The sequence below is a fragment of the Chimaeribacter arupi genome, assembly GCF_002858805.1.
GTDB classification, from domain to species: domain Bacteria; phylum Pseudomonadota; class Gammaproteobacteria; order Enterobacterales; family Enterobacteriaceae; genus Chimaeribacter; species Chimaeribacter arupi.
Genome location: NZ_PJZI01000017.1, coordinates 1 through 57525, shown reverse-complemented (window position 1 = coordinate 57525; position 57525 = coordinate 1). Strand labels below are relative to the sequence as shown.

Here is a 57525-nt window from a genome sequence, read left to right as displayed (position 1 = left end):
CAGTTCAGCGTAAATCCGGGCAAACGTACGCGTGTCCACACTCCGCCGGGCGGCCCCGATCGCCCACATGGTAAATACCATCGCGGCATACAGCACCGCATGCAGCGCCTGGCCTTCGGTAATGGCGTTAATGGCAAAGCCTGCCAGCAACGGGTAAAGCAAATACATGATGTTCTCTGCGGCGACCAGCAGCAGCGTCAGAATGAGTTTTTTACCGTGCTGGCGTCCGAGCAGTTTCAACGTCTGCATGGCGCTGCGAGGCGCCGTCAGCGACGGGGTATTAACGGTTTGCATGTGATAGGTTTCTGATAAAATGAATCTTGAGCGGTTGCTCAAGAATGGAAAAACAGCCTATTTGAGCAGTTGCTCAATGTCAATGCGGAAGCAAGAATGAAAGAAGCTAAAGAAAACGTAAAAGCCCGGATCCTGGAGGGCGCGGCCGCACTGTTTATTGAACGGGGTATTGAGAAAGTCACAACGCGTGACCTGGCGGAGCACCTGGGTATCTCCCGCAGCCATGTCTACCACTATTTCAGTGACTGGCAGACGCTGTGCATCGCCTCGATGGCGCATTACATGCAGGGCGAGCTGGACGCCTTTATGGCGGAGCTCGCAGGCAGAACGCCGCATGAAAAACTCAGGTTACTGATTGCCAACTATCTGCCCGATGAACCTGACGCCGTGTGGCAGCTTTACAGCTCTCTCTGGCAGCTGGCGGTGCATAATGCGGCGTATGCTGAGCTGGCAGAATCGGTAACTGAAAAATGGGTCGCGCTGGTAGCCGGGATGATTGAAGAAGGCGTCGCAAAAGGTGATTTCCGCCCGGTTGATGTCCCCCGCACCACCCGGCAGTTAGGCGCCATGCTCAATGGCTATGCTGAACTGCTGATCATCCGCCCCTCACCGGAAAAATGCCGGGTCGCCGCTGACGACATCACTGATTTCATCCAACGCATCCTTTGAAGGTGTCCTGCATCAGGCGCGGCGGCTTCGCCATCGCCTGTGCACTCATGTCGTATTAAGTATGAAAGATGAAGTATGACTTATGGCGGTATGAAGTATTACGAATGGAGGATGGCGCAGAGGTAAGAGTATGCATTCAGGGGAATGAAAGAGACGATATGAAGAATGAGAGATGACGTATCATGTCATCTTTCATCTTCATACTGCGCACTGATTAAGTATGAAGTATTCGTTATGCTCTATGAAATAGCATATATGAAATATTACTTCATACTTATGAAATTAATGCGAATCAAGGTATTGCTCAGTCGCCAGGCGGATTAACGCGCTGACGCTTTTCGGCTCGCGCCCGGCACGCTTGTTGTCCAGCGCCACATCTTCCAGCTTAATCAGCAACGATTTGGGTAACGAGATGGTGGTTCGGGCAACCACATCCTCTTCTTTTTTCTCTTCACCGTAAGGGCGATCGGCGAGCTTTCTGGCCAGCGCGTCTGCATCGGATGCTGACACATTTTGGCGAACCGGTTTTTTCAGGGCCATCAGAACACCTCCTCAATCAGTGCCAGCACTTCGCTTCTGGCTTGATCATTCGGCGCTTCCAGCACGGATTTGCCTTCAGACATCACATCCCGGTAAACCTTGCGGTAACAGGCGACGGATTGCAGCGGGGTGATGCCCTCAAATTCGGCGACGAAATCCAGGAACTCTTTGCGTTCATTGCCGCGCAACAGCGGGTTGGTGGTCGCCATACTCTGGTAGCAATACGCCCGCAGTTCCGGGTTCAAATCCCGCATACTTTCCAGTTGCTGCTGCAATTCAACCAGGGTGTCCAGGTCCAGCTGCGAACATTGATGAGGGGCGATAATCTGGTGGGCAACGGTACCGCCGGTGATCAGCTCACGGCTGTTGCGCCCGGCCACATCCACAATAACGTGGCTGTATTTCTGGTCGAGGCTTTTCAGCGTCTGAGAAATGTTGTCCCGTTTTTCAATCAGCGTGATGGCAGGCGTCAACCCGGCGTTTTCCCGTTCTGCATACCAGCGTGATGCTGAACGCTGAACATCCGCATCCACCAGGCACACATCTTCACCGCGCATCGCCAGCCCTACCGCTAAATTAATGGCGGTGGTGGTTTTGGCTGCGCCACCTTTGTTGCACCCGATAATGGTGATCATCGCTATCCCTCATAGTTGCATAATCGCATCAATATGACTTCATATGTAATAAGTGTCAATAATTACTTAATACGTACTATGTATGAAGTAATACTTATTATTTTAAACCATTCATTTGTTTTATCAGGACTTTATAAAAAATAAGTTGTAAAAAACAACGGAGCAGGGAGCACCATGCCTGGCGTTCCATCTGTAAGCGCATCTGAAAAAGCCCGCAGAATGCGGGCTTTTGCCTGTCTGGCGATCGGGCAATCAGCGCATGGCAAACAGGGTGTTTAACTCATCAATATTTTCACGGGTTAAGGTGTTCATGCCATGTGGCCGCAGAATAAAGTAGAGCCTGGCCGTCTCTTCCAGCTCCCCGGCATTGAACCGGCAGAGATTGGCCGGGCGTCGCTGGTGGGGCAGCCGGTCCACCTGCTCAGCCCGCTGGTGGCGTCCACTTATCTGCTGGTCGGGCTGGCGGGCGTGGAGTTCAGCGACCACCAAAAGTACACCTTCAAGTGGGCGTTTATTCTTGCATGATTTTCCTGGGATGCGGCTTGCCGATGGGGCTTTACCCGCTCTACTCGGTGGCGGGCTGAGACTGGGTGTCCGGCCCCGCTACGGGGCCACGCCCTTACGCCGGCCTTTCCACGGCGATCCGGCGTAATTTTTTGTTTTCCAGTGCCTTATGCAGGTGCTGCTTCATCATATAGGACGCGTCGATCAGCTGGCCCGCCTCAATCAGCTTCAGCAACTGCATATGGTCTTCCACTTCACTGTAATAGCGGTTGCGGTCGTCCATGATGCGGTAATCCATCAGGCGGCGCATCCGGTTAACGTTACGCAGGGATATTTCGAAAAACGGGTTGTTGGAAAAGCTGATGACGGTTTCATGAAAACGGTAACCGCACAGTTGCAGTTGCGTCGGCGACAGCCGCTCAATGCCGCTGGCGGCCAGCATCTCCAGCTCCTGACGCAGCGCGTTGAGTTTTTCCCGCGGGGCGTTGAAGGTCGGCTCCAGCATCGCCATCGGCTCAATCACCATGCGGAAACTGAAGAGGTGTTCAATCGCCGTTTTGGTTTTCGCCACCGGCAAAAACCGCCAGCCATAGCCTTGCTTACGCTCAATCCACCCTTCGCTGACGCCGCGCGCGAGGAGGGTGGTCAGTTGGGTTTTGGTCAGGTTATAACGCTTTTGCAGGGAAAGCTCGGTGACTTCGGCGCTGATCTTATCCTGTAACCAGTCTTCGGCCAGTTGGTAATACTCCGGCATATCGCCGTCACTTTCCGGCTCACTCTGCGCCAGGGGTTGCGGCGCATAATCATCATTGACGAAAAAGCCACGGTTGCGCTGCTGGCGGAGCACGCCTTTTTGCTCAAGGTAAATCAGCGCCTCGCGCACCGGTTTTCAGCACTCACCCCTGACGGGCATAGCGTGCAACACGTAAGTCACCGATGTTAAGTGTGAAATATGAAGTATGAAGTAGTACGTAATAGGTATGCTTTTCAGCAACATGATCCACGCAGCGGGATTGGTCAGCCCGGCACGCGTCACGGTAATCACACGCAGAGGGCAAGCACGTGTATAAAACACACACAATGCGGTTGCAGCTTACTTTAGGCCCTGATCACAAAACGTCATTCTGACCTGCACGGATTTGTGATGTATTCCGCAACCCTCCATCGGGAGAGCGGTAATGCAGCAAGACTCTGATAGTTTATTTAGTACAACCAAGTTTTACAGAGTGCAACAACGCTGTCCTATTATTCTAATCAGAGCCTGCGAGGATAGAATGACCGAACAAAACCTGAAACGCGCTCATGCCACTGCGCTGGAGCGCGAAACCATGCGTCGGGTCATCTGGCGGATACTGCCTTTTCTGGTGGTGAGTTACCTGGTATCCATTATTGACCGCGGTAATATCGGCATGGCCGCGCTACAGATGAGCTCAGATCTGGGGCTGTCAAAAGCCGCGTTTGGATTCGCGAGCAGCCTTTATTTCGTGGCCTACTTTATCTTTGAGGTTCCCAGCAATCTTGCGATGCAAAAGGTCGGGGCGCGCCTGTGGATCCCGCGCATCATGATCAGCTGGGGGATTGTGTCGATGTGTATGGCGCTGGTGGAAAGCTCCACGTCTCTCTACGTGTTGCGCTTTTTGCTGGGTGCCGCTGAAGCAGGCTTCTTTCCGGGCGTCGTGCTTTACCTGACCTGGTGGATCCCCTCACGCTACCGCGCGCGGATTATCGCCTCGTTTATGGTCGCGATACCGCTGGCAAACTTCATCGGCTCACCGCTTTCGGGCCTCATCCTGACGCTTGACGGCTGGCTGGGGCTGCGTGGCTGGCATTTGCTGTTCATTATTGAAGGGCTGCCGGCGGTGCTGCTGGGCGTTGCTGCGTATTTTGTGTTGAGCAACCGCCCGCAAGATGCCCGCTGGCTGAGAAGCGACCAGAAACAGTGGCTTGAAGACACCCTGGCAGCGGAGCGCGAACAGCGGAAAAACATCGGCCATATTTCCACCTGGCAACTGCTCCGGCACCGCCAGATCTGGCTGTTTGCGCTGATTTACTCGGGCGCCTCGGCGGCAGGAACCACCCTGAGCGTCTGGTCGCCGCAACTGCTGAAATCATTCCAGCTCGATAACATGACGATCGGCCTGCTCAATGCGATCCCTTATGGCCTGGCCTCAGTGCTGATGATTGTATGGGGACGCAATTCAGACCGTACCGGTGAACGCCGCTGGCATACCGCGCTGACGCTGTTCATGATTGCAGGCGGAATTGGTGCGGCCTTTATCAGCCTCTCACTGCCTTCAACCATTATTATCCTGAGCCTGATTCTGGTCGGCGCGTACTCCATGAAAGGCCCGTTCTGGGCGCTGGCCTCCGGCTGGATGAGCAGCTCTTCAGCGGCTGCCGGGCTGGCCGCCATTGGGGCCATCGCTAACCTGATAGGCGGGGGCGTCATGGTGAATGTGTATGGGATTATCAATCAGCACACCGGCAGCCATACGCTGGCGCTGGTGCCCCTGGCTGCGCTCTGTCTGGCCGGCGGCGTTGCAGTTGTCGTGATGGGAAGAAAAATGACCCAGCAGGGCGTTGGAAAAGAGGGTGTCACCAGCCATTAAATCGCAAAACCAGACAGCCGGTGCAAGGCATCGGCTGTTTTCGTTATGCAGTGCTTCCCGCCTCGTCCGCCCCATAGAGCGTTTCACAAAAACGTGTTGATGCACCGAGCTTGAGCGACAAACGGGCGGCTGTGCTGAACATGTGTTGCGCGACGCCTTCATCCCGGCGGGATTCCACCAGCCGCGAAGCGGGCCCGGTCAGCGCCAGTGCCGCTATCAGCTTGTCGTTGACCCCAAATACCGGTATGGCGAAAGCCGCGGTATGGGGGTCGCGGGCGCCTGAAGTGTAAAGGGGCAGTACAGGCTCATGGTTAAACAGCGCTTCCTCCCGCCCCCAGTGGCGCAGCACCTGGCCAATGGCGGAATCATCCAGAGCAAAGGTGGTGCCCGGCAGGCGGCTGTGGCGCAGGCCTTCAGACGCCTCAGCACGGAACAGGCACAACCGCTGGCCGCCTTCAATCACATACCAGCTGGCACTTTCACTGGTGGCCTGAGCCAGCTGCTGCAATTCAGGTTGCACGACGCTCGCCAGATGGAAAGATTGCTCGTAGAGTTTGCCAAGATAAAGCAGGCGCGGCCCCAGCCCATAGCTGCCGTTCTCATGCCTGACGACATAATTCATCCGCTCCAGGGAGTTCATCAGACGGTACACCGTGGTCTTGTGATAGCCCGATGCCTGAGCAAGTGCCGTCAGCGTCAGGCTGTTGTCACCGGGGCGGAAGCAGTCAAGCAGCGCCAGTGCCTTTTCCACCGCAATAACACCTTCATTACCCATTACTTTCTCCTTTTTGACGTCTCCCGAGTGTACCTGAATTTTTGTGAGTCACCTCGTGTTTACGTCACAAACAGGGCCGGGGGTATGGCTAACCCCAGTCAAGCCCCGCTATAGTTGTTTTATATTGTACACATGTGTTTTACACAGTAAAACTAGAGAGGGGCTATGACCAACCTGACTCAACCCATGATTAACCGTGAGGTAACACGCGTGTCCGCGGAAGATGTCCGTCTTGCTGCTGAATACCAGGCCGCGATCCTGGCAGATGTGGCCGGGCGCCGGGGCACCTTGCACGGCAGGATTAAACCGCTGTCGCCAAACATGAAAGTAGCGGGGCCGGCCGTGACGGTGGAAGTGCGCCCCGGGGATAATCTGGCCATCCATGCGGCGCTTGCTGTTGCCCAGCCAGGTGATGTGATTGTGGTTGATGGCAAAGGGGATCTCAGTTGTGCGCTGCTGGGGGAAATTATGGCGACCCAGGCAGAAGCCTCGGGGATTGCCGGCATCATCATCGACGGTGCGGTGCGCGATGCCGATACCCTGGCTAAGCAGGACTACCCTGTTTTTGCCGCCGGGCTTAATCCCTGCGGCCCTACCAAGCTCATTCCGGGGCGGGTGAACTACCCGGTGTCCGTGGCGGGCGCACAGGTGCAGGCGGGCGATCTGGTGGTGGGTGACGTGGATGGTGTGGTCGTCATTCCGCGGGGCGACGTCAACGCCGTTATTGCGCTCGCGAAGAAAAAATTGGAAGGGGAGACGCGCCGCATCGCGGCCATCCGCGCCGGGGATACACGCGCACCCTGGCTGGAAAATGCCCTCCGCAGTGCCGGTATGCTGGATGACGGGGAGAGCCTCTGATGAACCGTCGTCCCGTGGTATTGGTCACAGGCAGTGATCTGGCCGACGAGGCGCTGCAACTGCTGGCCGGTTATGAGCTGGTGTTTGCCGGCAAACAGCCTGATGAAGCGCAACTGATCACCCTTTGCCGCCGGCATAACCCGGTCGCCATTCTGGTGCGTTACGGCAAAATCCCGGCGGCTGTCATGGATGCGGCCCCGGCACTGAAAGTGATTTCCAAGCACGGCAGCGGCATCGACGTTATCGACCAGCCGGCCGCTGCCGCGCGGCATATTCGCGTCTGTTCAGCGCCGGGTGCGAATGCTGCGGCCGTTGCCGAGCATACCTGGGCGCTTATCCTCGCCTGTGCAAAATCTGTGGTGACGCTTGATGCGCGCCTGCGTGAAGGGCACTGGGACAAGTCCGTGCATAAGTCTTTGGAGCTGGAAGGAAGAACGCTCGGGCTTATTGGCCTGGGAGCGATTGGGCGCCGGGTCGCACGTGCCGGCCAGGCGTTTGGTATGCGCGTCATCGCCTGCGATCCCTATGCCGGGGAGTTTCCGGCGGGCTGCGATGCGGTCAGCACGCTTGATGAGCTTCTCGCGCAGGCTGATGTGGTCTCGCTGCATTGCCCTTTGACGGAGGATAACCGTGAAATGATCAATGCCGGTACGCTGGCATGTTTTAAACGCGGTGCCATTCTGGTCAATACCGCCCGCGGCGGTTTGATTGATGAACCGGCACTCGTTCATGCCTTGAATGACGGCACACTCCGCTGGGCGGCGCTGGACAGCTTCAGCAGCGAACCCCTGACGGCGCCGCATCGCTGGCAGGCAATCAGCAATGTGATTCTTTCACCCCATATTGGCGGGGTCAGTGACGCGTCTTACGTGAAAATGGGGACGGTGGCTGCGCAGAACATTCTTCAGGCCCTGAATGAGGCAGGAGAGGGGAACGGCGCTTCCCGGTGATCGTGGTGACACCGCCGGAAAACCAGAACCCTCACCGGCGGCTTTTTTTCTCCATCAAGTCCACCATCGCGCCCTGGTGTGCCTCCACATTGCGGATGTAGCGCATCAGGGTTTCCGGCTTTTTCCAGGTGCCCTCCTGCATGATCTGCGCCACGCTGTAGCCTTGCTGGGCCATGTCCTGCGCGGCCCCGACGCGGGCGCTGTGGCCGCTCCAGCCGAGGTAGCGATCTTTATTCGCCTTTACCGTTTTCGCCTGCCCGGCGGCCTGCCAGGCCTGGGCGAAAATCGCTTCCAGCGCCGGGGTGCTGAGCGGCGCGCGTGTCGTCACGATCGCTTTATTGGTGCGGTGGACTTTGCAGAACAGGTAGGCGTCCGGCTTTCCGGCCAGCCCGGCAATGGCGATCCACTCCATCAGGCGCTGCGAGGAGAGGGCGCTGAGCGCTTTGACCAACCCGCCGGTCTGCACGATGGTTTTGGTGTAGCCGACATCCAGGATCACGCGGCCATCCTCCGCCTGCGTAATGTCCCCGACCCGCAAACGCGCCAGTTCACTGACCCGCAACAGCGTGCTGTACGCCACATGCAAAAAAGCGAGGTTGCGCCGCGCCTGTAACCGCAGCGAGCTTGCCCAGCCTGCATCCAGCGCCATCAGGTCCGCCAGCCGGAACGGCACCGCCTGCCCGGTGCGCTCGCCGGACACCACCGCCACACGGTTGATTTTCTTCATGGTGCGTGACACCGCCGGTGAACTATTCGGCGACACCAGCCCGGCGTGACGGTGTAACATTGAAATCAGGGACGCATGGGTGGAAATGGTGGAGGAAGCCCGCCCGGAGGTTTGCAGGAAGGTGAGGTAGTCCCGCAGGTCGTCCGGGGACATCGGCAGGAACGTGCGCTGGTGCGCCTGCGCCCAGCGGCAGCAACTGCGCATCACACTCAGCAACTGCCGCCAGGTATTCGGCGAAAAGGCGTCTTTATCCTGTACGAATGCCCGGAGCTGTGCGGCAATATCCTCATCCACGGACAGGATCGGCATGACGCCCTGCATCTGAATCATCTCAGCCATAATTCGCCTGTTTATTCGCCTTTTCAGGGTGGGGAAGAGTAGTAACCCGCTTTCCCAAAAACATCCACCGGCGCTCTGCCCGGCGAAAAGCGGTTAACGATACCCTGCATAATGGCCGTTTTTGCCGGGGGCTTCCAGGCATAAACATGATGTTAATGGCGGTGTGCTGTTTTCATATGCTGATCACGCAGGAAGCGGCAGGCCTGTTTTCCTGCCGCTCTGGAACAGATGCCGGCAGCGCCCCGCTGCCGGCCCCTGATTATTGCAGGTGGGTTTTCAGTGCTGTAGAGGCCTGTTGCAGCGCCGTGCGGACGGTGGGTTCCTGGCTCAGGGCGTTGAGCAGGCCATAGTCGTGAATCATCCCGTTATAGCGCGTGACGGTCACCGGCACACCGGCGGCATCCAGCTTGCGGCCAAAGGCTTCCCCTTCGTCGCGCAGCACGTCCAGCTCGGCGGTCTGGATCAGCGTCGGCGGCAGGCCTTTGAGCTGTTCACTGTCGGCACGCAGCGGCGAGGCGAAGATGTTATTGCGGTCTTTTTCTGAGGTGGTGTAGTTGTCCCAGAACCACTTCATCATATTCCTGGTCAGGAAATGGCCGTTTTCAAATTGCTGGTACGAGGCGGTGTCAAAGTGGGCATCGGTCACCGGCCACAGCATAACGCTGTAACGGATAGCCGGTGAATGGTACTGCTTCGCCTGAAGGGCCACCGCCGCCACCATATTACCGCCGACGCTGTTGCCTGCCAGCGCCAGGCGCGAGCCGTCGACGCCAATCTCCCCGCCATGCTGCGCCACCCATTTGGTGGCCTCGTATGCCTGGGTGATGGCCACCGGGTAGTGCGCTTCCGGCGAGGGCGTGTAGTTAACAAACACCGCCGCGGCACCCGACCCGTTGACCAGATCACGCACCAGACGTTCGTGGGTCGGGAAATCCCCCAGCACCCAGCCGCCGCCGTGGAAGAACATAAACACCGGCAAGTTACCGGTGCTGTTTTCCGGCTTCACAACCGTGAGTGTCAAAGGCTGCCCCAACACGGTGATCACTTTTTCAGAGACAACGGCAGGCGGCAAGGCCGCGCCTTTTTGCGCGCCGATCAGCACCTCACGGGCGGCGGCAGGCGAAAGCTGCTCAATCGGTTTGCCGCCGCTGCCGTTCAGCACGTTCAGAAAGGCGTTCACACCCGCTGTCGGTGCCGAGGTATTGTCATTATCGGCCGCAAAGGCCGCCGACATCTGGGCCGCCAATAATACCGCGACCGCGCTCATTTTAATTTTCATTAATATTCCCTGTAAGTCAGTCAATACATCACAAATAGGTTAAGTGTTGCGTTATATGCCGTCAGCTCCAACCGCAAATAACGCACGACTCAACATTTTGGCGTCAGAGGAAAGAAGCGGACTCTTCCCGGTTATTTGCCGGGTGGAGCAATGCGCCAATAAAATGTATCAGCCCCTGATCGTGGCCGGTAAATTGCCGGCGCATCTGGCCCGGTGTCAGCCTGGTCATTTTCCGCAATGTGCGGGTAAAGGCAGTCTGGCAACTGAAGCCATTTTCAACGGCAATCTCCAGGATCTTTTTCCGGGTGCGGGTCAGGGCAAAGGCGGCGCTGATGACCTGGCGTATGCGGACGTATTCATACACATTCAGCCCGGTGAACTGCACAAATTTGCGCTGGAAATGCCAGACGGAATAGCCGCTCTTTTGGGAAATTTTCTCCACCGACAAACGCTCATCCAGATTATGTTCAATCCACGCCACCATCTGCTGCACCACGGCAAAGATCGCGTCGTCCCGCGCGGTAATATGTCCGGACAGGCCGCCCATAATCCTGACATCATGCCCTCCCGGCAATAATGACGGGATAATAATGGCGAGTGACACTCTCTCATTATGCAATACGATATTCGCCGTGGGTGCCGGGCTGATATTTTCCCGTCTGTTATGCGGGGAATAAGCCGGTGACGGGCTGAAGGTAGGCTGAAACATAATTATCCCGCAATGTTTCAGGTATCCGCTGAGAATAGCGCGATGCCTGAAATAAAAACCGTAGGAAGATTATCAGCGTAAAAAGAGAGAAACAGTAGCTATACAAACGGATAGGTATACGAAAAGATAATTGAAACGCGGGTGCCGTTTTTTACCCGGACGTGGCGGTATTTACCGGCGCCCCGCGTCACTGCCGGGCGCGCGGCCGTCACCTGTTATCCGGCGTGCTCAGGGGCAGGGTAAACCAGAACAGGCTGCCCCCACCCAGGCGGTTTTCTGCATTAAGCACGCCGCCGTGCCGTTTAATAATCTCATGGCTGATGGTCAGCCCCATCCCCATGCCTTCTGCCTTGGTGGTGTAGAACGAATCGAAGAGTTTCCCCAACACCTCGTCAGACAGGCCGGTGCCGTTATCCGCGACCTCAATGCGCAGGCAATCCGCCGGGAGGTTGGCGGAGGCGATGCGTAAGGTGCGCGCGCCGCGGTTATCGGCCATTGCCTCGATGGCATTGATCACCAGATTCAGCAGCACCTGCTGGATCTGGACGCTCTCGCCGCACACCTCATCATGCTGCGCGCTCAAATCCAGCTCCAGCGACACCGAACGGCGTTCAAGTTCCTGCCGGGACAAGGCCAGGATATCCCGCGTGATCAGGTGCAGCCTGACCGGCGCGAACTCTGACACCTGGTTACGGGTGAGCGCCTGTAACCCGCGGATGATGTTACCGGCGCGCTGCCCCTCGCGGATGATCTCTTCAATGCTCTGGGTGGCATTGTCGAGATGCAAGGGGTCGCGTTTCAGCCAGCGCAGGCTGGCCCCGGCATTGGCCACGATGGACATCAGCGGCTGGTTTATCTCATGGGCGATCGACGACGTAAGCTGGCCGACGGTGGTGGCGCGCGCCACGCGGGCCAGCTCAGCCTGCGCAATCCGCACGGCATCCTCCGAGTGGCGTTGCGCGGTGATGTCCGTGAGCGTGCCGAAATACTCCGCCACCTCCGGCCAGTTTTCGACCGGTTCGCCAATGCCTTTGATGTAACGGCATTCGCCGTCATCGCGGATGATGCGGAACTCCGCCTGCATCACCGCCCCGTTCAGCACACTGGTGTCGATCAGCTCTTTGAGGCTGCCGATATCATCCGGGTGGACGCGGCTCTGGAACTCCGCCATGGAGGTGCGTGTCTGGCCGGGCGGCAGCCCCATGATGCGTTTGTATTCATCCGAGATCAGCTGGATGTCCGGCTCCAGCATCCAGTGCCATGTGCCGGTATTGCTGATTTTTTCCCCAAGGATCAGTGACGTCTGGCTGGCGCGCAACTGCTTCTCTATTTTGCGGCGCTGGATGTTTTCATCCAGCAGCTCCGCATAGAGGCGGGCCGTTTCCAGCGAGACGGCGGCCTGCGCGCCAAGCATGGAGACAATCCGTGAATGCTCAGCGGTGAACACATCCGGCATCAGCCGGTTTTCGAGATAGAGCACCCCCACCATTTGGGCCTGGCGGTACATCGGCACACACATCACCGCAGCGCCTGACGCCACCAGGTAATTGTCCTGGCTGAACGGGCTGAAGACTTCAGGTTTGCCGGTGCGGATCTCCCGGCCGGTACGGATCACCGCAGAGAGGATCGACAGCGGCAGATCGGTCGCCACCGGCAGCTCTTTGACGATTTTAACTTTGATCCCTTCCACGGTGGTGGTGGCCCTGGCCTGAATCTCCGGCACGTTATCTTTGGTCAGGCGGATCAGCATACACTGCTGGGCACCGGCCCGTTCCACCAGCATCACCATCAGGATGTTGATCAGGCGGTGGAGGTCGATCTCTTCCGTCAGCGCCCGCATCGCGGTAACCATGCTCTGCAAATCGCTGATGAGGGAGCTTTGCTCAAACGCCACTGTGTTTAATGCCGTCTGTGGGGTCTGGTTGGCCAGCGCCGGGTAGCGCATCTCAAGCTGGCGCACTTTTGCCCCGGCCCCCCAGCGATCCCAGGCGGACATCGCGCCTTTCAGGTAGGCATCACCGGCAAACGCCATGCCCCGGTCATAGGCTGCACGCGCCGCCAGCTCACAGGCCAGCCCTTCAAGATGGGAAAATTGCCCCTGGCGTGACAGCGCGATGGCCTGTTCATAATGCTCCATCGCCTGTGTCGCGTCGCCGCCCAGCCTCAGCAGCTCGGCACGCAGCAACGCCTCTTTGTCGGCAAAGGTTTTGGCATTCTCATTCGCCCAGGTGACCACTTTCTCCAGGTGGCGCATAAAACCCCGGCGCTTTTGCCCGTCAAACTCAGCGGGCGTCAGGGGAACTGACAGCGCCAGCGCACTGTACAGGTGGAAATCCAGGATATGGACATGGCCGGGGATGAACGCCGTCAACGGCGCGGCCTCGGCAAAAAAGCGCCCGGCCGCGTCATATTCCCCGGCAAAAAAGTGCGCCATGCCTTTATACAGGCGGCTCCAGAACTGCATCAGAAACAGCGGTTCCACGGCCAGTTCCGGCCTGGCCGCGTTGATCGGCGGCGGCTGGAACTGGTCACCGCTGAACGCCCCGCCGCTGGGTTTACGCAGGAACGTCACGTAATCACGCTGCATCCGCAGTATCACTTCCACGTCACGGTACTGGGCTTTGCGCACATACACCATGCCGCGGGTGATCGCGGTGTGGACGCTGTCCAGGTGATCGCCGCGGGCCAGGGTGTTCATGGTGAGGTGGCGCAGCGCCAGACAGGCGGTCGTCCGGTCGCCATTCTCCACGGCGACATCAAAGGTCGCTTTGGCGCACTCAATCGCGTAGGTCAGGGGCATCGTCCAGATACTGACCTGGTCTATCGGCAGCAGCGTACGGGCTTTATAACTGACAAAATCATGCTTATACACCAGCTCCCGCGCCAGCAGCGTGCTGGCAAAGCCGCGGCTGTACTCGTCATATTGGTCGCCGCAGACCACGCCGTACCAGGAGAGCGCCAGCGTCGAGGCACCGCTGATGCCGTGGGCCATCGTCAGGTGCAGCAACCGGCACAGGATCATAAATTGCAGGCGCGGGCTGATGAACGCAGCCACCGTGCTGGCGCTGGCCATCAGGTCCATGATGGCTTCGGTTTTTCGGCAATCCAGGCGCGGCAGGGTGCGGAACCGGGTGTAGGGGTTTTTGCCGACATCCTGTTTCAGCAGCAGCCTGGCCGCGTCACACTCCGCTTTATCCGGGTAGCGTTTCAACCGGATGCCGAACACCGAGAGCCAGGCGAGCGCCGTTTCCAGCGCCAGTTGGCTGTCAGAACGGCGCATATGGATTTCAGCCACCAGACAGGCCGCTTCGGCTTTGTCCGTCATGTCACCCGGCAAGGCCAGGATTTTTGAGCCTGCCTCCAGCGCCGCCGGCAGGTTGCCGTTTAAGAACTCACACTCCGCCTCTTCAAGCAGCAGTTCGCTGTCATTGTGATGACTTTCTGTTTCTCTGAAGCCGCGGGCAGCCTGTAAATAGCGCAGGGCAGAGACGTAATCCCCGGTCATTTTGGCCTGCTTACCCGCCTGAAGCAGCAGGCGGCAGACGGGTTCCGTCTCGGTGACCAGGCCGCGGGCTTGTTTGATCGACATCACATGGTGCGCGGCCCAGAAAAGCAGGGCACCGCCCCTGTCCTGGCCGGCGGCCTGGGCGTAATGGCAGGCCGCGGCGTAATGGAACGCATCTTTTTCGTCGGGTGCCAGTAAATTAAGCGCGGCCTCATGCATGCTTTTATGCATAAAGGCATAACCGGTGCCGGTCAGGCTGACCAGCCGGGCAGTGACGGCCGGTAACAGGGTGGCCTTTATCTCCGCCACCGGGGTGGCGAGAATGTTGCCCATCACCTCCAGCTCGCCGGTGCTGCCGGCACAGGCAAGTTTTCCCAGCAGCAGGCGGACAGCAGGAGACAGGGTTTCCAGGTGGGTTAAGACACCGGCGGCGACGTTGGCGGTGTAGTGGCAGTTTTTCAGTGCCGGGGCGTCATACGTCCATTTAAACGGTGCCAGGGGCGTAATGTGGTTGTCCCGCACCGCCTGCCGGTAAAATTCCCGCGTGGCGAGCGGGTTGCCGGCGGTTTTTTCATGGATGATCTCCGCCAGCTCCAGGGTGGCGGCGCTGCGGGTATGGAGCAGCCCGGCCAGCCAGCGGGCGATCTGTTTGACCGACAACGGCTGGGGGGTGATATCCACAATCCGGTGGGCCGCCGCGCGCAGGCCGGTAAGGCGGGCGGCCACGTCCGGGCAGGGCAATGACACGGCGTCCCGGTGCGTGATGACCAGCAACAACGGGATATCTTCGCCGGCGCTCAGCAGGCTGCCCAGCAGTTGCAGGGTCGCCTGGTCAGCCCAGTGGATATCATCAATCAGCAACACCAGCGGCCTGCCCGGTGCCGTAAAGGCCTTCGCCAGGCTACAGGCCGCCAGGGTGAAACGGTCCCCGGCATCGGGCGAGTAAGTCTGCGTGTGCATGGCCGCGGGCTGGTTAAGCAGGATGCCCAGCTCGGGCAAAAGGTTGACCGCCAGGCCGGTCGCGCTGCCCAGCCGCCGCATGAGGTGGCTTTTCCAGCCTGCCATGTCGTCGGCGGGCAGCCCGAGCAGATGGAGCACCAGCGTTCTGAAGGCGGTGGTAAACACCGCATAGGGCAATACCGGCGAATGCTGATCCGCTTTCACCACGCTCAGCAGGGCGTTTTTGTTGCGCAGCGTTTTCAGCACCGACGCGAGCAGGGAGGATTTACCGGCACCGGGCGTGCCGCCGATAGCGACCAGGCTGTGTTTGCCGCTGCGGCTGACGTCGTCAAACGCGGCCAGCACCGCGGCAGCCTGGGGGTGTTCGGTAAACAGCGCCTCGGCAGATAACGCGGAATGCTGCACATCCTGTAACCCCAGGGTAAAGCCTTCAATAATACCGTCAGGCATCAGGTTGGACTGGCAGCGCCGCAGATCGGCGATCACGCCTTCTGCCGTCTGGTAACGGTATTCCGGTGACTTGGCCAGCAAGCGTAAAATAATCGACGAGAGCACGGCCGGCACCTCGTTGCGCAGGCTGTGCGGCGGCAGCGCTTCCGAGGCGATGTGGTGGTGCACCCATTCATCGTGCCCGCCCCCGGCATTGCCGTAGGGCAGTTTGCCGGTGAGCAGCTCATACAGCACGATGCCCAGGCTGTAGAGATCGCTGACGCGGCTGACCGGGTGCGCCGTCCGGGAGGTATGCTCGGGCGACATGTAGGCCGGTGTCCCGCCTGTGACCGGCATCCTCGCCTGCTGAACCACCTGGGTGTCGACCGCGGCCAGCCCGAACCCGCCCAGATGCACCTTTCCTTCCTCAAGGAAGAAAAAGTTGGCCGGTTTGATGTCCCCGTGTACCAGCCCCTGCTGGTGCATCTGCCCCAGCGCCTGGCAGAGCATCACGGCGCTGTGCAGAAATGCCTGGAGCGGGCCGGGCGGCACACACAGGGTATCGGCCAGCGTGCGGTAGGCGAAGGGGCGGAAAACCAGCGCGTAGCGGCCTTTGTAAAGGGTATGCCCCAGCGGTTTCAGCGCCCATTGCTCAGAGAGTTTTGCCCGCAATGAACACTCATTTTTCAGCAGTTGCGTGACGGGGTAAACGGCGTCGTCTGAGGCGGCCGTGGCAAGCGTGAAGGTGTCACCGGTGGCCGGATCGCGGCATGACAGCCACTCGATATGGCCCTCCTGCACCAGGGCGCTGAACACCGCCTCGCCGGGCAGGACAATCGCGTGGCTTTCTGCACGCTCTGACGCGGGCGGATGGGCAGTCATAGGCGGTTGGCGTTTGAGAAAAACTGCTGATGGATATGTTCAAACAACGTATCGATATCGATAGGCTTCGGCAAAAAGGCGATGGCCCCCAGGCTGATGGCATAGTTCAGCGTGTTCTCGTTGCCGTTACCGGAAATAATGATGCCCGGCGGGTTTTTGAGCTGCCGGGTCAGGTTAATGAACAGCTCAAAACCGTCCATGCCTTTGAGTTGTACATCAATGATAAACAGCGCGGCGTTGGCCATCGCTGCTTCATCGCCAAGAAGAGATTCTGCCGACTCAAAGGCTTGCGTCGCATAGCCTTCGGACTCAAGCAAGTTGGTTAAACTCTTGCGGACAGAACGTTCATCATCGACGACGACGATGCGCTGCGACAGCTGCATGCTGTTATCCTTAATTATCACGCTTCCCTAAGAAGTTTTATCATCAGAAGGTGGAGGGGTGTCGGTCACGCCGGGCGCAGTCGCGGCACGGTGAATGGACGGCCATCAGGCATAAGAATGCCAATAAGAATACCTGCGCCTGATGACAAAATACAGGTCTTCAGCAACATGGTGGTAACGTGCGGCAACGGGGCCGGCCGGCGCAGGGCGCACCGGCCGGCCAGGCAGATTAGCGAGCCGGCACCGGTGCCAGGGTCTGGTGGTTGCCCGGCAGGCGGGCTTCCGCTTTGTGCACCATGGTGTAGGCGTAATCCACGCCCATGCCGTAGGCACCGGAATGCTCCCGGACGATGTCCATCACCGCGGTGTAAGTCTCTTTGTGCGCCCAGTCACGCTGCCACTCCAGCATCACCTGCTGCCAGGTCACCGGGATCACGCCTGCCTGGATCATGCGCTGCATGGCGAAATCATGCGCTTCTTTGGTGGTGCCGCCGGAGGCATCCGCCACCATGTAAATTTCGTAATCACCTTCCAGCATCGCGCACAGCGCAAAGCTGTTGTTGCAGACTTCCGTCCACAGGCCGGACACCACCACTTTTTTCTTGCCGTTGGCCGCCAGCGCGTCACGCACTTTCTGGTCATCCCAGGAGTTCATGGAGGTACGTTCCAGGATGTCCTGGCCCGGCAGGGCGTCCAGCAGTTCCGGGAAGGTGTTGCCCGAGAAGCTTTCCGTCTCAACCGTGGTCAGCACGGTCGGGATATTGAAGACTTTGGCCGCTTTTGCCAGCGCCACCACATTGTTTTTCAGCACCTGGCGATCCATGGACTGGACGCCAAAAGCCATCTGCGGCTGCTGGTCGATAAAGATAATCTGGCAGTTTTGCGGCGTCAGGACTTCAAGTTTGCTCATCGTCATAATTTTCCCATTGAGGTAAAGGTGGCTAAAGGCCGTGGCGTACGCACGGCATCACATGACAGGGCACTGTGCCGGAACGCGCCGTGCCGGCGGCCTACTGTCTGAGCGCAGTGTAGGAACCTTTTATTTTTCAGGCTATTATCTTTAAGTATACCTATACGAAAGGATACCTATCCTTTCGTATACTAGACGCTTTCCCGCCCGGCTCACCATAATCCCGCCATTCCCTTATCCTGCGTTTACGGCAGGGCATTTCTCCGCCCACGGCGCGCCATGCCGCCAGGGGCACCCCACTTCAGGAGGTTCTATGGTTACCCTCGGTAAAGCCGACATCATTCTCACGAACGGTAAATTTCATACCGTTGACCGCGGCAACCCACTGGCAGACGCCGTGGCGATCCGCGACGGCAAATTCCTCGCGGTCGGCAGCCTGTCCGATGTGATGCAGCATCACGGTGAACAGACCAAGGTGATCGACCTGAAAGGGCATACGGCCATCCCAGGCCTGAACGACTCCCACCTGCACCTGATCCGCGGCGGCCTGAACTACAACCTCGAGCTGCGCTGGGAAGGCGTGCCGTCCGTGGCCGATGCGCTGCGGATGCTGAAAGAGCAGGCGCTGCGCACCCCGTCGCCGCAATGGGTGCGGGTGGTGGGCGGCTGGACGGAGTTCCAGTTTGCCGAGCGCCGGATGCCGACGCTGGATGAAATCAACGAGGCGGCACCGGATACACCGGTGTTTGTGCTGCACCTGTACGACCGTGCCCTGCTTAACCGCGCGGCGCTGAGAGTGGTCGGCTATACCCGTGACACCCCGAACCCGCCGGGCGGCGAGATCCAGCGCGACAGCAACGGCAACCCGACCGGGATGCTGATTGCCCGCCCGAACGCCATGATCCTCTACGCCACGCTGGCGAAAGGCCCGAAACTGCCGCTGGAGCAACAGGTTAACTCCACGCGCCAGTTTATGCGCGAGCTAAACCGCCTCGGCCTGACCAGCGCGATTGATGCGGGCGGCGGCTTCCAGAACTACCCGGAAGATTATGAGGTAATCGCGGAACTGCATGAGAAGAAGCAGATGACGATCCGCATCGCCTATAACCTGTTTACCCAGCGCCCCGGCCATGAGCTGGAAGATTTCGAAAAATGGACGGATATGCTGTCGCCGGGCCAGGGCAGCGACTATTTCCGCCATAACGGCGCCGGGGAAATGCTGGTGTTCTCCGCGGCTGACTTCGAAGACTTCCTCGAGCCGCGCCCGGACCTGGCACCCGGCATGGAAGATGAACTGGAGCGCGTGGTGCGCCATCTGGTAGAGCACCGCTGGCCGTTCCGCCTGCACGCCACCTACGATGAATCGATCAGCCGGATGCTGGACGTCTTTGAAAAGGTCAACCGTGAGATCCCGTTTGACGGGCTGCACTGGTTCTTTGACCACGCCGAAACCGTGACCCAGCGTAACATTGACCGTATCAAAGCGCTGGGCGGCGGCATTGCGGTGCAGCACCGTATGGCGTTCCAGGGGGAATACTTTGCCGAGCGCTACGGCATTGAGGCGACCCGCCACACGCCGCCGGTGGCGCGGATGCTGGAAACCGGCGTACCGGTAGGGCTGGGCACTGACGCCACCCGCGTCGCCAGCTACAACCCGTGGACGGCGCTTTACTGGCTGGTTTCCGGCCGCACTGTGGGCGGGATGCAGATGTATGACGTCAATGCGCGCCTGGATCGTGACACCGCCTTGATGCTGTGGACGCAGGGCAGCGCCTGGTTCTCCAGCGAGCAGGGCAAAAAAGGCCAGATCCAGGCCGGCCAGCTGGCTGACATGGTGGTGTTGAGTAAAGACTATTTCCGCGTGCCGGAAGAGGAGATCAAAGGCATTGAGTCCGTGCTGACCGTGGTGGACGGCAATATCGTTTACGCGGCCGGGGCGTTCAGCGCAGAGGCCCCCCCGTCTATCCCGGTGCTGCCGGAGTGGTCACCGGTGGTCACGGTTCCCGGCCATTACCGCAGCGCGCCGCCGGCGGCGACCCGCGTCGGCATGATGCAGCAGGCGCACCAGTGCAGCGGGCCGTGCGGCGTGCACAGCCATTCGCATGACATCGCGCGGGGGGCCAACCTGCCGGTGTCGGAAGAGAACGCCTTCTGGGGCGCGCTCGGCTGCAGCTGCTTCGCGTTCTGATGATCATGAAGAGCCTCCACTCTCAGCCGCCCCGCATCAATGCGGGGCTGTTCTTCCTGCGCCTGACCGGCTGCCTGCTGTTGCTGTATGTACACGGCTTGCCGAAGGTGTTCCATTTCAGCGAAGAACTGACACGCATCGAGGATCCTTTTGGCCTCGGTCCCTATATGAGTTTGCTGCCGGCCATTTTTGCCGAAGTCATCTGCCCGGTTTTTATCCTGCTCGGCGTGTTTACCCGGCTGGCCTGCCTGCCGGTTATCGGCGTGCTGCTGGTGGCGATGCTGTTTGTCCACCCTGGCTGGAGCATCGCGGAAGGGCAGTTTGGCTGGCTGCTGCTCATCATTTTCACCACCCTGGCGATAACCGGCCCCGGCCGGTGGCGCATTGGGTCATCCCGGCATAAAGAGGTGCGCTATGGCGCAGGTTAACGACATTCATGCTGCCACGCAGGAAGAGGAGGTGATCGCCAGCCCGGCGGCCACCCCGCCTCTGGCGGCGTCACCCTGGCAGCCGCTGCGCCAGCCGGTCTTCCGCATGTTGTGGCTGGCTACCGTGGTGTCCAATATCGGCTCATGGATGAACGATGTGGGCGTGAACTGGACGATGCTGACGCTCAGTGCCGATCCGCTCAGCGTGGCGCTGGTGCAGGCGGCGAGCAGCTTGCCGATGTTTCTGTTTGCCCTGCCGTCAGGCGTGCTGGCCGACATTATCGACCGCCGGAAGTACCTGCTGTTCTCCCAGCTCTGGGTCTTTATCGCCGCGGTCGGGCTGACGGTGCTCTCCTTTACCGGGCATGTCACACCGCTGGTGCTGCTGGTTGCCGCCTTCCTGATGAGCGCCGGGGCCGCGATGAGCTCCCCGCCGTTCCAGGCCATCGTGCCGGATCTGGTCAGCAAGCATGAGCTTGGCCCGGCGATCGCGCTCAACTCACTGGGGATCAATATCAGCCGCGCCATCGGCCCGGCGCTGGGCGGCCTGATTTTGTCGTTCGCCGGCCCGTGGATGGTATTCCTGCTGAATGCGCTGTCGGTGCTGGGCGTGGCGTGGGTGCTGTACCGCTGGAAAGCGGAGCCGACGGTGCAGCGCCTGCCGCCGGAGCACTTCTTCTCCGCCGTGCGCGCCGGGCTGCGTTACGTCCATGCTGCGCCGGTATTGCGCAATGTGCTGGTGCGCACCGTGGCCTTCTTCCTGTTCGGCAGTGCCGGCTGGGCGCTGCTCCCGCTGGTGGCCCGGCGTGAACTGAACCTCGGGCCGGGCGGCTACGGCATTATGCTGGCCTGCATCGGCGTCGGCGCGATCTGTGGTGCGGTGCTGCTGCCGCGCCTGCGCAAGCGCTTCAACCCGGACCAGCTGATGGTGCTCGCCAGCCTGCTGTTTGGCGTCACCATGCTGGCGCTGGCGTTTATCCGGCAGTTCTGGCTGCTGAATGCGTTTGAGTTTTTCACCGGCTTTGCCTGGATTGCGGTGCTCTCCACGCTGAACCTGGGGGCACAACGCAGCGCGGCGAAATGGGTGAAAGCGCGCGCCCTGGCGGTCTACCTGACGGTATTCTTCGGCTCCATGACCGTCGGCAGCGCCCTCTGGGGCCAGCTTGCGTCGCATTACGGCATCCCGGCCTCGTTATGTGTGGCGGCCGCCGGGCTCGCGCTCTCCTGCCTGACCGTGCTGCGCTGGCGGCTGGATAAGGATCCTGACCTGAATCTGGACACCAGCGACATCAATGAGCCGGTACCGGCGCTGGATATCCATCACGATCGCGGCCCGGTCCGGGTGAGCTACGAATACCTGATCCGCGAGGAAGATGCGAAAGGCTTTACGCAGTGTATGCAGGATATGAGGCGCGTGCGGCGGCGCGGCGGCGCGATGAACTGGTCAGTGTATGAAGATATCCTGCAACCGGGCATTTTCGTCGAAACTTTCGTGGTGGGGTCATGGATGGAGCATCTGCGCCAGCTTGAGCGCTACACCATGAACGATCAGAAAATCCAGAACCGGGTCTATGCATTCCATCAGGCTGACCGCCTGCCGCAGGCGCGTTATCTCATCGCGCCCGGCTGACGGGCTGACACATCGCGGGGCCGGGTTCGTCACCGTGCCCGCCCCGCTCAGGCTGTTATTAACGCCCGCCGTCAAACGCGGGCGTTATGCGTTTCCCGACTACCCTTTCAATGGCCTGTGCGGCGTGCAGCACTGCCTGATCATGGCCCGGCGCGGCGTACAGGGTGATGCCGAACGGCAAGCCCTCGTCATCCTGACCCACTGGGAGCGCCACCACCGGCGCGCCCGCTTTCCCGGTGCATTTGGCGGCGGCAGCCATCGGTGACAGCAGGATATGGGCGCCGCCCGCTTTCAACGCGGCCAGGATGCCGGCATCCTGGCTTAGCGCAATGTCACGGCGGCGGTCTGCCACATATTCCGGGGAACGGATACCGGGTGAGACGTTCGCGGCCTCAAGCAGCGACTGGCCGTAAGGGATCGCGTCAGGATGGGCGTGGTTCCAGGCGATAATATCCGCCAGTGATGCCATGCCGCATGGCTGGAGCGTGGACAGCAGGGTGTTCAGGCTGGCCTTGAATTCAGTGCGGAACACACAGGATCGCACCTCATGCAGCGCGTCAGCGGACGGCAGATCGCAAGGGTCGACAATCACCGCCCCCGCCTGCGCCAACCGGGCCAGCACCTGATCAAAGGCCGCTTTCCGGCTTTCGGTCATCACATTATCTGCGATAAACCGGCGCGGCACCCCGATTCGCAGCCCTTGCAGGATGCCGCCATGACCGGTTGCGTCAGCGAAATCCGCCAGCGTTGCGGTGTCATTCATATCGGCCCCGGCGATGGCCTGATAGACAAGCAGCGCGTCCTCCACGGTACGGGTTAACGGCCCCGGTGAGTCCTGGCTCGGCACCAGCGGGATCAACCCATGACGGCTGACGCGGCCGACCGTGGGTTTGAAGCCGACAATAGCGCTATGCACCGCCGGGGCCTGGATCGAATTTTGTGTTTCTGACCCAATCGCAAACGCACAAAACCCGGCCGCGACGGCGGCCGCCGACCCGACGCTCGACCCCAGCCCGCGGCCATACTCGCCCCCCAAAGGATGCCGGACGACACCGCCGACCCCACTGAAGCCCGAAGGCATCACGTCTGAGACAAAATCTGCAAATTCCGTGAGGTGGGTTTTACCCAGCAGCACCGCCCCGGCTTCGCGCAGGCGCGTGACCAGCGTGGCCTCATAAGGCGGGAGGAAGCCGGCCAAGGCGCGGGCGCCGGCCGATGCAAAACTGCCGTCCAGGGTGAAGACGTTATCTTTTACCAGATAAGGCACCCCGTGCAGCGGCCCGCGTGAACGGCCCGCCGCGAGTTCGGCATCCGCACGGCTTGCCTCTTCGAGGGCGAGGCGCGAGAGGCTGCGGACGCAGTTAATGCCCGTTGCCCCGGCATTATCCTGCTTAATCCGGTTCAGGTACCATTCGGTGGCCTGGCAAGAGGTGATGTCACCGGCCGCGATAGCGGCGCCGATCGCCTGTGCGGAGCCTGTGCCAAGCAGAGAGGAGAGTGCTTTCATATGATTATTCCAAACCGTTAAACGTTGAGGAGTCAGCCGGGAAAGGCGGCCATGCGCCTTCGCTGCGTTCTGAACAGGTACGCGGGTAATATAAAAGAGATAAAAAAGAGAGTTTGTACTGTGAGGGGATTTTGCCGGGCCGCCGGGTCAGCGCCGGGTGATGTCAAAGGAAGGGCAAGAGGCGTTCGCCACAGGATCGGCGATGATAAAGGTTAATGGCGGCAGGGTGTCAGGCATGTCGGAACAGGCTGTTTTCAGCAAACCGGTGCAGCATCGGCCCATCCAGCCGGTAACGCACCCATTCATCCAGCGGCAGCGCGCCGATGCTGAGGTAAAACGCTTTCGCTGTCTGGTTCCAGCTGAGCGCGCCCCACTCAAGACGGCTGTACTGGTGTTTCACGGCATACTGCGCAATATAGTGCAGCATCGCCTGGCCTGCTTCGCGGTCACGGTAAGGGGGCGTGAAATACATGTCTTCCATGTACAGGCCGCGGCGATCCAACCAGGTAGAGTAACTGCTGGACGTGACAGCGTAACCGGCAATAACCTCATCCACCTCGCAAATAAACGCGTCATTTGTGCTTCCCTGACCAAAAAGCGCGTTCCGGATCGATTCAACGCTCGTCCCTGACGCCTGCGGGATGCACTCATACATCGATAACTCGCTGATCATGGTGTAGATAGCGTCTGCGTCATCGGGGTGCGCCTGCCGGATCATCACATTCATGGGGACTCGCTTTTTTAAGCCTGTTGAAGCTGACCAGCATAATCGTTATTGTCCGATGAATTAAGTGCAATACTCTCAACGAAAGGTGAATGCTATGCATCATGTGCTGCGGCGGCTTGATTTAAACCTCTTACCCATTTTCGATGCGGTTTTCCGCCACCGTTCCGTCCGGCTGGCAGCCGCTGAGCTTTCGATGAGCACCTCCGCATTGAGCCATGCGTTATCACGCTTACGGCTTTTTTTGAATGACCCGCTTTTTTACCGGGAGGGCCACCGCATGTGCCCAAGCGTATATGCGTGTGAACTGGCCCCCTTTGTGGCTGAGGCGTTAACGACGCTGAACCAGCAGCTCTCGCCGGTTCAGCCCTTTGATCCGCTGACGAGCCACGATTGTTTCCGTATCGCCATCACGGATTACACCGCCTTTTGTGTTTTCCCAGGGCTGATGCAGGAACTGCAACACGCCGCGCCGCATTTGCGTTTTGAACTCCGCTATCTGCCGCACAACCCGGCGCTGACTGAGTTACTCGCCGGTGAAATCGACCTGGCGCTGAGTTTCAGTGAGCCGGGCGGGCTGAGCGATCCTGATCTGGTGGAGACGGATTTATTCAGCGATGAATTTATCGTCATCAGCCACTGCCGCCGGCGCAGCCTGAGCCTGGAAGAGTACCTTGCAGCCGGGCATCTGGTGGTGACACCGTGGAATGAAAAGCAGGGAATGCTGGATCGGCACCTGGCGCGCCTGGGGCTTAAACGCCATATCACCCTGAAAACGCCTTCTATGCTGGGCGCGCCCTTTATCATCGCGGAGAGTGATTTGCTGATGGCGGTTCCCTCTTTTGTCGCGGCTAAACTGGAACAGACCACAGGCGTCACGCGGTTCAGGCTGCCTTTCGAGGTGCCCAGGTTTACCGTCAAAATCTATTCGCACAGGCGCAGCGGAACACGCAAAGCAACAGAATGGCTGAAAGGCGTCATGTGCCGGACCATCAAACAGCGGGAACACTATTTCGAACCCTGAGCGAAAGCGTGACAACGTCACGATAATTAACGCCTGCGTTACGCCTGCCTGTTTTTTCGCCGCTTAATCCGGTGTCGCTACGTGAAATCTACGGAACCATCAGGGGCCAGGCCTTGCAGATTTCACGTAGCGCAATTGCCGGTTTTCAGCGCAAAAAATCACCGTTTTAACTGCTATCGCGAAACGAATCAGGCATAAACAGAGGTGGCATGATGATAACTTTATATAAGTCCTATTATATAAAGTTAGATATGGCGCGGATCGTTGAGGAACGAGGGCCGGCTATTATCGGGAAAATGGGCGCTTACATCAGGTAAATATCGTGGCAAACAGGCGGATCAAGAGCGGCACCAGAAAGCGCTATATCAAAAAAGGAAACTGCTGATGTAACTGGCTACAGGCCGTCGCAAATTCGTCATATCCAGAATCGGTATAAAGAGATGACTTCTGATTAAAAAATTGTTCACCTACAGATTTTCTTTTCCCTAAACGCAATCTTATAACAATGATTGATCACGATCACACTCTAATTAAAACAAGGTTTTACTTTTCTGAATAAGCGAGGAAAGTATTGAGTGTCTAAAAATAATATTAGTGTCTAGTGTCTAATTTATTTCGACGCTATTTTCTACTCTATGCAGGACATTGAAAAATGGCGCTGTCAGCAAAAGAAAAACTGTTCCATAAAATACTGACCCATTATGCAGAAAGCCCTACTGGATTCACAGCCCCGGATTGTGCGGACTTCATGCAGGTGAATCGTAGTGTGATCAGCCATTATCTGAACAGGCTCTGCGACGATGGTCGCCTGAGTAAGGAAAATACCCGGCCGGTACGCTTCTTTGTACAGCGTAACGGCGCCCCCACGTCACCTCCGTCCCGGTTAGTGTCGAAAATGGCCGATGCCTTTATGCATTTGATCGGCGCGCAAGGCAGCCTGGCCGACGCCGTCGCGCTGTGCCGCTCGGCGGTAGACTACCCGGGAGACGGCTTACCGATTTTACTCTCGGGGGAAAGCGGCGTAGGTAAAAGCCACCTCGCCTCACTTATCTACCAGTACGCTCTGGAACGCGGTGTTATCGCCGCCGATAAACCCTTCGTTGAGCTTAACTGCGCCGATTATGCTAATAACCCCGAGCTGCTTTCCGCCACGCTTTTCGGCTATACCCGCGGAGCGTTCACCGGTGCCGATCGCGATAAGCGCGGCGCGTTTGACGACGCCGACGGCGGGTTTCTGTTCCTGGATGAAGTGCATCGCCTGTCTGCGGAGAATCAAGAGAAGCTGTTCCTGTTTATGGATAAAGGCTATTTCTACCGTCTGGGCGATAACCGCACCCGCCACCCGGCATCGCTGCGTTTTATCTTTGCCACCACGGAAAATATAGAGACGGTGCTGCTCAATACCTTCCGCCGTCGTATTCCGGTTCGGGTGATGCTGCCTAATTTCATTTCCCGCCCTCTGACCGAGCGGATTGCTCAGGTGAACCTGTTTCTGCGTCAGGAGGCGATAAGCCTGCGCAGGGATATTCACCTGGATAATCAACTCATGCACCAACTTGTTTCCTCACCGGTGCGCGGCAATATTGGCGAGCTGAAAAATCAGATCAAAGTGATGTGTGCCAGCGCGTGGAGCGATAACCGTGAAGCAGACGTCATCACGCTACACGGCACGCATCCAGCTGGGGAAACGCTGGTTGTTTCAGCCGGTAAACAGGCAAGCGGGCCGGATATCCACGCGCTGCTGCCTAAAGCAATGCATGACGACGTCGTTTTTCGCGAGTTTTGCCATAGCGGCAACATCATGCTGCTGAATCGGAAAATTGAACACCTGCTCACCACCGTGAACGGCGTCGTCTCTCAGGAGACGCTGTATAGCGGCTACCTATGGCAGAACACCATGCACGCCGTCAATGAGCTGGAGAATCTGACCGGCGTGCCCTGCGGGCAGGAAATCCGCAAGGCTATCTGGCTATGCGTGACCTACGCGCTCCACACGCCGATACATGCTGAACAAGTTGATGAGCTACAGACTATTGCCGATTATGTCTCCGGGAAGGCACGCCTGCTGGCGGAAGAGTGTATGAGTCTGCTGGCGAAACATGTGGTCAACACGCCTTTGCCGCTGTTGTTACCGTTACTGAGCTGCACCTTCCATTCGCTGGCCAGAGAAGATTCACCCATCCAGGGCATTATCGTCTCACACGGGCGCTCGACTGCCTCCAGCATCGCCGGTATTGCCAATCAGTTGACCGGCGGTTACTACTTCAAAGCCTTTGATATGCCCAACGCTACCTCCACGCGCGAGATTATTGATCTGCTGATTGCGCATCTGTCGCGACTCAAGCAAGGGGCTGGGCTGATCATCCTGGTCGACATGGGGTCGCTCAAGGAGATCTACGAAGAAATTAAGCTGCATCTGCACGGCGAGCTTTTGGTGATTAACAATGTCAGTACCGCTATGGCGCTGGATATCGCGGCAAAAATCCAGGATAAGCTGCCGATGGAGGCGATTATTGAGGGCGCAAAAGGGGCTTATGACGTAGAAACGCGCTATTACGCCGGCATGTTGCCGGGCAATAAAATCATCATCTCCTGCATTTCCGGCGAAGGGATTTCCCGCAAGCTGAAAGACATTGTACAGCGCTATCTGGTGCAGGAAGAAATCGACATCCTCACGATGGAATATGACGATCTGAAGTGGAAAATCGCCCGTGCCGACCTGGCGTTGAACGGCACGCGGCTTATCATCACCACCACGGATATGGAGACGGGCTATATCCCGCTGATTAGCGTTGAACAGCTGATCAAAGAAAAAACCCAGGTGCTGAAGCGCGACTACTTTAACGGCCTGCTGATGGAGGGCGGGCTGGAGCCGATGGTCGACGAAGTGGTGAAATTGTTTACCGTTGAGGGCGTCGCCAGCCGCCTGAACTTCCTCAACCCGGTGGTAATTATCGACGAGGTGGAGGCCGTCATTAAGCAGTACGAGGCGTTCTACAAAATTCATTTTGAAAGCTACCTGCGTATTAACCTGTTTATGCATATCGCGCTGATGATTGAACGCGTCATGGTTAACAACGGCGTCCGTCATCGCGAAGAGGCGGAACTCACGCTGGATCAGCAGGCTTTTGTCGCTGTACATGACACCTTCTTCCAGGCACTCAACCGTAAGTACAACATCACACTACCGCTCACTGAAGTGCTGATGATTTATGAAATCATGGAACCGTGGATTGCCGCCGACCCATCCAATTAAACGCTCTGCCAGCACGGGCTGGCAGACACTTCGACACTCCCTTCACCCCCGTTCCCAACACTATCAATACATCCAGACACTACATTATTTCCGTTTTAAATCAATTAAATAAAAAATGGCACGGCGGTTGCAATAATCTCAACAGATATCGGAAAAAGGAAGGAATGTGAAATGCGAGAGATGTATATCGCAACCCATGGTCGTTACGCGGAAGGGGTTATCTCGGCGCTGAATCTGCTGGTTGGCGACGATCACGGCGTAGAGCCAATCTGCGCCTACTGCGGCGAGATTGGCTCTACGGCCGAGCTGGCAGTGCGCTTCGATGCCATCGCACAGCAGGCGGCCAGCCGGGGGAAAGAGCTGGTGTTGTTCACTGATATGCCCGGCGGCAGCGTCAACAACACCGCCGTGCAGATGCTGGTGAAGTACCCGCATGCCCATGTCATTAGCGGGGCCAATCTCATCATGTTGATGGAGTTTTGCCTCTCGGAACATACGGATACTCCATCACGTATCCAGGACGCCGTCGCCGCAGCCGGCAGCGCGATGCAATACATGAATGATCAGCCGGAAATTATCGCCGCACGCCAGGCCGCACAGCCAGCGGTTGATGACGATATCGACGATTTTTTTGCCATGGAGAAAAACGCATGACCGTTGCGCTGGAAACGCTTGGCCGCCGCTATCTTGCGCCGCTGCCGGGGCTGGACTCACGCTGGCTGAGCGAAGCACTCGGCGAAGTGCTCACCAAAGTTGACGCCATGCTGCCGCGTTTTACCACCACCTTCCCGGCGGCCAGCGCAACGGATGGCCGCTACCCGGCAGTAGAGAAAGTCGACTGGACCGAGGGATTCTGGACCGGCATGCTCTGGCTGGCCTGGGAAGTGACCGGTGATGACAAGTACCGCACAGTGGCGGAAAGCCTGCTCGATAGCTTTGAGGAGCGTCTTGATAAGCAGATTAAAGTCGATACCCACGATCTGGGTTTTCTCTATCTACTCTCCTGCGTAAATGCCTGGAAGCTTACCGGTAACCTTCGCGCCCGTGGTCTGGCGCTCCGCGCCGCTGAACTGCTGTACCGCCGCTTTAACGAGACGGCAGGCGTGATTCAGGCCTGGGGCGATCTCAACGACCCGGCGCGCCAGGGGCGCATGATCATCGACTGCAATCTTAACGTCCCGCTGCTGTTCTGGGCCGCCAACGAAACCGGCAACGCCGCGTGGCGTGAAGCTGCTACGCGTCATCTGGCGCAGGCTGCACGCTATCTGGTTCGCGAGGACGCTTCCAGCTTCCACACATTCTATATGGACGTACACAGCGGCCAGCCGCTGCGGGGCGATACCCATCAGGGGTTTAGCGATAGCTCCTGCTGGGCGCGTGGCCAGGCCTGGGGAATTTACGGTTTTGCACTGGGGTTCCGCCATACCGGCGATACCGCACAGCCGGAGCTGGCACGGAAGCTGACGCACTATTTTCTCAACAGACTGCCGGAAGATTTTGTCTGCTACTGGGATCTGATATTCACCCCGCAGGACAACGCCCTGCGCGACACCTCCGCCGCCGCGGTCGCCGTCTGCGGTCTCGCGGAGCTAATGACGTTGCTGCCGCTGACCGACCCGCTGCGTCCTGCTTACGGCAACGCCATCGAACTGATAATGCGTAATTTACGTGAGCGCTATTTTGCCCACACACAGGACGGCCTGCTGCGTGAGGGCGTGTATAACTTTGGCCGCAACATGGGCATTAACGAACCTAACCTCTGGGGCGATTATTTCTATTTCGAAGCCTTGGTTCGCCTTTCCCGCGTCTGGACACCCTACTTTTGCTAACTGGAGCTGCACATGATTTCTTTAGTACGAATTGACGATCGCCTGATTCACGGCCAGGTCGCCGTAGTCTGGACCAAGCACCTCGACGTGAACCGTATACTGGTCGCCAACGACCAGATCGTGGATAACGAAGTGCAGAAAATGTCGCTGCGCATGGCGGCCCCCGATACCGCGAAGTGCGCGATTATGACAATCAAAGACGCGGCCGAAATCCTCAACGACCCGCGCTCCGGGGCCATGAAAATTATGGTGATCGTCAACAATGCCGCCGACGCGCGCCGTCTGGTTGAACAAGCTGAGGGCATAAAAACCCTGAACGTCGCTAACTTTGGGCGCATTACCGACAATCTGGCGGCGAAAAAACGCATTAGCGACACCGTATACGTTACGCCGGAAGATGTTGCTGATTTTCATGCCATCGCCGCGCGCGGCGTGAAGGTGGAATACCAGGTACTGCCATCTCATCCGGTAAAAAACCTGATTGAGATGCTGGATAACGCTGCTAGCTAAACGAGGTCGCTATGTTAACGTCTGCACTGCTTGTCGCGCTGGTGATGTTTTTGGTCAAAACCGCCGACCATACGCTGGGTCAACCGCTGATCGAACGCCCGCTCATTTGTGGCGCGTTGGTTGGGCTGGTGCTCGGCGATTTGCAACAGGGCATTATTATCGGCGCCGCGCTGGAGCTGATATTCCTTGGCACTATTACTATCGGCGGTTCGGTGCCGGCCGATCTGGCTGTGGGGTCGGTACTGGCCACCGCCTTTACCCTCCTCACGCATGCTGAACCGCCGGTCGCCGTGGCACTGGCGCTGCCTATCAGCCTGCTGGCGGTTTTTGTTTATCAGGTTTTGAAGCTGGTCTATACCGCGCTGGTCGAGAAGTATGACGCGTTGCTGGAGCAGGGCCACGATCGCGCGGCGTTGGGGCTGACGTTAGGGATGACCTTCTTCTACGGCGTGCCATTTGCGCTCATTGCCTTCTTCGGGGTGCTGTTCGGTACCGATGTGATCCGCAGCCTGGTAGAGAGCATTCCTGGCACGGTCATGCGCGGGATGACCGCCGTTGGTGGCATTCTGCCTGCGCTGGGCTTTGCCATCCTGTTGAAAGCCTTGTGGAACCGAAATATCGCCGCGTTCTTCTTTATCGGCTTTGCGATGGCCGCCTACCTGCAACTGCCTATCATGGGCATCGCCATTATCGCGGCGTCTATTGCGATCTACCTGTGCTTCAACGAATTCAATCAGCTTAAAGCGAACAAACAAACCGCCACCGCCACGTCTGCGTCGGTTGATGATAAGGATGGGTTCTTCAATGACTGATATCCAAAACAAAGATGTCGTTGCGTATAGCGATGAAAAAAGCGAGAAAAAACTGTTTCGTCAGCTGTTTATCCGCCAGTTCCCGCTGCTGGGTTCGATGAACTTTACCCGGATGGAAGGCTTGAGCTACGGCTGGGCGCTGGCACCTATGCTGAAGAAAATCTACGCCGGCGATCCGCACCGTTACCTGGAGTCGCTGAAGCGCAATAGCCAATTCTTCAACACCAACCAGCATCTGGCACCCTTCATCATGGGTTTGACGCTGTCGATGGAGGAAGAAAACGCCGCAAACCCTAACTTTGACACCTCCAGCATCAACGGGATCAAAGTGGCGCTGATGGGGCCCTTTGCCGGAGTCGGCGACTCGTTCTTCTATGGTGTGCTGCGCATTATTGCCACTGGTATCGCCATCGGTCTTGCTTCGCAGGGGAATCTGCTGGGGCCGCTGCTGTTCCTGCTGATTTACAACGTTCCTAGTTACCTGCTGCGCTATTACGGCGGGGTTATGGGTTACCGCCTGGGTTCGAAGTACATTGCGGAGGCGACACAGTCGGGGCTGCTCTCCTGCATCACCAAAGCCTCGGCGATAATGGGCCTGATGATGGTGGGCGCGATGAGCGCCAGCATGGTGAAATTTACCACCACCTTTAAAACCACCATCGCCGGCCAACCGTTCATACTGCAGGACATTCTCGACAAAATCTGCGTCGGGCTCATTCCGCTGCTGCTGGTGCTTGGCTGCCTGAAGTTGCTGAATAAAAAAGTCAGCCCTAACAGAGTATTAATTCTGCTTATTGTGCTCGGATTCGCTGCCGCGGCCGTTGGCATAGTCTAATCGTTGCAGGGCGTCCTGGTATCAGGGCGCCCTTGCCTGGAGTGTATATGGCCTGGCATGCTGCCCTGCTCTCTGCTCAGCCGGAGAAGTTCCATCACGTTTATCAACCGTTTCATCTCGCTGAAATCTCTGCACGCTGCAATCTCTGCCCAACGTTACTCACCCCGGACAATATTGACCACCATCTTGGCGAACTGGCCGAGGTTGAGTTTCTTTTTTCAACCTGGGGGATGTTTACGCTCAATGAGGCGCAACTGGATCGTTTACCGCACTTAAAAGTGATTTTTTATGCCGCTGGTGCGACCGATTACTTCTCGGCCCCCTATCTCGCGCGCGGTATAAAAGTGGTCAGCGCCTGGCGCGCCAATGCCATTCCGGTGGCTGAATTTTGCCTGGCGCAAATCTTATTGGGCTGTAAGGGCTATTTTCGCAATCAACGGGAATATTGCGGCCCCGAGCATTTTTCAGCATTGGCAAACCATCATTTTGCACCCGGTAATTACCAGGAACAGGTAGCGCTGATTGGCGCCGGCGCTATTTCTCAGGAATTACAAAAACTGCTGCACCCTTTCTGCCTGGACGTTGTCGTCGTACCGTCACGCCCCGAAAAGCGCACCCTTTCACTGGAAGATGCGTTTGCCAGCAGCTGGGTCATCAGCAACCACTTGCCTAACCGCGAAGATAATATTGGTGTACTGAATGGCGATCTTTTTCGCCGCATGCGCCAGGGGGCCGTATTTATTAATACTGGCCGTGGACGACAGGTAAACGAATCCGAACTGATTCAGGTGTTGAAAGAGCGGCCCGACCTGACGGCTCTGCTCGATGTGACCAAACCGGAGCCGCCTGAAGCGGACTCCGCCCTTTATACGCTTCCCAACGTACAATTAACCAGCCACATTGCCGGAGCACTAAATAATGAAACCCGCCGTCTGGCAAATTGTGTTATTGATGAATTTCAACGCTGGTTAACGGGCCAGCCTTTACTGTTTGATATATCACACGGACTGTGATGCCCATCGCAGTTAGTGTTTATAAAATCAATGCTGAGTATTAAATTTCTTATTTATTGTCGACAGTTTATATTTTATGTTTAAGCATGATGAGTAATGCTTTGTTATTTATGAATTTTAATTTCTGGCATGTTCTTTGCTTTTTTAATGACGACACTTATCTCTTTTTCTAGATTGTGTTATCGAGAACTTTATCGCCTCACGGGAATTAAAATGAAGAAATTACACGCACTGATCATCGGGTTACCATTATCCTGCCTGACATTAAATGCAATAGCCGCCGCCACCTGGGTTGATAATAGATATGCACACACTACCGCTTCAGAAAAAAACCAATATAAGATTGGCCTGGGCCATATTTTTGATAATGGCGCAGGCGTACTGGCTTCCGCCATGTACGACCTGGGGCAAGATTTTGATCAGATGAAGAGTTCCTTTCAGGAATTTGAAGGTTGGTACCCGATTCCATTAAACGCGCGTTGGTCACTGACCCCGGGAGGCTTAACGGATATAGACAGTAACGGCACAAAATTAGCCCCCTATGTCAGTCTGGATTATAAAATAAGCAAGACGATTAGCTTTAGTTCGCGCTATCGTTATAACCATATGACACATAAAGAACCGGATTATAATGGGAAAATGGATTATAACGACAGTCACCAGTTTGACCTGTTCCTCAATTATCAGGCGACCGATAAACTGTGGCTACAGTTGAATCCAGAATTCTTCGTTAATACCAACGATTTCAACGCGGCTAATGGACAGAAGACGCACTGGGAGCCAAGTATTGTCGCCCGCTATCGAATGGATAAACACTGGATGCCCTATGCAGAAGTGGCCTGGCTCGATCAGGACCAGAACCACGATAATCAGGTCCGTTTCCGGCTGGGTATTCGTTACTACCTGGATTAATCACAGAACCAGAGGGGCAGCATGACTGCCCCTGCGCTTATGGCTAATTAAGACAGAAACGTGTAATGGCTTTCGCCACCCCCTCTTCATCGTTGCTGGCTGTAATATCATCCGCACAGCGTTGTACCACCTCCGAGGCATTCCCCATGGCAATACCTTTTCCGGCGTAGCGAAGCATTTCACAATCATTCAGTTCATTGCCCAATGCCAGAATATTAACGGATGCTATGCCCAGATATGCCGCCAGAATGCGGCATGCCTCTCCTTTATTGACCCCCATTGCCATCACCTCATAATAATGAGGCTCGCTTCTGACGCATTGATACCGTTTAATTATGTCAGCCGGTACCTGCTGAGCAAGCAAGTCTATCGAAAATTGATCTTCAATAAACATCACCTTGGGTACCGGCATATCCAGCAATAAAGTGTCAGTGGTAACATGAATACCCAGGCGACTATAGTGCCGCGCATTCAGAGGAATATCCGGATTGTCTTCCACCACCAGTTCACCCGCGTGTTGGGTGTAACATGCCATTCCGATTAACCTACCCCATTGCCGGATAAAACGGACATCGTCAACCGATAAACATTGGTTGGCAATAAAATGTTGCGTTGATTCACTCCAGACCTGCGCACCATTACAGGCGATAACATATAAACTTTCACTCTTCAGAGACAGTTCATCAATAACGCCCCGGATGCCCGACATCGTCCTACCGGAAGCCAGGGCAATAATTACGCCCTGCGCAGCCAGATGCCAAATAACCTTTTTCGTTCTGTCCGTTATCTTTTTATCGGTGGTGAGCAGCGTACCATCCAGATCGAGTACCACGAGCTTATACATCTTCGTCCCCACGTTACTGTTTTATGGCGACGGTAAAAGCGGCAAATTTCGCACAGCCGTTCTGGCCTTCATGGCGGCCCCGCGCATAAATGCCCATGCGCGCACCAATCCATTTTCCAGCCCCCGCTGAGAACGCCGGCACCACGCTCTGCCACTCTCCCTCGACTGCGCCATAACCAAAATGAACGATACCGTCATACCCCACATCAAAACCAAGATTTACGGAGGTTCCGCCTTCCAGCGTCGTGATGGGTAATGCGCCATGATGCCATTCACCGCGATCGTCAACCCATCCATTGCTGAAATAGAGTTGCACGCCGTGCGCTTCCCTGACCACGCGCAGAGCGGCAAAACGTTGGCCATACACCATCACGCCCGCCTCATCCCCATTTTGCCCTTCGGTCAGTGACACCGTGGTACGCACGGAAAAACGTTCCGCAGGAAACAACTGGAGAAGGAGTTGTGGGAGATGGTAAAGCGATGTGCTTTCCAACGTTGGCACGCACGATAGCGCCAGCCCATTTTGATGAGTGGCCAGCCAGGACGGCTGCGGATTTGCCTGCCATTGCCACTGTAGCCCAGGCCTCCCCTCTGCAAAATCATCGCTGGTTTGTAGACGACAGGGCGAAAGCGGCAGCGCAGGCAGCTTATGGCTGAACACCGGCTGACCCGTGCCGTCGTGATCCAACGGCTCGCCAATCTGCGGCCACCCATCCGCCATCCAGCGCAGCGGCTGAAGATGAATAATACGCCCGTAAACCCCCTTATCCTGAAAGTGGAAAAACCAGCTCTCACCGTTTTTCAGCTCCACCCAAGCACCCTGATGTGGTCCATTCACCGCCGAGCGGCCCTGATGCAAAACGTCACGACTGTGCCACGGGCCGAGCAGCGTCGGCGAACGCATCACCGTTTGCCAGCCGCGCTTCACGCCGCCCGCCGGAGCAAATAACCAATATTCGCCTTCACGCTTATACAGCTTCGGCCCCTCCAGGGTTGGATGCGATAACGTACCGTCGAAAATAATACAGCCACCGTCTAACAAACGGCGGGCATCCGGCGTCATTTCCAGCAGCTGAAGTTTATTTTTCACACCGCTGCGGCTGAAGGCAAAAGCATGCACCAGCCACGCCCGGCCATCGTCATCCCAGAATGGGCATGGATCAATCCAACCTGGCTCTGCCGCCAGGCAATGCGGTTCACTCCAGTCGCCCAGCGGATCACGCGCCTGAGTCACATAAATGCCGTTGTCCGGCAAACTGTAAAAAACCCAAAATAGCCCATCATGGTAGCGAATACTGGGTGCCCAGATACCTTTCCCCGGCTGGGGCGTATCGTATTCCGGCGAAGGCAGACGCTTCACAATATGATTAACAAGCTGCCAGTGAATAAGATCGCGTGAGTGGAGAAGCGGTAAACCCGGCAGTTGGTGGAAACTGGACGCAACCATCCAGAAATCATCGCCGGTGCGAATAACATCGGGATCGGCGTAATCAGAATGGATGACAGGATTCTGGTAAAGCAGCGGCATGGGGGTGTCCTTCTATTATCAACTGTTTAAATCCGTGCAATATCCAGACCATGAGAAAAAATGCTTTATATAACATAGCATTAGATAATGTTCAGACACAAAAAACGCGCCTGGGGGGCGCTTTCGACAGTAGCTGATGGCTTATTTGGTCAGGGTCACTGGCATAAGCCTGAACAGTGTGGTTCTCTGATATGGCGGGCGCGCTGTCTGAGACGTTCAAAAAGCGCCCGGCAATCGCTGCGCCCTGAGAGAGAAATCTTATCGATTTACTGCGGTTACCCCTTACCTGTATATTCCGGCACACATTTTTATAGGGATATATATTAAATGATGCCAAAACCTCTCCTTCCGTCGGTGCTGGTGGGTGTGTTACTGCTCTCGGCCTGTTCAGGGCCACAAACCAGCGTCAGTCAACATGCACGCCATATGGCTTATCAGTTAGCCGGCCTCCATTTTGATCCGAACACCCAGCCATTAACGACGGACAATGCCCGGCGGATGGAAAAGTTCCTTAGCCAATTTTACGACCTCGGGAAACAAGACCGGGTGGCCGGCCTGACGGCAGAGCAGGCACAGCAGCGTGTGGCAAGTTTTACCCAGGCTCAGGACGGTGCCACGGACCAAGAGGGGCCGTTCATTCCCGTTACGCAGAAAAGCGCTTTTATTAACCACGAATACGAGGCAGATCAGCCAGAGAAACGCAGCAAGCTGCTGCTGGAGGGGGCGATCGCGACCTATTGGGATGGGTATCACGGTAAGCCGTAACAGCCGCATTGTGGCGTGCGCCGGTACTGCCGGGCGCGCCTTATAGCGAGGCTACCCCACACTGCGCATTGCCCGGATTTATCACCGCTCAGGCATTAAGTATGAAGTCATATTTATGAAGTATGATGTAATACGTATTAAAAAGTTATTGTCACCAACGGGTCAGGCACAGCGTGATCATTGCTTTAATAAGTATGACTTCAGGCATCGACGCAGTTTGCATAATTCTCTTTAAAATCAGCAGGCGCATTGCGCATGTTTTCATGTCGGCATTGGGGAGCTGTGCACCTGCGGCTTCCAACATGCGGTGGCCTCGCGGCAGAAAAACAACCCGCTCATAAACACGATCACCCGCGCACTCACCTCAAAAAGCGCCGCCTATCACCTGATTGATGAATATTACTCATTACAGCATTCGGTATCGCCGGGTAAAGAAGCGGCCGGGAACAGCTATATTCAAAAGTTAGGACTGACTATTCCCCCTTGTCATAACAGAAAGCGTCGACTGTTCCCTGGTTCACCTTTCAGCATCCCGGAGATCTGGCATGAGCAACCACGATAAGAAGGTTAATAAGGAACATCACGATGAGCCAGGTGACGGCAGCCAAAAAGCGCACTTTTGTCTGACGAGGCGCGAACTGCTGAAGGCGGGTACTGCCACCGTGGCGGTGGCGGCGGTCTCCTCTTCCACCATGCTGAGCGCCCGCGAACTCCCCGACACCCCACCGCCTGCCATGTCTGACCTGAAAATGAAGGTTAACGGCGAGATCCGGCAGCTCAACGTGGATACGCGGACCACGTTACTGGATGCGCTGCGCGAACACCTGCACCTTACCGGCACCAAAAAAGGGTGTGACCACGGCCAGTGCGGGGCCTGTACGGTCATCGTGGACGGTCGCCGGATTAATTCCTGCCTGACCCTGGCGGTGATGCATCAGGACGCGGAGGTCACCACCATTGAAGGCCTCGGCACGCCGGAAAACCTGCACCCCATGCAGGCCGCGTTTGTAAAGCATGACGGGTATCAGTGCGGTTACTGCACCCCCGGCCAGATTTGCTCCTCGGTGGCAGTACTCAAAGAGATCGAAATGGGCATTCCCAGCCACGTCACGCTTGATCTGGTTTCGCCCCCGCCCCTCACGCCTGATGAAATCCGGGAGCGCATGAGCGGCAATATCTGCCGTTGCGGGGCCTATTCCAACATCCTTGCGGCGATTGAGGATGTCGCCGGGAGGAAAGAATCATGAAAGCCTTTACCTATGAACGCGTCACCACGCCTGCCGATGCGGCGGCAAGCGCCCAGCGCATACCGGGCGCAAAGTTCATTGCCGGCGGCACCAACCTGCTGGATTTGATGAAGCTGGAGATAGAAACCCCGACCCATTTGATCGACGTTAACGGCCTGGCGCTGGATAACATCACACCGACGGCTGACGGCGGGCTGCGGATTGGCGCGCTGGTGCGTAACACCGATCTGGCCGCTGACCCGCGCATACGCCGCGATTATGCCGTGCTGTCGCGGGCACTGCTCGCCGGGGCCTCCGGCCAGTTGCGTAATAAGGCCACGACCGCCGGCAACCTGCTTCAGCGTACGCGCTGCCCTTACTTCTACGACACGAACCAGCCCTGCAATAAGCGGCTGCCCGGCAGCGGTTGCGCTGCCCTGGAAGGGTTCAGCCGCCAGCACGCGGTAACGGGCGCAAGCAAAGCCTGCATCGCCACGCATCCCAGTGATATGGCCGTCAGTATGCGCCTGCTGGACGCCGTCATCGAGACGGTGAACCCGGATGGGCGTACGCGAACCCTGCCGATTGCCGATTTTTACCGCGCCCCCGGCACAACGCCGCATCTGGAAACCGTGTTGTTGCCCGGCGAACTGATTACGGCCGTGACGCTGCCGCGCCCGCTCGGCGGCACGCATATTTACCGGAAAGTGCGCGATCGCGCGTCTTACGCGTTTGCCCTGGTCTCGGTGGCCGCGGTGGTGCAGCAGGACGGCAGCGGCCGCGTGGCACTGGGCGGTGTGGCGCATAAACCCTGGCGATCGGACGCCGCCGACGCCGCATTGAACCAGGGTGCGCAGGCGGTCTATGACCGGCTGTTTGCAAACGCGCAACCCACGCATGAAAACGAATTCAAGCTTGTCCTGGCGAAGCGTATGCTCGCCTCGGTGTTGACGGAAGCGAGGGCATAAAATCATGAAATTTGAGAATCCGGCCAATGACAACCCCATCGACCAGCTGAAGGTGGTGGGCCGCCCTCATGACCGCATCGACGGGCCGCTTAAAACCACGGGTACTGCCCACTACGCCTATGAATGGCATGACCTGGTGCCGGATGTCGCCCACGGCTATGTGGTCGGCTCTTCCATCGCCAAAGGTAAAATCCAGTCTATTGATCTCGAGGCGGCCCGGCGCGCGCCCGGCGTACTGGCCATTGTCACCGCAGAGAATGCAGGCCGTCTCGGCAAAGGTGAGATGAACGCTGCCGCCCTGCTCGGCGGCCCTGACATCCAGCATTACCATCAGGCTATTGCGGTGGTGGTCGCCGGGACGTTTGAACAAGCGCGCGCTGCCGCGGCGCTGATTCAGGTGCATTACCGCCGCGACCGCGGTGCCTGGGATCTCGCCCACGAGAAGCCCTCGGCAAAAGCCGATGAAAACGAGCCGGACAAGAAAACCGGGGATTTTGAGCGCGCATTCTCCGCCGCGCCGGTGCAACTGGATGCGGTCTACACCACGCCTGACCAGAGCCATATGGCGATGGAACCCCACGCGTCGATGGCCGTCTGGGAGGGGGATAAGGTCACAGTCTGGACGTCCAACCAGATGATTAACTGGTGCCGCAACGAACTGGCGAAGACGCTTAACCTGCCTGCCGACAACGTGCGTATTGTGTCGCCTTATATCGGCGGCGGTTTCGGCAGCAAATTGTTCCTGCGCAGCGATGCGGTGCTGGCGGCGCTGGGCGCGCGGGCGGCAAAAAGGCCGGTAAAAATCGCGTTGCCCCGGCCGTTTATCCCCAACAACACCACGCACCGCCCGGCGACCATCCAGCACATCCGCATTGGGGCGGATCAGGACGGGCATATTACCGCGATCGCGCATGAGAGCTGGTCAGGCAATCTGCCGGAGGGCAAGCCGGAAACGGCCGTCCAGCAGACCGAGTTACTCTATGCCGGTGCCAACCGCTTTACCGCGCTGCGGCTGGCCAGGCTTGACCTGCCGGAAGGGAATGCGATGCGCGCGCCCGGCGAGGCACCGGGGCTGATGGCGCTGGAAATTGCGATGGATGAAATGGCCGAAAAGCTCGGCATGGACCCGGTACACTTCCGCATCCTGAATGATACCCAGGTCGATCCCGCCAACCCCGACCGCCCCTTTTCACAGCGCCAGCTGATCGCCTGTTTAAAGACCGGCGCGGAGAAATTTGGCTGGAGCCGCCGCAATGCGCGCCCCGCCCAGACCCGGGACGGGCGCTGGCTGACGGGCATGGGCATGGCGGCCGGCTTTCGCAACAACCTGGTGATGACATCCGGCGCGCGGGTGCATCTTGACGCCCAGGGCATCGTGACCGTCGAAACCGACATGACGGATATCGGCACAGGCAGCTATACCATCATTGCCCAGACGGCGGCAGAGATGATGGGGGTACCGCTCGACAACGTGGTGGTGCGGCTGGGGGATTCCGCGTTTCCGGCGTCTGCCGGTTCCGGCGGCCAGTGGGGCGCCAACAGTTCAACGGCAGGGGTGTACGCGGCGTGCGTCAAACTGCGTGACACGGTGCTGAACAGGCTTGGCCTTGATCCCGCCGGGGCGGTGTTTGCTGAGGGGCAGGTGCGCGCCGGGGGCCGCAGCGTGAAACTCGCGGATGCCGCCCGTGAGGGGAAAATTACCGTTGAAGACACCATCGAGTTTGGCGACCTGGATAAAAAATTCCAGCAATCCACTTTTGCCGGGCACTTTGTTGAAGTCGGGGTGGATATCGACACCGGTGAGGTGCGTATCCGGCGAATGCTGGCCGTGTGCGCGGCGGGCCGCATCCTCAACCCGAAAACAGCGCGCAGCCAGGTGATCGGGGCGATGACGATGGGCGTGGGCGCGGCACTGATGGAAGAACTGGCGGTGGATACGCGGCTGGGGTATTTCGTCAACCACGATCTGGCGGCGTATGAAGTCCCGGTACATGCCGATATCCCTGAGCAGGAGGTGATTTTCCTGGAAGAGGCTGACGCGGTTTCCTCTCCCATGAAAGCGAAAGGGGTGGGCGAACTGGGGTTGTGTGGCGTCAGTGCGGCGATTGCCAATGCGGTGTACAACGCCACGGGGGTGCGGGTAAGGGATTACCCGATCACGCTGGATAAGTTACTCAAAGGCTTGCCGGTACGGGTTTAACGCCCCGGTGCACGGGCAGCAGCGGGTTGCCCGTGCCAACCCGCTTCGTAAAACCGCGCTTACCACCCAGCGTCAGTCTGTTTTTGCCTGGCGCATCGGCATCCGGTCGATAGTGGAGAGCAGGGCTTCCGCACTCAACGGGGTGGTTTCACGCAGCTTCATCCCGCCATCTTTCCCCACCAGCACCATTTCAAAGCCCCTGGGCTGAAGCTGTGCACGCATCTGCCCTTTATCCGCCGGGGAGGTATCACTGAACACGATGATATCCCGCTCGGCCAGCGCATCCTGATGATTTTTCAGCATCGCTATCTGTTGAACATAGCGGGCATCCGTGGCTGACGGCGCAAAGATCACCACCGGGCGATGTTGCCAGCGATACTGAGTGAGATCGGCAGTGTCGGGGGCTAACGCCCGGAACAGGCCGCTGTCTGCTGCGGGCGCCGCACTGCACCACAGGAAAGCCAGGGCGGCCAGCAGGGCAAAACTGCCACGGGCAGGGGCGGATAAACGGGTATGCATAAACCTCATGGCGGTTCCCCAGATCTGGTCAGAAAATGGCGAGTATGGGAAAAGTGTAGCGGAGGGGGTGTCACGCAAGGGCACGGCATCACGCCTGTTTACTTTTATTTACCTCAGGCGCAACGCCAAAAAAGCCTGCACCGGGGTGTACAGGCTTTTGTTCACTACTCAGCGGTAATACTGGTGCCGCCGTCTCGAATTGTGTTTCCAGCTTTTGGCGACGTCATAAATACCGGTCGGGAAATCATCCCAGCTGCTCGGCAGCATTTTTCCGCGTGCCGCCCGGAGATGAAGCCCAAATTCGCGATATTCATACCGGTGCAGGTGATAATAACTTTTCTCCTGCAGGGTGCTGAATTGCCTGAAGCATCCGCTTCCCAGCCGGTAATAATAGACATACGGATTCCCAATGCCCCCGCAGGGTTTAGGATGCTTATAGTGATCTTTAAGTTTCTTCATGACACTTCCTGCTAATAATTAATTCGCTAGAAGTGTCCCTCCGCATAGTAATTCATGCTCTCTTCCATTAAACGCGCGCCGGTTCAGGCGACTGCCATGCCCTTTCGCCCCGCGCTTTAAATTCTTCAATCGCCGCGTTAATCACGTCCACCGTTAACGCCTCAGCCTCGACCACCATCCGTAACCCAATGCCGTAAGCAAACCCAGGCAGGATTTTATAGCCGCAATACACCGCAGGCGGTTGGGTGTTCACTATTTCGGCTTCGCGTTGTTCCGTGTATTCATTGAACGTCAGGCCGTTAAAGCAGGCGTACCGCGGCTTTTCCTGGCGGAGTAATGTGCGGCTGACGAGTTTGCCTTGGCTGTTGTAGTTGGGGCGGGTTTCAAAGCGGGCTTCAACTAACCGCTCTGCGTCACTTAATTGCTGCCAGGCCTCATCGAATACACGCTCTGAAATAAGATCTTCCCGCGCCAGTTGGGCAGTAATAATTTCAGCGTTCCACAGCACGGCGGGGTCGTGGCCGGTGAAAAAGATATCGCTCCAGCACCAGGGGTGCTCAGGATGCCGGCGATAATACTCCGTATCGCAATAATCATAAAACAGGCCGCCGCAACGGGCGCGTTCACGGTGGATCTGCTGTTTGAGGGCAAACACTTTCTGGCGGCGCTTGCGGCGCGAAAGGGCGGTAAATGGGCGGTGTCGACGAGAGCAGGCCATACTCTTTCCTTTTGGACTGCTGAAAAAACTCCAGCCGGACAGGGTATCAAAAGTAATCAGAAGCAGGCAACCCTTTTGAATCAGGTGTCGTTCAGGCACTGTCGCGCTGAGCATATGGGGGAAATCTATTGCAGGAATAGCAGAGCATCATGCGCCAACGTGACGCGCCACAGCGCCTCGCGGTAAACATCCTCTGGCGGGTGATCCAGCGGAACGGCAGGCACCCATGCTCCGCGACGTACTGATATCACTGCGTGATCGCCTGCGTCGGACTGACGCTTCCGCATCGGTTTTTAACGTGTCATCATCAGTATGCCGGCTCATGGTGCAAGAGGAACCTTCCGTTCTTCGGCACGCAATACTATCCAAATGCCAATTGAGGAAATTGCCATACCGGACGCCATCTGCCAGGAAAGTGGTTCACTGAACATAGCCCAGGCCCATAACATGGTCATCGGTGGGCTAAGGAACAGAACGGTCGTAACCCGGGTCGCCGAGCTTCGGCGCAGGCATATCCAGTAAAGCCCATAGCCGCCAAAGGTTGGCAGACTTGCCGTCCATAATACGCTGAGAGTAAAGCCCAGTGTGGGTACCGGAACCAGGCTTCCCTGACTCCCCTCGATAATGGCGAAGGCGAAACTCGCCACAAGACACTGAAGCCATAGGCCCGGCAGCATATCCATGGACTGTGAAGCACTGCTGCGTTTCTGCCATAACGTTGCCACAGCCAGTGACAACATGCCCGTTAAGGGCAAGACATAGGCCCATACCGGCGCCTTACCCACGGCCAGCACATCATGCGTCACCCATATCACGCCCAGCAGTCCGGTGAACAATCCAAGCCAGATCTGATTCGATAAACGTTCGCCACAAAATGCTGCTGCCAGCAGCGCCATTCCCAGCGGCAGCAGGTCTGCGCACAGGGCGGCGAGCCCTGCAGGCACCCCCAACACAATGCCCTGCGTTACACCTGTCATATATCCGACCATAGCCAGCAGACCTATTCCGGCATTTCTCAGCAGTACCCGGGGAGGCGTTTTCAGCAGCGCTCTGCAGACAAAAGGAAACAGCAGAACTGTTAAGCACACATAGCGCCAGAACACCACAAGCAGTGCGGGTGCATAGAAGATAGAAAACCGTGCACCGATAAATCCTGAACTCCAGGAGATCACCAGTGCCGCTTCAAGCAGGGGCAAAGGAATGGCGTAAATCCAGTGACGGTGCAGAGGTTTTTCTTTCAGGAGTGGGCTGATTTTGTTCATTACCCAAACCTAAAGGAAGGGTGTAATCTGGTAAATCAAAATTATATGCACCAGTGGTTAAGCGATATTAAATCATGACGGATATTCTTCATATTGAACTCCTGCGTACATTCCATGCAGTGATCAGAACAGGAAAATTCAGCGCGGCTGCTGAACAGCTCCATAAGAGTCCTGCGGCAGTAAGCGTTCACATTCAGCGACTGGAGGCCGTGGCAGGCGGACAATTGCTACATCGTGATAACCAGTCAGTGACCCTGACAATGCTGGGTAAACGTTTGTGGGGGTCGTCTGTCGAACTATTACGCCTGCACGATCAGGTACTGGCTGACCTTCGTGGTACCAGTATCGCCGGTCGTATCAGGTTGGGTGTTCCTGACGATTATGCTGCACACATAATCCGTGAGGTGCTTCCAGCGTTTTCAGAAGCCTGGCCGAACGTCGTGCTGGAGCTCCGGATGGGGCCAAGCAATCTGTTGAAAGAGTGGATTCAGCGCGGTGAATTAGATACGGCAGTGGTCGTTCAATCTCAGGAAGAAATCAATCCTGATGCTCAGGTGTTAATGCCGACGACCCCCGTCTGGGTAGGTCCCTTAGGCACAGACATAGCGCTCAGCGAAGTATTGCCTCTTGCCGTTTACACAGCGCCCTGCGCTTACCGTAAGGCCATAACCGAGTCGCTCAAAGTGGCTGCAAGGCGTTCGCGTATCGTACTTGAAAGCCATTCCAGCCAGGCGATTAAAGAGTGCGTTGAGACAGGGCTGGCCGTCAGCCTGATTGATCGTGGAAAGGTCACAGCAATGATGCAGATTATTGAAGGGATGCCCGTCATTCCGGACCATAACATACTGTTCATCCGTAGCGCCGCATCGTATGAGGATAAAGCCACCGAACTACTGGCGCAAACCCTGAAGCAGACTTTTCGGCTGTAAAATTTCCCTCTGATGCAGACACATGTTTCACTCATCATGGACTTTTAGCTGATTCAGTCCGCTTTGTGCCAGAAGCGGACGTTTCAGAAGCCAGCTGTTTTCAATAACAAACGTATCATCGAACCGGAAACTAATGTTTTTTCAACAACCAAACTCCGGCTCGGACGGTAGCACCCCATTTTCGCGGGTTATTTCTGTTGTAACCAGCGCTGAACGCCCGTTAATGCAGAGTCAATTGCGCCTGCCAGATAGCCCGAGAATTGCGACGACCATTCACTGGCGATACCTGTCATCACGCCAGACCACTCTCCCCTGGCGGGAAGTTGCTCAGGCATTGCGTGCCCGACCTCCTGCAGGAGATCAAATTCAGTCGCAGTAAACGGATCGGCCGCCCAATCTTTAATATAATCAGCTTCGGGTTCTGCCGCATCCTGCCCAAATAAGCGTACGAGCTGCTCCCGGCAAAGGCTTTTGAGAACAGCTTCGCTGACTGTCCATCTCGATTTTGCCGGTACGCCAATGAAACCAAAAATCGCCGTTTTGCCCGAATCTGGCTCGGATACGTCGTGGATCTCTACCATTGGCCCAACGCGGCTTCCTGCATTCCCTGAAAGCTGCCGCTCATCCAATAAGTCCGTTTTATATACAGCGACATATTTTGCATGGGGAGCCATCCATGTCGGGATTTTCCGCCAGTTCGACAGCATCTGTTCCGGCATCGCCGGATTGAATTCTATTTTAGCTGCCAGGGCAGGAGGCAAAGCAAGGAAGACATGCTCACCGGAAAATACGGCTTTGTTACTGCCTTCGGACCGGGTATGGACCTGCACTTCCTTGCCGGCTCGCAAAACAGCCACAGCCTGATGACCGGTTTTAATCTTCTCTGCCGGGATCTGACTTTTAAGTGCCGCCGTCAGCGCCTGCATTCCTCCCTTCAGCCTGAAAGACGCCGGGGAGCTCTCCCATGCCGGGTAGCGTTCGGGGGGCAAATCCAGCTGGCGTTCATAGAGCATGTCACCCGGACGGCCGTGCGCGATTACCGGAAGATTAAGCCGCTCGATCAGTTGCGCGAAGTCCGGTTGAATATCAGGCCAGAACCACGCAGCCCCCATATCTACATGAATGCCAGCGGAGGTGCCCGCCAGTTCCAGGCCTGACAGCACGCGCCCGCCCGTTCTGTCACGAGCCTCAAGAATCACATAATCAACACCCGCTTTTTCAAGCAGCGTGGCGGCATAAAGGCCGCTTATGCCCGCACCAATGATAACAGCGGTCTGCTTCATAATGTCGCTCCGGTCAGGGTTGTCGGGCTGAGATGTCCCGTTTTCAGATAAAAAAGTGCGCCAGAGGCGGTGGCTATAAGAGCAGGCATATCACCCGGCGGAAACCGCAGCCAGCTTCCTACCCCATAGCAACCTTCCGGCGCATGGAGTTCCCCTTGCAGAAGAAGGATCTCTGCTCCGCCAACAAGCGGTGCACAGAAGATCCGCTCACCCGGGGCAAGCTTCTTAAGTAGAACGGTTTCTGAGGTGTCGGAGAATAAAGGGCAGATTTGTCTTTGCGACTGACCGTGCCAGTTAGCTGCCTCCTGCGTATTTATCCTGACCGGCTGGCGCTCACCGGCAGACATCTGGCGCAGCTTGACGAAAATGGTTGTGCCGTCGCGACTTGAGGGTTGGTGAGAAGAACCATCCGGGCTGCGCAGATACCAGCCGGCAGGATAGTCGACCCCGTTTTCGCTAAAAATACCGTCGAGCACCAGAATCTCCTCTCCGCCGGGATGGCTGTGTGCGGGAAATTCGGAGCCGGGCGCATACCTGACAAGGCTGGTTGCGCGGGCCTGCTCGCGACCAATCCGGTCAAGCATCACGCGCTCAACGCCGGGCTGGGGAGAAGGTATCCACTGATAATCGTCCGGAGTAACGATCGCACGCTGCGAAAAATCAGAATTCAGTAATATCATAGTGAGTGATTAGACGGCCCCGCAGGGGGCCGTCTGCAGGCCTATTTGTTCGGCAGATTATCGTAAACATCCAGAGCACGCGCGGTATACGTCAGCGCTGCGCCAGTGTTCAGGTTAATGGCAACGGCCAGCGCTTCGGCGATCTCTTCACGCGTGGCACCGTGCTTGACCGCAGCGTCCACATGTACCGCCAGGCAACCGTCACAGCGGGTAGTGACGGCCACGGCCAGTGCAATCAGTTCATGGGTTTTAGGATCGAGGTGCTTGTTCTCTGACGCCCCTTTATCCATCTGCTGAAAGCCTTTCATAAACTCTGGCTGCAGTTTGGCAAATTTACCGATGGTGGCGAGCAGGCTACTGCGATATTCATTCCAGTTTAAGAACATTGAAAACTCCGGTTATTTTTTGTCTCAGAAAATTCATTACATGACGTCGAAAATACGTACGTCAGGCGCGCTGTTTAAATACGGTTTTAATCCTGCAACGACATCCTGCGTGAACAGCGAACTGCTAAGATATGCCTGCGCCTGCGCCACAGTCGTAAAGCCGTGCAGCACCTGGACATCCTCGTCACGGACAAGCAGCTCTTTAGAGGTGGCACCCTCAATGGTGGTCAGAAACGGAGTTTTGTATTTCTGGTATACCCCTGCGGCTGCCGCACGGTTTTCATTACTGATATCCAGGGTGATTTGCAGATAAGCCATCGTTCTCTCCTTCGCTCAGGGTTGAAGTAACACGCCCGGTTAAAATCCGGTCTGTATTACCTTTCGTTGAGGGCGATTATCAGAAAGCCAGACAGCTTCAACAAATCAGATAATCTTGCGGAGCAGAGAAGAAATTCTATGTCGTCGTTTGGCAGGGAATAAGCATTACGCGCCCGGCGTGATTGCAGGAGCAGCGTAATGCCTGAGTGGGCAGTTTATGAAAGCTCCGAGATCACATCCTGAAGAAGCCAGTCGTGGAAAACTTTCACTTCATCACGCATGACTTTTTGCTGCGGGGTCACCACATAATAAGACCACTTGAGCGGCCACCGATGGTCGGGGTGCAGCTGGACCAGCTGTCCGGTTTCGATAAGCTTTTTCACCAGAGCGTATCGCACGATGGCCACGCCCCTGCCACTCAGGGCCGACAGGATCACAGCTGAGGTGGAGTTAATATGCAGACCGCTTTCCAGCGCTTCGGGGGCACCGACCGCCAACAGGACATCATTCCATGACGGAAAATCCGCCCCGGGATGGGGCGTGTCATCATGAATGAGTTTTTGCGTGGCGAGCCATTCACTGCAGGCCATTTTCCCGGACGGCACCAGGTGTGGACTGCAGATCAGTACCGCTTCCTCATCCATCAGCCAGGTTTTATTCACGCCTGGCCAGTCGCCCTGGCCGCAGCGAATACCGATATCCGCCTCGCCGTGCGACACGTCCATCAGTTTTTCCGTGACGTTAAGCCGCAGATCGATATTTTCGTGCGTTTCCGAAAACCGGTTCAGGCGATCCATCAGCCAGTTCATCATCAGTACCTGCGATGCTGTCACCACCACCACTGAACGCGACCGGCGACCACGAAGCTTATTTAATCCGGTTTCCAGTTTGTCGAGTCCCAGCGTGATGTCCTGCAGTGCCTCCTGCGCCTCGTCAACCAGCGTCAGACGCTCTTTTCCTGAGCGGGTGCGGTGAAGAAGCGGGTGTCCGACCCAGTCTTCCAGCGAGCGTACCAGTTGGCCTACTGCGGCGGGCGTTACGCCAAGCTCCTGTGCCGCGCCGGTAAAGCTACCGTGCCTGGCGGTGGCTTCAAAAGCATGCAGCCATTTAAGTCGGTTTAGCGATCGCATCGGGGTTATCCTGATTCATGATTTTCCTCAGTATACGCCAGCGAGAAAGATTTTCTTTCCTGCGTCGCAATTTCTTCTCAGTCGTCAATCTGGGGCCCGGGTGGCATTCTGATTTCACACGATGAGGAGCGCGGCTTTTCATCAATGACAACCATATCAATTTTAAGAGGTTAGCGATGAACGCATCTTTTGCCGGTAAAAAACTGTTAGTGGTCGGTGGTACAAGCGGCATGGGCTTCGAAACGGCGAAGCTGGTTCTGAAAAACGGTGGCAGCGTTGTGCTGGTTGGCAATCGTCAGGACAAAGCCGAGCAGGCCCGCCAGGCGCTGGCTGCAGACGGTCAGGTTTCCATCATCGTTGCCGACCTGATGAAAGAAGAAGGTATGCAGCACGTGGTGAATACCATCAATGCCGAACACAAGGATATCAGCCTGCTGGTCAATGCTGCTGGCGTATTTTTCCCGAAACCGTTCACCGAACATGAAACGTCAGACTATGACATGTACATGAACATTAACCGCGCGACGTTCTTTATTACCCGTGACGTGGTGCGCAATATGGTCGAGGCCGGTATCAAAGGATCCATCGTTAATATCGGATCCATGTGGGCACAGCAGGCCATCGGTGCCACTCCGTCTTCAGCTTACTCAATGGCAAAAGCGGGTCTGCACGCGCTGACCAAAAACCTGGCCATTGAGCTGGGTGAAAAAGGGATCCGTGTGAATGCAGTGTCTCCGGCAGTTGTTCACACACCGATTTACGAAGGCTTCATTCCGAAAGACGACGTGAAGGGCGTGATGAACAGCTTTGACAGCTTCCACCCGATCGGCCGCGTGGGTACCCCGTTAGATATCGCGGAAACCGTTGCTTTCCTGCTTTCTGACAAGACTGGCTGGGTCACCGGCGCTATCTGGGATATCGATGGCGGCGTAATGGCTGGCCGTAACGCCTGATGACCATGCCGCACGCGCTTACCCGCGTGCGGCACTGGAGTAATTATGCAAATCCAGACCGCGCATTATGACCTTGTCACCTCGTGGCAGGGGGGCATGGCCAGCCGGACGCTCTGCCAGTCCTTTTCCGCAGACAACGCTCCGCCTGCCCTGCAAAGTCATGTTATCGATTCCGATGAACCGGTTTCGCTGGGTGGCGAAGGGCTGGCTCCTGACCCCCAGGAGCTGATGCTCGCTGCGTTCAATGCCTGCATGATGGCCGCCTTTATTCTCGAAGCCAGGGCTGAAGGTCTCGCCCTTACGCATCTTGAAATTCACACTGACGGGCACCTTCCGAAGGGTATACCGGCCTCCGGTGACAGACCTGCAGAGGATGCTTCCGGCAGGCTTGTGTATGTCATCCATGTACGCGGTGGCGGCACGGTGCATCAGTTTGAAGGGGTTCATCAACGGGTGATTACCTCCTCTCTGAACCGGTGGTTACTGGCCCAGAATATGCTGATCGAAGGTGACTTAATACTGAGCTGACGCGGCTGGATTGTTCTGTTCTACAGGAAAAAATGATATGAACACATCAAGAGTAACTCCCTGGCAGGATGAAGAGCCAGTCGACGCCGATCTTCTCAACGCGATAAAGGCCCGTCGGCCCGGCGGAAAACTGATAGATATTGATCGGATATTACTGAAGAGTGCCCCCCTGGCCACGGGCTGGAACGAACTGATGGTACGGGTACGTCAGGAATTTTCGCTCAGCCTTGAATACCGGGAACTAATCATGCTGCGCGTTGCCTGGCTGAATAAAGCAGAATTTGAATGGAACGTGCACTACCCTGCTTATCTGGATGCAGGCGGAACGGCTGAAAAAGCAGAAGCCCTGCGGTTATCCTCCGCGCCACACGTCTTTAATGACACCGAAACGTTGCTGATACATCTTACGGACCAGTCCACCCGGAACGTCGTGGTTGAGGAGAAAGTAATTGGTGCGCTGAAAAGCCTGTTAGGTGAAAAAGAGACCGTGGAAGCCGTTGCTACTGTCGCCGCCTATAACATAGTGTCCCGTTTTCTTGTCGCCCTTGCCATCTGACAACCCCAAATTTTCCGGTGCAATTTATGAATAAAAAATATCGCGCTATGCAGATCGTTGCCCCCGGTGTGCTGGAAATGACCGAGCAGCCGGTACCTGTTCCCGGCCCGGATGAAGTGCTCATCAAAATTGAAGCATGCGGCGTATGCGGTGCCGATCTCCGGGACGCGGAAAAAGCACCACAGGCGGGCCAGCCCGGCCGTATACCGGGACATGAAATTGTCGGGTTTATTGCCCGGAAGGGGAATAGGGTACCCGATATCTGGCAAAACGGTCAGCGGGTAGGCGTCGGACGTCTGGGGGGGTACTGTCAGCACTGCAAACCCTGCCGCAGCGGGCTTTTTCATCTTTGTGAAAACCAGCTTACGCCTGGACTCAGCTGTGATGGCGGCTACGCAGAGTACGTCGTCATGCGGCACACTGCGCTGATAGCCATCCCCTCCGCGCTTTCTTCCGTACATGCCGCGCCGATCCTTTGCGCCGGTACCGCAACCTTCAACGCGCTGCGTAATTCAGGCGCAAGGGCGGGCGACAGAGTGGCGGTTCTCGGAGTGGGTGGCCTTGGCCACATGGCCGTTCAGTACGCCCGTAAAATGGGGTTTGAGGTGACGGTGATTGCGCGGGGTAACGAAAAAGAACGAGCGGCCTATGAGCTGGGTGCGCATCACTACATCAATACACTTGATGAAAACGCATCAGAACGCCTGAAAAATGACGGCGGTGTGGATTTTATTGTGGCAACGGCACCGGCTTCAGAGACGGTATCAGCCCTTCTGTCCGCCCTCGCCCCCCGGGGAAAAGCGATCCTGCTGGGTACCGGACAAACGCCGCTACAGGTCATGCCCGGTATGATGATCGGCGCTGAACGTACCCTGACAGGATCTTTCGTCAGCACACCGACGCAAACCGAGCGCGCGCTGCAGTTCAGCCATCTCTTTCAGGCTTTGCCTGTTACAGAGCTACTGCCATTTGAAAGGGCAAATGAGGCGCTCAGCAGACTGAAGCAGGGTCTGGCGCGATACCGGATAGTGCTCACCATGAATCAGGATAATTAATCACATGTCCGCAGAACATTTCCTGCCCGTTGCAGACCAGAAAAACAATATCATCCGCCTGTCGGCCGCACAGGCTCTCGCCGGTGCTAACTCTGTGGTTTTTTATGCCACAGGCGCAATTGTGGGTAACTCGATTGCGCCTGCAAGCTCGCTGGCCACGCTGCCCATCACCATGTTTGTACTTGGGATGGCGGCCTGCATCTTGCCGTTAGGTTCACTGGCGCGGAAAAATGGTCGTAAAACTGCTTTTATGGTCGGCACAGGGGCTGGCGTCATTACCGGACTGACCGCTGCACTTGCCGTCGTCATTGGCTCTTTTATACTTTTCTGCATTGCCGCATTTATGGGGGGGGCATATGCGGCCGTTGCGCTCAGCTTTCGTTTTGCCGCAACGGACGGCGTCACGCCCGAACGCCGAGCCAGGGCTTTGTCGCTGGTAATGGGAGGCGGAGTGATAGCTGGCGTGGTTGGTCCTATGCTGGTTTCCGGAACGATGCACCTCTGGCCGCCTCATACATTCGCCGTCACGTTCCTCGCCCAGGCGCTCGTGGCCGTCATTTCGGCATTCATACTCAAAGGCGTGAAAACCACAGAACCTGCCGGCGCGGTAAAAACGGGTGGGCGGCCTTTACGCGAAATTGTCCGTCAGCCAGGGTTTGCCAGAACCGTATTCAGCGGTGCGGTCACTTATATGGTGATGAACTTCCTGATGACGGCAGCCCCACTCTCGATGCACATGCACGGCATTTCTCAGCAGGCGTCGAATCTTGGTATCCAGTGGCATGTTATTGCCATGTACGGTCCGGGTTTTTTCACCGGCAAATTAATTAACCGATTTGGAGCCATGCGTATCGCCGCTGCGGGTCTTCTTATTACGGCATGTTCTGTCCTGGCCGGACTCAGTGGAACCGATATTTTCCACTACTGGCTGTCGCTGATTTTGTTGGGTCTTGGCTGGAATTTTGGCTTCACCGGCGCATCGGCAAAAATCATTGAATATCACCGTCCCGAAGAAAAAACCCAGGTCCAGTCCCTGAACGATTTTGTGGTGTTTGGGGTGATGATTGTAGGATCATTTTCTTCAGGTGCTCTGCTCAGTCTCTACGGCTGGAACGCCGTCCTGTGGGGATCCCTTGTTCCCGTCGGGCTTGCCTTTTTAGGTATTGTTAACGAGTTGCGGGTAAAAAAGCAGGATAAATTAAGCTCATGACGCAGTTTTATCTGCGGCCTGGAAGCGGATTATGTTTATGTGAAAAGTATCTAAAGCCCAAAATCAACGTGCATGATTTTGGGCATATTTGTCGATGCTCACTGGTTCCATGATTTCGTTAATGTCCGCTTATCGCTCATAGCGGGCGTTGGCCTGCGCGTCTGTCTGCTTTGTGCCAGAAGCAGAACTATAAAAGAGGCAGAGCGAGTTAGTTAACGAGGGATTGGTCGAGCAATTAATATAAATAGTGGACATTGCTACCGAATGGTTGGAGAATCGTAATTACAAAGAACACAGTCAATTTGGATGAGAAATGGAAGCTAAAGAATGTAAGGTACAGGACATCCTTACCGAAAACAAAAAGTTCATTATTCCTTCATATCAGCGCCCTTATAGCTGGACGATAGATAATGCTGAGCAATTAATCGATGACATTTATGAAAGCTCTCAATCTAATGAAAGTGAATATTTTATAGGAAGTATGATTTGTATTAACAAAGGTCAAAATCAGTATGAGGTTGTTGATGGCCAACAACGACTGACAACGTTAAGTATTATTGTTTCCGAATTAAAAAAATTAATCACTATACAAGGCATAAAAGATGACTTGCAAAAGAGAGTGTTACCCATAGATGTTTATTCTGACGAGGCTGATGAACCGCGATTGATCGTCAGAAAGAAAGAGTATAATCTTTATAAATATTACATCCTTCAAGATCTTAAAGATTACAAACCCGAAAAACCTTCCGACACTGACTTAGTCTTCATTAGTAATTCAGAAGCAGTCAGAAACTACCTTTCAAAACTGACGGACGATACTCTGAAAACGCTGGCAAAATATATATTACAAAATGTATATATTGTATTCGTCCAAACAGATGATTTTTCATCTTCATTTCGCTTATTCAATGTTCTTAACAGCCGAGGTTTGCCATTAAGTAATGCTGATTTATTGAAAAATGCTCTTTTTGAATCAGCCTCTTTGCATAATAAAAAACCTGAGCAAATTGATTCAGCATGGTCTCAGATAGAAGATATGGTTGGTGTAAGTAAACTAGACAAATTCCTGACCCTTCACAAACTCTCCGAGAAAAAAGATCGTGACCGTGTTTTACAGAAAGGATTCGAATCTTTCATTGAAAAATTACAAGATCAATTCGATGGCGATGCCATCGCAATGTCTCTTATGTTAGTGAGCTCTTCCAAGCATTATGCGAAAATTTTGGAAAACGATTTTGAACATCCATCAATAAAACGAAAAATCGCTTCTCTAAGTAATCTTGGCGTTGATGAGTGGATACCTCCGGTAATGGCGTTCATGAACAGGATGGCGCGGTCCTGTGATTTTACTATGGATGATTTCTCCCAGTTCATCACTTCATTTGAAAAGGTTTATATGCATGGATGGCTTAAAAAACAAATCAAAAGCCAGAGGGAAATGGTCTGCTATTCAGCATTAGTCGCCATAAACAATCATATGAATCTCTCATCTATAATAAATCAGATAAATCAGCATGCTGATAACACTGGTTTTATTAATGCATTAGATGATGATTTATATGAACCCAGACCAAACCAAGTCAATCTTATTAAAGCAATTTTACTTAGGCTGGATATGGAACAACAAGATGAAAGTGTCATCAAAACTTACACTGGTCGAATAACAATCGAACATATCCTCCCTCAGTCATTAGTGAATGTTTATTGGCTTCATAGATTCAAACCACATGAACATACTAATTGGCTGCATAAAATTGGCAACCTGACACTGATTAGTGGAATGAAAAATTCTGAGGCGCAGCATTCCGACTTCATCAAGAAAAAAGCAATTTATGAAAAATTAAACAGCAAAAGTTCATTTGATTTAACAAAAGACGTGTGCAAGTCGGAGCAGTGGAGCATAGTCGAATTAAGAATCCGACATGAGAGCATGAAATCCCAGCTGAAAAAACTCTGGTTAGTATGATTATCATTCAAGAAGCATGCCTGAAACAGGCATGCTCTTTCTGCCAGGTGCAACTTTAAAACGCTTTCTCTTGGTTAGAGTATTGTTGTGTAGGTAGAGTCTTAATTATGACCTATGAATCGCCACGGATAATCTAGACACTTTCGAGTCGTTGATAATACTGGTTTTCATATTCTGTCGGTGACATCTGATCGCTCGAACCATGCCGACGCTTACTGTTATAAAACATTTCGATGTAATCAAAAATATCGCTGCGGGCTTCTTCCCGCGTTCCGTAGATCTTTCTCTTTATCCGCTCGCGTTTCAGTAGCTGGAAAAAGCTTTCTGCAACCGCGTTATCGTGACAGTTACCGCGACGGCTCATGCTGCCCTCCAGGCCGTGTGATTTCAGGAACGACTGCCACTCATGGCTTGTGTACTGACTGCCCTGGTCCGAGTGAACCAGCACCTGTTTTTGGGGATTACGCCGCCATACAGCCATCAGCAGTGCGTTCAGGACAATGTCCTTTGTCATCCGGCATTGCATGGACCAGCCGATAACCTTACGTGAGAACAGGTCAACAACCACGGCCAGATACAGCCACCCTTCGTGGGTCCTGATATAGGTTATGTCCGTTACCCAACGCTCATCCGGAGCATCCGAATTGAACTGTCGCTGAAGCCTGTTGGGCGACACGATACTGGCTTCGCCTTTACGTGCCCGCGGGCTCCGGTACCCGACCTGAGCCTTTATCCCGACACGCTTCATCAGTCGCCAAACTCTGTTCACTCCGCACTGTTGCCCGCTGTCCCGCAGATCCAGATAGATCTTGCGATAACCATAAACGCAACCGGACTCCAGCCAGAACTGTTTGATCTGTCCCGTCAGTCTCAGGTCTGTCTGGTGGCGCTGAGAATGCGGCTGCTGAAGCCAGGCGTAAAAGCCACTGGGATGAACATTAAGCACCCGACAGAGCAGACGAACAGGCCAGCAACGGGTGTTGTCACGGATAAAGGCGTACCTCAGTCGGACAGCTTTGCGAAGTACGCCGCGGCTTTTTTTAATATGTCCCGTTCGTCAGTAACCCGCTTCAGCTCCTTCTGGAGTCGGCGGATCTCGGCCTGAGCATCTGACTGTTCTTTATGAGTGGATGAGTCCGGACCGTGCTTTTTTATCCAGGCGTAAAGGCTGTGGGTGGTGATATCGAGACGTGCTGCAACGCTGGAAACAGAATGACCGCGATCAACAACCTGTTTGACTGCTTCAGTTTTAAACTCTTTAGGATAACGCTTACCGCTCATAGGCACCTCTCTTTAAGCCATCTTAAATGACTCTGAGGTATCTGTTAAACCCGTGGCGATTCAGACATTCAATGAAATGTGCCCGTTTGCTTTGTCTCAATCACGCACATTGTGGGAGTCTGAAAGTTCTTACCTG

General features: G+C 56.1%; 53 protein-coding genes and 2 pseudogenes (1 of these 55 only partly in view). 29 read left to right on the top strand and 26 right to left on the bottom strand.

The window, feature by feature from the left end; all coding sequences use genetic code 11:
* On the bottom strand, window positions 1-294 hold the 5' end (the start) of the coding sequence (locus CYR52_RS11635; protein ID WP_101828627.1) for an ABC transporter six-transmembrane domain-containing protein. 597 nt of this gene lie to the left of the window's left edge; the window shows 294 of its 891 coding nt (coding positions 1-294); the start codon lies at window positions 292-294; its stop codon lies beyond the left edge, outside the window.
* A gap of 96 nt (window positions 295-390) precedes the next feature.
* On the opposite strand from CYR52_RS11635, the gene CYR52_RS11630 reads away from it, so the two are divergent.
* The gene (locus CYR52_RS11630; protein ID WP_072932315.1) at window positions 391-963 is read left to right on the top strand and encodes a TetR/AcrR family transcriptional regulator; all 573 of its coding nucleotides are present in this window, start codon (window positions 391-393) and stop codon (window positions 961-963) included.
* 282 nt (window positions 964-1245) lie between these two features.
* On the opposite strand, the gene CYR52_RS11625 is transcribed toward CYR52_RS11630, so the two are convergent.
* Together CYR52_RS11625 and CYR52_RS11620 are read right to left on the bottom strand one after the other, a co-directional pair.
* On the bottom strand, window positions 1246-1503 hold the full coding sequence (locus tag CYR52_RS11625) for a hypothetical protein (RefSeq protein ID WP_072932317.1): 258 nt from the start codon (window positions 1501-1503) through the stop codon (window positions 1246-1248).
* Complete coding sequence (locus CYR52_RS11620) at window positions 1503-2138, bottom strand: AAA family ATPase (protein ID WP_101828626.1); 636 nt, start codon at window positions 2136-2138, stop codon at window positions 1503-1505. Before CYR52_RS11620 ends, CYR52_RS11625 begins: the two co-directional genes overlap by 1 nt.
* A 363-nt stretch (window positions 2139-2501) precedes the next feature.
* On the opposite strand from CYR52_RS11620, the pseudogene CYR52_RS11610 reads away from it, so the two are divergent.
* Window positions 2502-2663: pseudogene (locus tag CYR52_RS11610) on the top strand (citrate transporter); the annotation flags it as partial.
* Between the two features lie 94 nt (window positions 2664-2757).
* Here CYR52_RS11610 and CYR52_RS11605 read toward each other — a convergent pair.
* The gene (locus tag CYR52_RS11605) at window positions 2758-3525 is read right to left on the bottom strand and encodes an FCD domain-containing protein (protein ID WP_241522412.1); all 768 of its coding nucleotides are present in this window, start codon (window positions 3523-3525) and stop codon (window positions 2758-2760) included.
* 391 nt (window positions 3526-3916) lie between these two features.
* On the opposite strand from CYR52_RS11605, the gene CYR52_RS11600 reads away from it, so the two are divergent.
* On the top strand, window positions 3917-5251 hold the full coding sequence (locus CYR52_RS11600; RefSeq protein WP_072932321.1) for an MFS transporter: 1335 nt from the start codon (window positions 3917-3919) through the stop codon (window positions 5249-5251).
* Between the two features lie 43 nt (window positions 5252-5294).
* Here CYR52_RS11600 and CYR52_RS11595 read toward each other — a convergent pair whose 3' ends face one another.
* Entirely contained in the window at window positions 5295-6026 is a 732-nt protein-coding gene (locus CYR52_RS11595; RefSeq protein WP_072932323.1) for an IclR family transcriptional regulator, read from the bottom strand.
* Between the two features lie 165 nt (window positions 6027-6191).
* On the opposite strand from CYR52_RS11595, the gene CYR52_RS11590 reads away from it, so the two are divergent.
* Both CYR52_RS11590 and CYR52_RS11585 read left to right on the top strand, forming a co-directional pair.
* A complete protein-coding gene (locus CYR52_RS11590; protein ID WP_101828625.1) occupies window positions 6192-6884 on the top strand; it encodes an RraA family protein in 693 nt (230 codons plus the stop codon).
* Entirely contained in the window at window positions 6884-7834 is a 951-nt protein-coding gene (locus CYR52_RS11585) for a hydroxyacid dehydrogenase (RefSeq protein WP_072932327.1), read from the top strand. The genes CYR52_RS11590 and CYR52_RS11585 overlap by 1 nt, the downstream gene beginning before the upstream one ends.
* Before the next feature lie 31 nt (window positions 7835-7865).
* Here CYR52_RS11585 and CYR52_RS11580 read toward each other — a convergent pair whose 3' ends face one another.
* The 6 genes from CYR52_RS11580 to CYR52_RS11555 all read right to left on the bottom strand — a co-directional run bounded on the left by CYR52_RS11580 (window position 7866) and on the right by CYR52_RS11555 (window position 17963).
* Window positions 7866-8900, bottom strand: coding sequence for a tyrosine-type recombinase/integrase (locus CYR52_RS11580; protein ID WP_241522411.1), 1035 nt, complete (start codon window positions 8898-8900; stop codon window positions 7866-7868).
* A 259-nt stretch (window positions 8901-9159) separates the two neighbouring features.
* Window positions 9160-10179, bottom strand: coding sequence for an alpha/beta hydrolase (locus tag CYR52_RS11575; RefSeq protein WP_101828624.1), 1020 nt, complete (start codon window positions 10177-10179; stop codon window positions 9160-9162).
* Window positions 10180-10282: 103 nt separating this feature from the next.
* On the bottom strand, window positions 10283-10888 hold the full coding sequence (locus CYR52_RS11570; protein ID WP_101828623.1) for a helix-turn-helix domain-containing protein: 606 nt from the start codon (window positions 10886-10888) through the stop codon (window positions 10283-10285).
* Between the two features lie 208 nt (window positions 10889-11096).
* Window positions 11097-16664, bottom strand: a complete 5568-nt coding sequence (locus tag CYR52_RS11565; RefSeq protein WP_101828622.1) for an ATP-binding sensor histidine kinase — start codon at window positions 16662-16664, stop codon at window positions 11097-11099.
* A complete protein-coding gene (locus CYR52_RS11560) occupies window positions 16661-17047 on the bottom strand; it encodes a response regulator transcription factor (RefSeq protein WP_072932333.1) in 387 nt (128 codons plus the stop codon). Before CYR52_RS11560 ends, CYR52_RS11565 begins: the two co-directional genes overlap by 4 nt.
* A 229-nt stretch (window positions 17048-17276) precedes the next feature.
* Window positions 17277-17963 (bottom strand): hydrolase, encoded by a 687-nt coding sequence (locus CYR52_RS11555; protein WP_072932335.1) that lies wholly within the window; start codon window positions 17961-17963, stop codon window positions 17277-17279.
* A 307-nt stretch (window positions 17964-18270) separates the two neighbouring features.
* Between CYR52_RS11555 and CYR52_RS11550 the strand changes: the two genes are divergently transcribed.
* The 3 genes from CYR52_RS11550 to CYR52_RS11540 are packed head-to-tail and all read left to right on the top strand — an operon-like array spanning window position 18271 to window position 22203.
* Window positions 18271-20145, top strand: a complete 1875-nt coding sequence (locus tag CYR52_RS11550; protein ID WP_101828621.1) for an amidohydrolase — start codon at window positions 18271-18273, stop codon at window positions 20143-20145.
* The gene (locus CYR52_RS11545; RefSeq protein WP_394854021.1) at window positions 20145-20573 is read left to right on the top strand and encodes a DoxX family protein; all 429 of its coding nucleotides are present in this window, start codon (window positions 20145-20147) and stop codon (window positions 20571-20573) included. Before CYR52_RS11550 ends, CYR52_RS11545 begins: the two co-directional genes overlap by 1 nt.
* Window positions 20560-22203, top strand: a complete 1644-nt coding sequence (locus CYR52_RS11540) for an MFS transporter (RefSeq protein WP_101828620.1) — start codon at window positions 20560-20562, stop codon at window positions 22201-22203. The genes CYR52_RS11545 and CYR52_RS11540 overlap by 14 nt, the downstream gene beginning before the upstream one ends.
* Window positions 22204-22261: 58 nt before the next feature.
* On the opposite strand, the gene CYR52_RS11535 is transcribed toward CYR52_RS11540, so the two are convergent.
* On the bottom strand, window positions 22262-23710 hold the full coding sequence (locus tag CYR52_RS11535; protein WP_101828619.1) for an amidase family protein: 1449 nt from the start codon (window positions 23708-23710) through the stop codon (window positions 22262-22264).
* A 229-nt stretch (window positions 23711-23939) separates the two neighbouring features.
* Window positions 23940-24437, bottom strand: coding sequence for a GNAT family N-acetyltransferase (locus CYR52_RS11530; RefSeq protein WP_072932343.1), 498 nt, complete (start codon window positions 24435-24437; stop codon window positions 23940-23942).
* A 94-nt stretch (window positions 24438-24531) separates the two neighbouring features.
* On the opposite strand from CYR52_RS11530, the gene CYR52_RS11525 reads away from it, so the two are divergent.
* From CYR52_RS11525 to CYR52_RS11480, 10 genes and pseudogenes are all read left to right on the top strand, one after another.
* Window positions 24532-25458, top strand: coding sequence for a LysR family transcriptional regulator (locus CYR52_RS11525; RefSeq protein ID WP_072932344.1), 927 nt, complete (start codon window positions 24532-24534; stop codon window positions 25456-25458).
* A gap of 300 nt (window positions 25459-25758) precedes the next feature.
* Window positions 25759-25913, top strand: a pseudogene (locus tag CYR52_RS22915) (recombinase family protein); the annotation flags it as partial.
* A gap of 197 nt (window positions 25914-26110) precedes the next feature.
* Window positions 26111-28714: a sigma 54-interacting transcriptional regulator gene (locus CYR52_RS11515; RefSeq protein ID WP_072932347.1), complete on the top strand. Its 2604-nt coding sequence runs from the start codon at window positions 26111-26113 to the stop codon at window positions 28712-28714.
* 171 nt (window positions 28715-28885) lie between these two features.
* Window positions 28886-29368 (top strand): PTS sugar transporter subunit IIA, encoded by a 483-nt coding sequence (locus CYR52_RS11510; protein ID WP_072932350.1) that lies wholly within the window; start codon window positions 28886-28888, stop codon window positions 29366-29368.
* A complete protein-coding gene (locus tag CYR52_RS11505) occupies window positions 29365-30543 on the top strand; it encodes a glycoside hydrolase family 88 protein (RefSeq protein WP_072932352.1) in 1179 nt (392 codons plus the stop codon). The genes CYR52_RS11510 and CYR52_RS11505 overlap by 4 nt, the downstream gene beginning before the upstream one ends.
* 12 nt (window positions 30544-30555) lie before the next feature.
* Window positions 30556-31053, top strand: a complete 498-nt coding sequence (locus CYR52_RS11500) for a PTS sugar transporter subunit IIB (RefSeq protein WP_072932354.1) — start codon at window positions 30556-30558, stop codon at window positions 31051-31053.
* Window positions 31054-31064: 11 nt separating this feature from the next.
* Window positions 31065-31865: a PTS mannose/fructose/sorbose/N-acetylgalactosamine transporter subunit IIC gene (locus tag CYR52_RS11495; protein ID WP_072932356.1), complete on the top strand. Its 801-nt coding sequence runs from the start codon at window positions 31065-31067 to the stop codon at window positions 31863-31865.
* Window positions 31858-32700 (top strand): PTS system mannose/fructose/sorbose family transporter subunit IID, encoded by an 843-nt coding sequence (locus tag CYR52_RS11490; protein WP_072932358.1) that lies wholly within the window; start codon window positions 31858-31860, stop codon window positions 32698-32700. The genes CYR52_RS11495 and CYR52_RS11490 overlap by 8 nt, the downstream gene beginning before the upstream one ends.
* 47 nt (window positions 32701-32747) lie before the next feature.
* Entirely contained in the window at window positions 32748-33713 is a 966-nt protein-coding gene (locus CYR52_RS11485) for a hydroxyacid dehydrogenase (RefSeq protein WP_072932360.1), read from the top strand.
* Between the two features lie 213 nt (window positions 33714-33926).
* Complete coding sequence (locus CYR52_RS11480) at window positions 33927-34625, top strand: oligogalacturonate-specific porin KdgM family protein (RefSeq protein WP_072932362.1); 699 nt, start codon at window positions 33927-33929, stop codon at window positions 34623-34625.
* Between the two features lie 43 nt (window positions 34626-34668).
* Here CYR52_RS11480 and CYR52_RS11475 read toward each other — a convergent pair whose 3' ends face one another.
* A complete protein-coding gene (locus CYR52_RS11475; protein ID WP_146001340.1) occupies window positions 34669-35469 on the bottom strand; it encodes a Cof-type HAD-IIB family hydrolase in 801 nt (266 codons plus the stop codon).
* A gap of 13 nt (window positions 35470-35482) precedes the next feature.
* Window positions 35483-36997 (bottom strand): glycoside hydrolase family 43 protein, encoded by a 1515-nt coding sequence (locus tag CYR52_RS11470; RefSeq protein ID WP_072932366.1) that lies wholly within the window; start codon window positions 36995-36997, stop codon window positions 35483-35485.
* Window positions 36998-37324: 327 nt separating this feature from the next.
* Between CYR52_RS11470 and CYR52_RS11465 the strand changes: the two genes are divergently transcribed.
* Entirely contained in the window at window positions 37325-37762 is a 438-nt protein-coding gene (locus tag CYR52_RS11465; protein ID WP_101828617.1) for an Exc2 family lipoprotein, read from the top strand.
* Between the two features lie 151 nt (window positions 37763-37913).
* Here CYR52_RS11465 and CYR52_RS22650 read toward each other — a convergent pair whose 3' ends face one another.
* On the bottom strand, window positions 37914-38066 hold the full coding sequence (locus tag CYR52_RS22650; protein WP_165699085.1) for a hypothetical protein: 153 nt from the start codon (window positions 38064-38066) through the stop codon (window positions 37914-37916).
* A 241-nt stretch (window positions 38067-38307) separates the two neighbouring features.
* Here CYR52_RS22650 and paoA point away from each other — a divergent pair, with 241 nt between their 5' ends.
* The 3 genes from paoA to paoC are packed head-to-tail and all read left to right on the top strand — an operon-like array spanning window position 38308 to window position 42156.
* A complete protein-coding gene (paoA, locus tag CYR52_RS11460; protein ID WP_101828616.1) occupies window positions 38308-39009 on the top strand; it encodes an aldehyde dehydrogenase iron-sulfur subunit PaoA in 702 nt (233 codons plus the stop codon).
* Entirely contained in the window at window positions 39006-39956 is a 951-nt protein-coding gene (locus CYR52_RS11455; protein ID WP_072932370.1) for an FAD binding domain-containing protein, read from the top strand. The genes paoA and CYR52_RS11455 overlap by 4 nt, the downstream gene beginning before the upstream one ends.
* Window positions 39957-39960: 4 nt before the next feature.
* Complete coding sequence (gene paoC, locus CYR52_RS11450; protein ID WP_101828615.1) at window positions 39961-42156, top strand: aldehyde oxidoreductase molybdenum-binding subunit PaoC; 2196 nt, start codon at window positions 39961-39963, stop codon at window positions 42154-42156.
* Window positions 42157-42228: 72 nt separating this feature from the next.
* Here the strand turns inward: paoC and CYR52_RS11445 are convergent, their stop codons facing one another.
* From CYR52_RS11445 to CYR52_RS11430, 4 genes are all read right to left on the bottom strand, one after another.
* Window positions 42229-42675, bottom strand: coding sequence for a DUF4174 domain-containing protein (locus CYR52_RS11445; protein ID WP_241522410.1), 447 nt, complete (start codon window positions 42673-42675; stop codon window positions 42229-42231).
* Window positions 42676-42843: 168 nt separating this feature from the next.
* A complete protein-coding gene (locus CYR52_RS11440) occupies window positions 42844-43134 on the bottom strand; it encodes a hypothetical protein (RefSeq protein ID WP_101828613.1) in 291 nt (96 codons plus the stop codon).
* Window positions 43135-43201: 67 nt separating this feature from the next.
* Window positions 43202-43966 (bottom strand): hypothetical protein, encoded by a 765-nt coding sequence (locus CYR52_RS11435; protein ID WP_241522409.1) that lies wholly within the window; start codon window positions 43964-43966, stop codon window positions 43202-43204.
* Between the two features lie 206 nt (window positions 43967-44172).
* Complete coding sequence (locus CYR52_RS11430; protein WP_101828611.1) at window positions 44173-45114, bottom strand: DMT family transporter; 942 nt, start codon at window positions 45112-45114, stop codon at window positions 44173-44175.
* A gap of 74 nt (window positions 45115-45188) precedes the next feature.
* On the opposite strand from CYR52_RS11430, the gene CYR52_RS11425 reads away from it, so the two are divergent.
* Window positions 45189-46043, top strand: coding sequence for a LysR family transcriptional regulator (locus CYR52_RS11425; protein WP_101828610.1), 855 nt, complete (start codon window positions 45189-45191; stop codon window positions 46041-46043).
* A 188-nt stretch (window positions 46044-46231) separates the two neighbouring features.
* On the opposite strand, the gene CYR52_RS11420 is transcribed toward CYR52_RS11425, so the two are convergent.
* The 5 genes from CYR52_RS11420 to CYR52_RS11400 all read right to left on the bottom strand — a co-directional run bounded on the left by CYR52_RS11420 (window position 46232) and on the right by CYR52_RS11400 (window position 49840).
* Window positions 46232-47326: a flavin monoamine oxidase family protein gene (locus CYR52_RS11420; protein WP_101828609.1), complete on the bottom strand. Its 1095-nt coding sequence runs from the start codon at window positions 47324-47326 to the stop codon at window positions 46232-46234.
* Window positions 47323-48006, bottom strand: coding sequence for a cupin domain-containing protein (locus CYR52_RS11415; RefSeq protein WP_101828608.1), 684 nt, complete (start codon window positions 48004-48006; stop codon window positions 47323-47325). Before CYR52_RS11415 ends, CYR52_RS11420 begins: the two co-directional genes overlap by 4 nt.
* A gap of 41 nt (window positions 48007-48047) precedes the next feature.
* Window positions 48048-48392, bottom strand: a complete 345-nt coding sequence (locus CYR52_RS11410) for a carboxymuconolactone decarboxylase family protein (protein WP_101828607.1) — start codon at window positions 48390-48392, stop codon at window positions 48048-48050.
* Between the two features lie 36 nt (window positions 48393-48428).
* Window positions 48429-48710 carry a hypothetical protein gene (locus tag CYR52_RS11405; protein WP_101828606.1) on the bottom strand — a complete coding sequence of 94 codons (282 nt, stop codon included), beginning with the start codon at window positions 48708-48710 and terminating at the stop codon, window positions 48429-48431.
* 215 nt (window positions 48711-48925) lie between these two features.
* Window positions 48926-49840 (bottom strand): LysR substrate-binding domain-containing protein, encoded by a 915-nt coding sequence (locus CYR52_RS11400; protein WP_101828605.1) that lies wholly within the window; start codon window positions 49838-49840, stop codon window positions 48926-48928.
* A gap of 176 nt (window positions 49841-50016) precedes the next feature.
* Between CYR52_RS11400 and CYR52_RS11395 the strand changes: the two genes are divergently transcribed.
* The 6 genes from CYR52_RS11395 (at window position 50017) to CYR52_RS11370 (ending at window position 56108) form a co-directional block, all read left to right on the top strand.
* Window positions 50017-50793 carry an SDR family NAD(P)-dependent oxidoreductase gene (locus CYR52_RS11395; RefSeq protein WP_101828604.1) on the top strand — a complete coding sequence of 259 codons (777 nt, stop codon included), beginning with the start codon at window positions 50017-50019 and terminating at the stop codon, window positions 50791-50793.
* 45 nt (window positions 50794-50838) lie between these two features.
* Window positions 50839-51321, top strand: coding sequence for an OsmC family protein (locus CYR52_RS11390; RefSeq protein WP_101828603.1), 483 nt, complete (start codon window positions 50839-50841; stop codon window positions 51319-51321).
* A gap of 37 nt (window positions 51322-51358) precedes the next feature.
* The gene (locus tag CYR52_RS11385) at window positions 51359-51877 is read left to right on the top strand and encodes a carboxymuconolactone decarboxylase family protein (RefSeq protein WP_101828602.1); all 519 of its coding nucleotides are present in this window, start codon (window positions 51359-51361) and stop codon (window positions 51875-51877) included.
* 26 nt (window positions 51878-51903) lie between these two features.
* Window positions 51904-52932 (top strand): zinc-binding dehydrogenase, encoded by a 1029-nt coding sequence (locus tag CYR52_RS11380; protein WP_101828601.1) that lies wholly within the window; start codon window positions 51904-51906, stop codon window positions 52930-52932.
* A 4-nt stretch (window positions 52933-52936) separates the two neighbouring features.
* Window positions 52937-54142 carry an MFS transporter gene (locus CYR52_RS11375; RefSeq protein ID WP_101828600.1) on the top strand — a complete coding sequence of 402 codons (1206 nt, stop codon included), beginning with the start codon at window positions 52937-52939 and terminating at the stop codon, window positions 54140-54142.
* A 313-nt stretch (window positions 54143-54455) separates the two neighbouring features.
* A complete protein-coding gene (locus CYR52_RS11370) occupies window positions 54456-56108 on the top strand; it encodes a DUF262 domain-containing protein (protein WP_101828599.1) in 1653 nt (550 codons plus the stop codon).
* Between the two features lie 133 nt (window positions 56109-56241).
* Here CYR52_RS11370 and CYR52_RS11365 read toward each other — a convergent pair.
* Window positions 56242-57389, bottom strand: a protein-coding gene (locus tag CYR52_RS11365; RefSeq protein WP_101828598.1) for an IS3 family transposase whose coding sequence is annotated in 2 segments (ribosomal slippage) — window positions 56242-57152 and window positions 57152-57389 — 1149 coding nt in all. Because the reading frame shifts where the segments join, the coding sequence is not laid out codon by codon here.
* Window positions 57390-57525: the final 136 nt, after the last annotated feature.

Coding starts and splice junctions, on each gene's coding strand:
- CYR52_RS11490 (WP_072932358.1), top strand. CDS start 31,858: ATGACTGATATCCAAAACAAAGATGTCGTTGCGTATAGCGATGAAAAA.
- CYR52_RS11390 (WP_101828603.1), top strand. CDS start 50,839: ATGCAAATCCAGACCGCGCATTATGACCTTGTCACCTCGTGGCAGGGG.
- CYR52_RS11420 (WP_101828609.1), bottom strand. CDS start 47,326: ATGAAGCAGACCGCTGTTATCATTGGTGCGGGCATAAGCGGCCTTTAT.
- CYR52_RS11395 (WP_101828604.1), top strand. CDS start 50,017: ATGAACGCATCTTTTGCCGGTAAAAAACTGTTAGTGGTCGGTGGTACA.
- CYR52_RS11530 (WP_072932343.1), bottom strand. CDS start 24,437: ATGAATGTGATGATCCGGCAGGCGCACCCCGATGACGCAGACGCTATC.
- CYR52_RS11535 (WP_101828619.1), bottom strand. CDS start 23,710: ATGAAAGCACTCTCCTCTCTGCTTGGCACAGGCTCCGCACAGGCGATC.
- paoA (WP_101828616.1), top strand. CDS start 38,308: ATGAGCAACCACGATAAGAAGGTTAATAAGGAACATCACGATGAGCCA.
- CYR52_RS11425 (WP_101828610.1), top strand. CDS start 45,189: ATGACGGATATTCTTCATATTGAACTCCTGCGTACATTCCATGCAGTG.
- CYR52_RS11630 (WP_072932315.1), top strand. CDS start 391: ATGAAAGAAGCTAAAGAAAACGTAAAAGCCCGGATCCTGGAGGGCGCG.
- CYR52_RS11375 (WP_101828600.1), top strand. CDS start 52,937: ATGTCCGCAGAACATTTCCTGCCCGTTGCAGACCAGAAAAACAATATC.
- CYR52_RS11470 (WP_072932366.1), bottom strand. CDS start 36,997: ATGCCGCTGCTTTACCAGAATCCTGTCATCCATTCTGATTACGCCGAT.
- CYR52_RS11620 (WP_101828626.1), bottom strand. CDS start 2,138: ATGATCACCATTATCGGGTGCAACAAAGGTGGCGCAGCCAAAACCACC.
- CYR52_RS11570 (WP_101828623.1), bottom strand. CDS start 10,888: ATGTTTCAGCCTACCTTCAGCCCGTCACCGGCTTATTCCCCGCATAAC.
- CYR52_RS11575 (WP_101828624.1), bottom strand. CDS start 10,179: ATGAAAATTAAAATGAGCGCGGTCGCGGTATTATTGGCGGCCCAGATG.
- CYR52_RS11485 (WP_072932360.1), top strand. CDS start 32,748: ATGGCCTGGCATGCTGCCCTGCTCTCTGCTCAGCCGGAGAAGTTCCAT.
- CYR52_RS11465 (WP_101828617.1), top strand. CDS start 37,325: ATGATGCCAAAACCTCTCCTTCCGTCGGTGCTGGTGGGTGTGTTACTG.
- CYR52_RS11405 (WP_101828606.1), bottom strand. CDS start 48,710: ATGGCTTATCTGCAAATCACCCTGGATATCAGTAATGAAAACCGTGCG.
- CYR52_RS11480 (WP_072932362.1), top strand. CDS start 33,927: ATGAAGAAATTACACGCACTGATCATCGGGTTACCATTATCCTGCCTG.
- CYR52_RS22650 (WP_165699085.1), bottom strand. CDS start 38,066: ATGTTGGAAGCCGCAGGTGCACAGCTCCCCAATGCCGACATGAAAACA.
- CYR52_RS11400 (WP_101828605.1), bottom strand. CDS start 49,840: ATGCGATCGCTAAACCGACTTAAATGGCTGCATGCTTTTGAAGCCACC.
- CYR52_RS11540 (WP_101828620.1), top strand. CDS start 20,560: ATGGCGCAGGTTAACGACATTCATGCTGCCACGCAGGAAGAGGAGGTG.
- CYR52_RS11435 (WP_241522409.1), bottom strand. CDS start 43,966: ATGCTCAGCGCGACAGTGCCTGAACGACACCTGATTCAAAAGGGTTGC.
- CYR52_RS11515 (WP_072932347.1), top strand. CDS start 26,111: ATGGCGCTGTCAGCAAAAGAAAAACTGTTCCATAAAATACTGACCCAT.
- CYR52_RS11550 (WP_101828621.1), top strand. CDS start 18,271: ATGGTTACCCTCGGTAAAGCCGACATCATTCTCACGAACGGTAAATTT.
- CYR52_RS11590 (WP_101828625.1), top strand. CDS start 6,192: ATGACCAACCTGACTCAACCCATGATTAACCGTGAGGTAACACGCGTG.
- CYR52_RS11510 (WP_072932350.1), top strand. CDS start 28,886: ATGCGAGAGATGTATATCGCAACCCATGGTCGTTACGCGGAAGGGGTT.
- CYR52_RS11585 (WP_072932327.1), top strand. CDS start 6,884: ATGAACCGTCGTCCCGTGGTATTGGTCACAGGCAGTGATCTGGCCGAC.
- CYR52_RS11625 (WP_072932317.1), bottom strand. CDS start 1,503: ATGGCCCTGAAAAAACCGGTTCGCCAAAATGTGTCAGCATCCGATGCA.
- CYR52_RS11555 (WP_072932335.1), bottom strand. CDS start 17,963: ATGACGATGAGCAAACTTGAAGTCCTGACGCCGCAAAACTGCCAGATT.
- CYR52_RS11410 (WP_101828607.1), bottom strand. CDS start 48,392: ATGTTCTTAAACTGGAATGAATATCGCAGTAGCCTGCTCGCCACCATC.
- CYR52_RS11440 (WP_101828613.1), bottom strand. CDS start 43,134: ATGAAGAAACTTAAAGATCACTATAAGCATCCTAAACCCTGCGGGGGC.
- CYR52_RS11505 (WP_072932352.1), top strand. CDS start 29,365: ATGACCGTTGCGCTGGAAACGCTTGGCCGCCGCTATCTTGCGCCGCTG.
- CYR52_RS11385 (WP_101828602.1), top strand. CDS start 51,359: ATGAACACATCAAGAGTAACTCCCTGGCAGGATGAAGAGCCAGTCGAC.
- CYR52_RS11580 (WP_241522411.1), bottom strand. CDS start 8,900: ATGGCTGAGATGATTCAGATGCAGGGCGTCATGCCGATCCTGTCCGTG.
- CYR52_RS11370 (WP_101828599.1), top strand. CDS start 54,456: ATGGAAGCTAAAGAATGTAAGGTACAGGACATCCTTACCGAAAACAAA.
- CYR52_RS11565 (WP_101828622.1), bottom strand. CDS start 16,664: ATGACTGCCCATCCGCCCGCGTCAGAGCGTGCAGAAAGCCACGCGATT.
- CYR52_RS11600 (WP_072932321.1), top strand. CDS start 3,917: ATGACCGAACAAAACCTGAAACGCGCTCATGCCACTGCGCTGGAGCGC.
- CYR52_RS11415 (WP_101828608.1), bottom strand. CDS start 48,006: ATGATATTACTGAATTCTGATTTTTCGCAGCGTGCGATCGTTACTCCG.
- CYR52_RS11500 (WP_072932354.1), top strand. CDS start 30,556: ATGATTTCTTTAGTACGAATTGACGATCGCCTGATTCACGGCCAGGTC.
- CYR52_RS11560 (WP_072932333.1), bottom strand. CDS start 17,047: ATGCAGCTGTCGCAGCGCATCGTCGTCGTCGATGATGAACGTTCTGTC.
- CYR52_RS11430 (WP_101828611.1), bottom strand. CDS start 45,114: ATGAACAAAATCAGCCCACTCCTGAAAGAAAAACCTCTGCACCGTCAC.
- CYR52_RS11525 (WP_072932344.1), top strand. CDS start 24,532: ATGCATCATGTGCTGCGGCGGCTTGATTTAAACCTCTTACCCATTTTC.
- CYR52_RS11495 (WP_072932356.1), top strand. CDS start 31,065: ATGTTAACGTCTGCACTGCTTGTCGCGCTGGTGATGTTTTTGGTCAAA.
- CYR52_RS11545 (WP_394854021.1), top strand. CDS start 20,145: ATGATCATGAAGAGCCTCCACTCTCAGCCGCCCCGCATCAATGCGGGG.
- CYR52_RS11455 (WP_072932370.1), top strand. CDS start 39,006: ATGAAAGCCTTTACCTATGAACGCGTCACCACGCCTGCCGATGCGGCG.
- paoC (WP_101828615.1), top strand. CDS start 39,961: ATGAAATTTGAGAATCCGGCCAATGACAACCCCATCGACCAGCTGAAG.
- CYR52_RS11380 (WP_101828601.1), top strand. CDS start 51,904: ATGAATAAAAAATATCGCGCTATGCAGATCGTTGCCCCCGGTGTGCTG.
- CYR52_RS11475 (WP_146001340.1), bottom strand. CDS start 35,469: ATGTATAAGCTCGTGGTACTCGATCTGGATGGTACGCTGCTCACCACC.
- CYR52_RS11445 (WP_241522410.1), bottom strand. CDS start 42,675: ATGCATACCCGTTTATCCGCCCCTGCCCGTGGCAGTTTTGCCCTGCTG.
- CYR52_RS11595 (WP_072932323.1), bottom strand. CDS start 6,026: ATGGGTAATGAAGGTGTTATTGCGGTGGAAAAGGCACTGGCGCTGCTT.